At 68.5% G+C, this 55,523-nt stretch carries 54 protein-coding genes, 8 tRNA genes, 1 rRNA gene and 1 pseudogene (1 of these 64 running past the window's edge); 37 read left to right on the plus strand and 27 right to left on the minus strand.

Annotated features, from left to right (window positions below):
- Nucleotides 1-125 precede the first annotated feature (125 nt).
- The 3 genes and pseudogenes from rrf (at nt 126) to A3CQ_RS63155 (ending at nt 1,255) form a co-directional block, all read left to right on the plus strand.
- A 5S ribosomal RNA gene (rrf, locus tag A3CQ_RS0131990) occupies nt 126-242 on the plus strand.
- A 139-nt stretch (nt 243-381) separates the two neighbouring features.
- Nucleotides 382-786, plus strand: a pseudogene (locus A3CQ_RS64105) (NAD(P)-dependent oxidoreductase); the annotation flags it as partial.
- The gene (locus tag A3CQ_RS63155) at nt 725-1,255 is read left to right on the plus strand and encodes a Rossmann-fold NAD(P)-binding domain-containing protein (RefSeq protein WP_245577410.1); all 531 of its coding nucleotides are present in this window, start codon (nt 725-727) and stop codon (nt 1,253-1,255) included. The pseudogene A3CQ_RS64105 and the gene A3CQ_RS63155, both read left to right, overlap by 62 nt.
- A gap of 92 nt (nt 1,256-1,347) precedes the next feature.
- Here A3CQ_RS63155 and A3CQ_RS0132000 read toward each other — a convergent pair whose 3' ends face one another.
- A complete protein-coding gene (locus A3CQ_RS0132000) occupies nt 1,348-1,578 on the minus strand; it encodes a TM2 domain-containing protein (RefSeq protein ID WP_020515036.1) in 231 nt (76 codons plus the stop codon).
- 190 nt (nt 1,579-1,768) lie between these two features.
- Between A3CQ_RS0132000 and A3CQ_RS0132005 the strand changes: the two genes are divergently transcribed.
- The gene (locus tag A3CQ_RS0132005; protein WP_026206425.1) at nt 1,769-2,302 is read left to right on the plus strand and encodes a DUF1269 domain-containing protein; all 534 of its coding nucleotides are present in this window, start codon (nt 1,769-1,771) and stop codon (nt 2,300-2,302) included.
- Between the two features lie 53 nt (nt 2,303-2,355).
- Here A3CQ_RS0132005 and A3CQ_RS0132010 read toward each other — a convergent pair whose 3' ends face one another.
- On the minus strand, nt 2,356-3,561 hold the full coding sequence (locus A3CQ_RS0132010; protein ID WP_040433386.1) for a cellulose-binding domain-containing protein: 1,206 nt from the start codon (nt 3,559-3,561) through the stop codon (nt 2,356-2,358).
- A gap of 207 nt (nt 3,562-3,768) precedes the next feature.
- Here A3CQ_RS0132010 and A3CQ_RS0132015 point away from each other — a divergent pair, with 207 nt between their 5' ends.
- The 6 genes from A3CQ_RS0132015 (at nt 3,769) to A3CQ_RS0132040 (ending at nt 9,430) form a co-directional block, all read left to right on the plus strand.
- Nucleotides 3,769-4,701, plus strand: coding sequence for an acyl-CoA desaturase (locus A3CQ_RS0132015; protein WP_020515039.1), 933 nt, complete (start codon nt 3,769-3,771; stop codon nt 4,699-4,701).
- A gap of 7 nt (nt 4,702-4,708) precedes the next feature.
- On the plus strand, nt 4,709-5,383 hold the full coding sequence (locus tag A3CQ_RS0132020; protein ID WP_020515040.1) for an MBL fold metallo-hydrolase: 675 nt from the start codon (nt 4,709-4,711) through the stop codon (nt 5,381-5,383).
- Nucleotides 5,384-5,634: 251 nt separating this feature from the next.
- Nucleotides 5,635-6,768, plus strand: coding sequence for a glycosyltransferase family 4 protein (locus A3CQ_RS0132025; RefSeq protein ID WP_026206426.1), 1,134 nt, complete (start codon nt 5,635-5,637; stop codon nt 6,766-6,768).
- Nucleotides 6,765-7,886, plus strand: coding sequence for a glycosyltransferase (locus A3CQ_RS54860; protein ID WP_040433387.1), 1,122 nt, complete (start codon nt 6,765-6,767; stop codon nt 7,884-7,886). The genes A3CQ_RS0132025 and A3CQ_RS54860 overlap by 4 nt, the downstream gene beginning before the upstream one ends.
- Nucleotides 7,887-7,889: 3 nt before the next feature.
- Entirely contained in the window at nt 7,890-9,317 is a 1,428-nt protein-coding gene (locus A3CQ_RS0132035; protein ID WP_020515043.1) for an amidase, read from the plus strand.
- 38 nt (nt 9,318-9,355) lie between these two features.
- Nucleotides 9,356-9,430 (plus strand) — tRNA-Lys (locus A3CQ_RS0132040).
- Here A3CQ_RS0132040 and A3CQ_RS63160 read toward each other — a convergent pair.
- Entirely contained in the window at nt 9,431-10,984 is a 1,554-nt protein-coding gene (locus A3CQ_RS63160) for a site-specific integrase (protein ID WP_020515044.1), read from the minus strand.
- A 192-nt stretch (nt 10,985-11,176) separates the two neighbouring features.
- Here A3CQ_RS63160 and A3CQ_RS0132050 point away from each other — a divergent pair, with 192 nt between their 5' ends.
- On the plus strand, nt 11,177-11,326 hold the full coding sequence (locus A3CQ_RS0132050; protein ID WP_157296629.1) for a hypothetical protein: 150 nt from the start codon (nt 11,177-11,179) through the stop codon (nt 11,324-11,326).
- Here A3CQ_RS0132050 and A3CQ_RS0132055 read toward each other — a convergent pair.
- From A3CQ_RS0132055 to A3CQ_RS54880, 8 genes are all read right to left on the minus strand, one after another.
- Nucleotides 11,312-11,521, minus strand: coding sequence for a hypothetical protein (locus A3CQ_RS0132055; protein ID WP_020515046.1), 210 nt, complete (start codon nt 11,519-11,521; stop codon nt 11,312-11,314). The two genes, A3CQ_RS0132050 and A3CQ_RS0132055, sit on opposite strands and share 15 nt — an antisense overlap.
- Complete coding sequence (locus A3CQ_RS54870) at nt 11,511-12,926, minus strand: replication initiator (RefSeq protein WP_040433388.1); 1,416 nt, start codon at nt 12,924-12,926, stop codon at nt 11,511-11,513. Before A3CQ_RS54870 ends, A3CQ_RS0132055 begins: the two co-directional genes overlap by 11 nt.
- Nucleotides 12,927-13,102: 176 nt before the next feature.
- Nucleotides 13,103-14,542 carry an FtsK/SpoIIIE domain-containing protein gene (locus A3CQ_RS0132065; protein WP_085944344.1) on the minus strand — a complete coding sequence of 480 codons (1,440 nt, stop codon included), beginning with the start codon at nt 14,540-14,542 and terminating at the stop codon, nt 13,103-13,105.
- A complete protein-coding gene (locus tag A3CQ_RS0132070) occupies nt 14,539-14,925 on the minus strand; it encodes a hypothetical protein (protein WP_026206428.1) in 387 nt (128 codons plus the stop codon). Before A3CQ_RS0132070 ends, A3CQ_RS0132065 begins: the two co-directional genes overlap by 4 nt.
- Nucleotides 14,926-16,660: 1,735 nt before the next feature.
- Entirely contained in the window at nt 16,661-17,566 is a 906-nt protein-coding gene (locus A3CQ_RS0132075) for a JmjC domain-containing protein (protein ID WP_040433392.1), read from the minus strand.
- Nucleotides 17,567-17,589: 23 nt separating this feature from the next.
- Nucleotides 17,590-18,039, minus strand: a complete 450-nt coding sequence (locus A3CQ_RS0132080) for a hypothetical protein (RefSeq protein WP_020515051.1) — start codon at nt 18,037-18,039, stop codon at nt 17,590-17,592.
- Nucleotides 18,040-18,100: 61 nt separating this feature from the next.
- Complete coding sequence (locus tag A3CQ_RS0132085; protein WP_020515052.1) at nt 18,101-18,334, minus strand: DUF397 domain-containing protein; 234 nt, start codon at nt 18,332-18,334, stop codon at nt 18,101-18,103.
- 276 nt (nt 18,335-18,610) lie between these two features.
- Nucleotides 18,611-19,426, minus strand: a complete 816-nt coding sequence (locus A3CQ_RS54880) for an SAM-dependent methyltransferase (RefSeq protein ID WP_020515053.1) — start codon at nt 19,424-19,426, stop codon at nt 18,611-18,613.
- 701 nt (nt 19,427-20,127) lie between these two features.
- Here A3CQ_RS54880 and A3CQ_RS0132095 point away from each other — a divergent pair.
- The gene (locus A3CQ_RS0132095) at nt 20,128-20,691 is read left to right on the plus strand and encodes an NUDIX hydrolase (RefSeq protein WP_026206429.1); all 564 of its coding nucleotides are present in this window, start codon (nt 20,128-20,130) and stop codon (nt 20,689-20,691) included.
- On the opposite strand, the gene A3CQ_RS0132100 is transcribed toward A3CQ_RS0132095, so the two are convergent.
- The gene (locus tag A3CQ_RS0132100) at nt 20,688-22,064 is read right to left on the minus strand and encodes a helix-turn-helix domain-containing protein (protein ID WP_157296633.1); all 1,377 of its coding nucleotides are present in this window, start codon (nt 22,062-22,064) and stop codon (nt 20,688-20,690) included. The genes A3CQ_RS0132095 and A3CQ_RS0132100 overlap by 4 nt on opposite strands.
- Nucleotides 22,065-22,452: 388 nt before the next feature.
- On the opposite strand from A3CQ_RS0132100, the gene A3CQ_RS59540 reads away from it, so the two are divergent.
- From A3CQ_RS59540 to A3CQ_RS61195, 3 genes are all read left to right on the plus strand, one after another.
- Nucleotides 22,453-24,132 (plus strand): N-6 DNA methylase, encoded by a 1,680-nt coding sequence (locus A3CQ_RS59540; protein WP_211216722.1) that lies wholly within the window; start codon nt 22,453-22,455, stop codon nt 24,130-24,132.
- Entirely contained in the window at nt 24,119-24,853 is a 735-nt protein-coding gene (locus A3CQ_RS0132105) for a hypothetical protein (RefSeq protein ID WP_211216723.1), read from the plus strand. The genes A3CQ_RS59540 and A3CQ_RS0132105 overlap by 14 nt, the downstream gene beginning before the upstream one ends.
- A 139-nt stretch (nt 24,854-24,992) precedes the next feature.
- Nucleotides 24,993-25,105: transfer RNA gene (locus tag A3CQ_RS61195), tRNA-Ser, on the plus strand.
- Here the strand turns inward: A3CQ_RS61195 and A3CQ_RS0132110 are convergent.
- Both A3CQ_RS0132110 and A3CQ_RS0132115 read right to left on the minus strand, forming a co-directional pair.
- Nucleotides 25,067-25,612, minus strand: coding sequence for an ankyrin repeat domain-containing protein (locus A3CQ_RS0132110; RefSeq protein WP_342663711.1), 546 nt, complete (start codon nt 25,610-25,612; stop codon nt 25,067-25,069). The two genes, A3CQ_RS61195 and A3CQ_RS0132110, sit on opposite strands and share 39 nt — an antisense overlap.
- 332 nt (nt 25,613-25,944) lie before the next feature.
- Nucleotides 25,945-27,663: a choice-of-anchor D domain-containing protein gene (locus tag A3CQ_RS0132115; protein WP_157296637.1), complete on the minus strand. Its 1,719-nt coding sequence runs from the start codon at nt 27,661-27,663 to the stop codon at nt 25,945-25,947.
- A 363-nt stretch (nt 27,664-28,026) separates the two neighbouring features.
- On the opposite strand from A3CQ_RS0132115, the gene A3CQ_RS61200 reads away from it, so the two are divergent.
- From A3CQ_RS61200 to A3CQ_RS0132155, 7 genes are all read left to right on the plus strand, one after another.
- On the plus strand, nt 28,027-28,164 hold the full coding sequence (locus A3CQ_RS61200) for a hypothetical protein (RefSeq protein WP_020515059.1): 138 nt from the start codon (nt 28,027-28,029) through the stop codon (nt 28,162-28,164).
- A 273-nt stretch (nt 28,165-28,437) separates the two neighbouring features.
- A tRNA-Leu gene (locus A3CQ_RS0132130) sits at nt 28,438-28,511 on the plus strand.
- A 70-nt stretch (nt 28,512-28,581) separates the two neighbouring features.
- Nucleotides 28,582-28,654, plus strand: a tRNA-Thr gene (locus A3CQ_RS0132135).
- 145 nt (nt 28,655-28,799) lie between these two features.
- Nucleotides 28,800-28,875, plus strand: a tRNA-Thr gene (locus A3CQ_RS0132140).
- A gap of 1 nt (nt 28,876) precedes the next feature.
- A tRNA-Leu gene (locus tag A3CQ_RS0132145) sits at nt 28,877-28,951 on the plus strand.
- A 25-nt stretch (nt 28,952-28,976) separates the two neighbouring features.
- Nucleotides 28,977-29,050 (plus strand) — tRNA-Pro (locus A3CQ_RS0132150).
- Nucleotides 29,051-29,114: 64 nt separating this feature from the next.
- Nucleotides 29,115-29,187, plus strand: a tRNA-Val gene (locus tag A3CQ_RS0132155).
- Nucleotides 29,188-29,325: 138 nt separating this feature from the next.
- Here the strand turns inward: A3CQ_RS0132155 and A3CQ_RS0132160 are convergent.
- Entirely contained in the window at nt 29,326-29,913 is a 588-nt protein-coding gene (locus A3CQ_RS0132160; protein ID WP_026206432.1) for a DinB family protein, read from the minus strand.
- 377 nt (nt 29,914-30,290) lie between these two features.
- Nucleotides 30,291-31,346, minus strand: a complete 1,056-nt coding sequence (locus A3CQ_RS0132165; protein ID WP_020515061.1) for an FAD-dependent oxidoreductase — start codon at nt 31,344-31,346, stop codon at nt 30,291-30,293.
- A gap of 37 nt (nt 31,347-31,383) precedes the next feature.
- On the opposite strand from A3CQ_RS0132165, the gene A3CQ_RS0132170 reads away from it, so the two are divergent.
- Nucleotides 31,384-32,064: an SDR family NAD(P)-dependent oxidoreductase gene (locus A3CQ_RS0132170; protein ID WP_026206433.1), complete on the plus strand. Its 681-nt coding sequence runs from the start codon at nt 31,384-31,386 to the stop codon at nt 32,062-32,064.
- 16 nt (nt 32,065-32,080) lie between these two features.
- On the opposite strand, the gene A3CQ_RS0132175 is transcribed toward A3CQ_RS0132170, so the two are convergent.
- The 5 genes from A3CQ_RS0132175 to A3CQ_RS0132195 form a co-directional block, all read right to left on the minus strand.
- Complete coding sequence (locus A3CQ_RS0132175; protein ID WP_020515063.1) at nt 32,081-34,006, minus strand: YncE family protein; 1,926 nt, start codon at nt 34,004-34,006, stop codon at nt 32,081-32,083.
- Between the two features lie 107 nt (nt 34,007-34,113).
- Nucleotides 34,114-35,694 (minus strand): acyl-CoA synthetase, encoded by a 1,581-nt coding sequence (locus tag A3CQ_RS0132180; RefSeq protein ID WP_026206435.1) that lies wholly within the window; start codon nt 35,692-35,694, stop codon nt 34,114-34,116.
- A gap of 128 nt (nt 35,695-35,822) precedes the next feature.
- The gene (locus A3CQ_RS0132185) at nt 35,823-36,992 is read right to left on the minus strand and encodes a CU044_5270 family protein (protein WP_020515065.1); all 1,170 of its coding nucleotides are present in this window, start codon (nt 36,990-36,992) and stop codon (nt 35,823-35,825) included.
- The gene (locus A3CQ_RS0132190; protein ID WP_020515066.1) at nt 36,982-37,578 is read right to left on the minus strand and encodes an RNA polymerase sigma factor; all 597 of its coding nucleotides are present in this window, start codon (nt 37,576-37,578) and stop codon (nt 36,982-36,984) included. Before A3CQ_RS0132190 ends, A3CQ_RS0132185 begins: the two co-directional genes overlap by 11 nt.
- Before the next feature lie 112 nt (nt 37,579-37,690).
- Entirely contained in the window at nt 37,691-38,305 is a 615-nt protein-coding gene (locus A3CQ_RS0132195) for a TetR/AcrR family transcriptional regulator (RefSeq protein ID WP_026206436.1), read from the minus strand.
- A gap of 90 nt (nt 38,306-38,395) precedes the next feature.
- Here A3CQ_RS0132195 and A3CQ_RS0132200 point away from each other — a divergent pair, with 90 nt between their 5' ends.
- The gene (locus A3CQ_RS0132200; protein ID WP_020515068.1) at nt 38,396-39,802 is read left to right on the plus strand and encodes an FAD-dependent monooxygenase; all 1,407 of its coding nucleotides are present in this window, start codon (nt 38,396-38,398) and stop codon (nt 39,800-39,802) included.
- Here the strand turns inward: A3CQ_RS0132200 and A3CQ_RS0132205 are convergent.
- Nucleotides 39,728-41,002, minus strand: coding sequence for an MFS transporter (locus A3CQ_RS0132205; RefSeq protein ID WP_020515069.1), 1,275 nt, complete (start codon nt 41,000-41,002; stop codon nt 39,728-39,730). The two genes, A3CQ_RS0132200 and A3CQ_RS0132205, sit on opposite strands and share 75 nt — an antisense overlap.
- 1 nt (nt 41,003) lies before the next feature.
- Nucleotides 41,004-41,606 carry a winged helix-turn-helix domain-containing protein gene (locus A3CQ_RS0132210; RefSeq protein ID WP_026206437.1) on the minus strand — a complete coding sequence of 201 codons (603 nt, stop codon included), beginning with the start codon at nt 41,604-41,606 and terminating at the stop codon, nt 41,004-41,006.
- A gap of 192 nt (nt 41,607-41,798) precedes the next feature.
- Between A3CQ_RS0132210 and A3CQ_RS0132215 the strand changes: the two genes are divergently transcribed.
- Complete coding sequence (locus tag A3CQ_RS0132215; RefSeq protein ID WP_020515071.1) at nt 41,799-42,266, plus strand: hypothetical protein; 468 nt, start codon at nt 41,799-41,801, stop codon at nt 42,264-42,266.
- A gap of 5 nt (nt 42,267-42,271) precedes the next feature.
- Nucleotides 42,272-43,675 carry a Si-specific NAD(P)(+) transhydrogenase gene (sthA, locus tag A3CQ_RS0132220; protein ID WP_020515072.1) on the plus strand — a complete coding sequence of 468 codons (1,404 nt, stop codon included), beginning with the start codon at nt 42,272-42,274 and terminating at the stop codon, nt 43,673-43,675.
- 10 nt (nt 43,676-43,685) lie between these two features.
- On the opposite strand, the gene A3CQ_RS0132225 is transcribed toward sthA, so the two are convergent.
- Entirely contained in the window at nt 43,686-44,366 is a 681-nt protein-coding gene (locus tag A3CQ_RS0132225) for a L,D-transpeptidase family protein (protein WP_020515073.1), read from the minus strand.
- Nucleotides 44,367-44,674: 308 nt separating this feature from the next.
- Here A3CQ_RS0132225 and A3CQ_RS0132230 point away from each other — a divergent pair, with 308 nt between their 5' ends.
- Nucleotides 44,675-45,307, plus strand: a complete 633-nt coding sequence (locus A3CQ_RS0132230; protein WP_026206438.1) for a CGNR zinc finger domain-containing protein — start codon at nt 44,675-44,677, stop codon at nt 45,305-45,307.
- Between the two features lie 53 nt (nt 45,308-45,360).
- On the plus strand, nt 45,361-46,131 hold the full coding sequence (locus A3CQ_RS0132235) for a zf-HC2 domain-containing protein (RefSeq protein WP_040433395.1): 771 nt from the start codon (nt 45,361-45,363) through the stop codon (nt 46,129-46,131).
- Nucleotides 46,132-46,134: 3 nt separating this feature from the next.
- On the opposite strand, the gene A3CQ_RS0132240 is transcribed toward A3CQ_RS0132235, so the two are convergent.
- The 3 genes from A3CQ_RS0132240 to A3CQ_RS0132250 form a co-directional block, all read right to left on the minus strand.
- Nucleotides 46,135-46,368 (minus strand): hypothetical protein, encoded by a 234-nt coding sequence (locus tag A3CQ_RS0132240; protein ID WP_020515076.1) that lies wholly within the window; start codon nt 46,366-46,368, stop codon nt 46,135-46,137.
- Nucleotides 46,369-46,432: 64 nt separating this feature from the next.
- On the minus strand, nt 46,433-46,870 hold the full coding sequence (gene mscL, locus A3CQ_RS0132245; RefSeq protein WP_026206439.1) for a large conductance mechanosensitive channel protein MscL: 438 nt from the start codon (nt 46,868-46,870) through the stop codon (nt 46,433-46,435).
- 108 nt (nt 46,871-46,978) lie between these two features.
- Nucleotides 46,979-47,332, minus strand: coding sequence for an STAS domain-containing protein (locus A3CQ_RS0132250; protein WP_020515078.1), 354 nt, complete (start codon nt 47,330-47,332; stop codon nt 46,979-46,981).
- A gap of 163 nt (nt 47,333-47,495) precedes the next feature.
- Here A3CQ_RS0132250 and A3CQ_RS0132255 point away from each other — a divergent pair, with 163 nt between their 5' ends.
- The 9 genes in view from A3CQ_RS0132255 to A3CQ_RS0132295 are tightly spaced (at most 41 nt apart) and all read left to right on the plus strand, a layout consistent with a single transcriptional unit that may run on beyond the window.
- Nucleotides 47,496-48,329: an STAS domain-containing protein gene (locus A3CQ_RS0132255; RefSeq protein WP_026206440.1), complete on the plus strand. Its 834-nt coding sequence runs from the start codon at nt 47,496-47,498 to the stop codon at nt 48,327-48,329.
- A gap of 1 nt (nt 48,330) precedes the next feature.
- Nucleotides 48,331-48,762 (plus strand): STAS domain-containing protein, encoded by a 432-nt coding sequence (locus A3CQ_RS0132260; RefSeq protein WP_020515080.1) that lies wholly within the window; start codon nt 48,331-48,333, stop codon nt 48,760-48,762.
- Nucleotides 48,759-49,163: an anti-sigma regulatory factor gene (locus tag A3CQ_RS0132265; protein WP_020515081.1), complete on the plus strand. Its 405-nt coding sequence runs from the start codon at nt 48,759-48,761 to the stop codon at nt 49,161-49,163. The genes A3CQ_RS0132260 and A3CQ_RS0132265 overlap by 4 nt, the downstream gene beginning before the upstream one ends.
- On the plus strand, nt 49,151-50,188 hold the full coding sequence (locus A3CQ_RS0132270) for a SpoIIE family protein phosphatase (protein WP_020515082.1): 1,038 nt from the start codon (nt 49,151-49,153) through the stop codon (nt 50,186-50,188). The genes A3CQ_RS0132265 and A3CQ_RS0132270 overlap by 13 nt, the downstream gene beginning before the upstream one ends.
- Nucleotides 50,185-51,528: a sensor histidine kinase gene (locus tag A3CQ_RS0132275; RefSeq protein ID WP_020515083.1), complete on the plus strand. Its 1,344-nt coding sequence runs from the start codon at nt 50,185-50,187 to the stop codon at nt 51,526-51,528. Before A3CQ_RS0132270 ends, A3CQ_RS0132275 begins: the two co-directional genes overlap by 4 nt.
- Entirely contained in the window at nt 51,525-53,057 is a 1,533-nt protein-coding gene (locus A3CQ_RS0132280) for a fused response regulator/phosphatase (protein ID WP_020515084.1), read from the plus strand. The genes A3CQ_RS0132275 and A3CQ_RS0132280 overlap by 4 nt, the downstream gene beginning before the upstream one ends.
- 41 nt (nt 53,058-53,098) lie before the next feature.
- Nucleotides 53,099-53,635, plus strand: coding sequence for a PadR family transcriptional regulator (locus tag A3CQ_RS0132285; protein WP_020515085.1), 537 nt, complete (start codon nt 53,099-53,101; stop codon nt 53,633-53,635).
- Entirely contained in the window at nt 53,632-54,321 is a 690-nt protein-coding gene (locus tag A3CQ_RS0132290; protein WP_020515086.1) for an ABC transporter ATP-binding protein, read from the plus strand. Before A3CQ_RS0132285 ends, A3CQ_RS0132290 begins: the two co-directional genes overlap by 4 nt.
- Nucleotides 54,318-55,523, plus strand: partial view of an FtsX-like permease family protein gene (locus A3CQ_RS0132295; RefSeq protein ID WP_020515087.1) — the 5' portion only. It continues 210 nt past the right edge of the window; 1,206 of the gene's 1,416 nt are visible here — the first part of the coding sequence; its start codon is at nt 54,318-54,320; its stop codon lies off the right edge, out of view. The genes A3CQ_RS0132290 and A3CQ_RS0132295 overlap by 4 nt, the downstream gene beginning before the upstream one ends.

Here is a 55,523-nt window from a genome sequence, read left to right on the forward strand (position 1 = left end):
CTAATAAGCCGAGGGCTTAACCACCTAAAATTTGATCCTCAACGCGTCCACTGTGTGATTCACAGCAAACGAACAACCACCCCACCAACACGTGGGTAGCTGGTGTTCGACACGCTGGCAGCTGTTTCGGTGGCCATAGCGGAGGGGAAACGCCCGGTCTCATTCCGAACCCGGAAGCTAAGCCCTCCAGCGCCGATGGTACTGCACTCGGGAGGGTGTGGGAGAGTAGGACGCCGCCGGACTCAAACCGACAGAAAGCCCGCCCCGGGAAACCGGGACGGGCTTTCTGCATTTGTGGCTTGACAGCCCCGCGGGTCCAGACTGGACGATCTGCTCGTGCGAATTCTTGTCGTGGGTGGGAGCGGTCTGATCGGGGTCCACGTGGCCGAGCTGCTGCGCGAACGCGGGCACACCGCGACCGTGGCGGCGCGGACGGGCCGGGCGGGTGTCGATCGCGTACTCGATGTGAAAAGCGCCTCGGTCTCGGAGATGCGGGCGGCGGTGAGCGGGCACGACGGCGTCGTCCTGGCCACGCGCACCGAGGAGCAGCGGCCGCTGCGCAAGCCGATCTATCCAGTCTTCCGCACGAACATGGTCGAGCCGGTGGTGCGGCTCTTCACCGCGGCCCGGGCCGAGGGCCTCACCCGCGGCGTGATCCTCGGGTCGTACTACACCTACTTCGACCGGCTGTACCCGCAGTGGCGTCTCGGCGAGCGCAGCAACTATGTGCGGTGCCGGCTCGAGCAGGCGCGGGAAGGGCGCGCGGCCGCAGGGAGCGGGCCCACCGATCGAGCGGCCCGGCCCAGTTGGGCGCCCGATCGCCGGCGCGGCCGACGACGAACGGCAGCTCGAGCACCGCGATCGGCAGCTCTGGCCGCGTACGCCCCTGTTCGCACCGGCCGGCGGCACCGCGGTCACCTCGGCGCACAATGTGGCGGAGGCGGCTGTGGATGCGCTCGAACGCGGGGTTGGCGAGGATCTGCCCATCGCCGACGAGAACCTCACGTGGGACCAGTTGTTCGGCCGGATCGCGGAGGCGGTGGGACGGCCGCGGCGGGTCCGGCGGATTCCGCCCGCGGTGATACGGAGCTCGCTCCGGGCCGGGAGTCGGCTGCAGTCTCTCGCCGGCCGCGAATCCGGCGTCGACCCGGCCGAGTTCGCCGACCTGCTGCTCCGGGAGTTGTTCATCGACCCGCCGACGGGCCGCCCGCTGGACGCGGCCTTCGCCGCCAGTTTCAGCACGGGCGGCGAGTGACAAAACGCGGCCGGGCGACCCAAGGACCGTGGCCCAGCGTGTTATTTGCGCTGGTGGATCCCCTGGGTCGCCCGGTTATGTCCGGCGGTGGGTCAGCGGGCGAGCGCGAGGCCCTGCTTGTCCGAGAACTTGCCGATCGCGATCATGATGAAGTCGATCAGGGTCCAGACGCCGAAGCCGCCGAAGGTGATCAGCATCAGGATGCCGGTGCCGACCTTGCCGACGTAGAAGCGGTGAATGCCGAGGAAGCCGACGAAGAAGCAGAGCAGAAGCGCGGCGATCCAGGACTTCGTACCCGTGGCGACGGTCTGAGTGGCGGTCATTATTGCTGTGTCTCCTCTATATAGAGATCTCTCAAAGCCGAAGCACGATAACGGGACACGGCGTCCGTAGGCAATATCCCCAAGGAGATCGCCGCGCGGTTGCCGCCAGTGAGTCACCTCTTGGGGATGAGGCGATGGCTTGGGCCTCACGAGAGGCTGTGGCCAAAGCACGCCCAAGGGAGGCGCCACGATGGCTTTTGACACGTTCATGGTCTACGCCGGGGTGTATCCGAGCGTGGCCGATGCCGAGGCCGACTACGACCTCGTCAAAGAGTTGCACCGGGAGGCCGGCCTGATCGACGCCTACGACGCGGCTGTCGTGGAGCGGCGAGAGGGTGGCAAGACCAAGATTGTGAAGAAGCACGAGACGCCCACGCGGGTCGGTGGGGTGCTCGGCGGTGGGGTGGGGCTGGCCACGGGGTTGGTGGTAGCGCTGTTCCCGTTCGCGGCCATCGGCGGTGGGCTGCTCGCGGCAACCACCGGCGGCGGGGCGATCCTCGGTGCCGTGGCGGGGCATGCCTCGGCCGGGATGAGCCGGCACGACCTCAAGGAGCTGGGCGAGTATCTCGACGCCGGGCAGGCCGCGCTGGTCGTGGTGGCCGCCTCGGACATGGGCGCCAAGGTCGAGCGGGCCATGCGCCGCGCCGAGAAGATCGAGGCCAAGCAGCTCAAGGCGGACAGCGCCGAGATCGAGCAGGACGCCAAGGCGGCGGCAACGGCTTGATTCCGGGGGAAGTGAACGGCCGCCGGCAGGGGGTGCCGGCGGCCGTCGCGTGTCTACCGGCCGTATCTGCTCTTGAGGTGGCGCCAGAAGTCGCGCAGCATCCACTTGTCGAACTCGGTGATCTGCGTGGCACTGCCGGCCTTCATGATGAAGCCCTGACCGGGCAGCGGATCCCAGTCGTAGAAATCATCCAGGCCATAAGTATGCCCCATTTCGTGGAGCAGTATGTGGATGTTTTCGGTGGTCAGGTTGCTCATGTAGTACTCGGAGCCGATCCGCTGACCCCAGTCACCGCCGGCGCCGCCGCTGAACCCGGCGGTGAGCCACAGCGAGTGGTCGTAGTGGTGTGACGCCCCGCCCGGGCAGCCCGAGTAGTTCCCGTCCTGGTGGAAGAAGCGCCCGCACGGCTCGGCGCACTGCGGCGCGTTCTCGCGGATGTTGTTGACGTAGACGTCGACCGAGGTGTCGGTCCACTCCAGCTGGGACCGGTCACGCACCGCCCAGCCGACGACCTTCACCGGCACCTGCTTGTACGGCCAGTTGTTCCAGCCTGAGCCGTTGTCGAGCATCTGGTCCATCCACTTCTGGTACTGGCGCTGGAGGGCGGCCGCGACCGCGTCCCGCTGGGTGGCGGTGACGTGGGCCGTGGAGTCCCAGCGCACGCAGTAGTTGATCGACCCGCCGCCGGCGAACAGCTGGTCCCAGCCGTAGTTCTTGAACCCGTACAGGTCGCTGTAGGTCTGCTCCTCGTGGGACCAGACCGCGGCGAGCGGCTGGACGAGGCTGGAAGGGGGATTCCAGGGATCTGCAGAAGGGGAGGTAGTGGGCGTTGTGGTGGGTGGCTGGGTCGTCGGGGTGGTGCCGGTGCAGGTGACCCCGTTGATCGTGAACGCGGCGGGGGACGGGTTCGCCGAGCCGAACGTGCCGGTGAAGCCGACGCTCACCGTGCCGCCGGAGGCGACCGAGCCGTTCCAGCTCGCGTTGGCCGCGGTGACCGACTTACCCGACTGCGTCCAGGTGGCGCTCCACCCCTGGCTCACCTTCTGAGCGGCGTCGGGGAATGCGAAGCCCAGCGTCCAGGCGCTGAGCGGATCGCCGAGATTGGTGATCGTGATGGCGGCCTGGAATCCGCCCGGCCATTGGCTCGGGACGGTGTAGGCGACCCGGCATCCAACGGCCGCGTACGCCGGTTTCAGCACGCCCACCACGGAGAACGCGACCAGCACGCAGGCCAGGGCCCAAGCGGCGCGACGTCTCATGACGAGTTCCTCTTTCCTTGGGGCACGACGGACTGTCAATTCGCCCTCAAGAAGAACCGGTCCGGGGGAGAGCCTATATCGACATGTACGAATGCACCACCCGGGGGTTCACGGTATGGCTCGCGTGGGTTAGCCGGACGGCGGTCCCGCATCCGCCCGGCTCGCCTAGCTTCACCGGCGAGACCGCGACCGCGTGAGGTGATCGCCATGTCCGCCACCGTCCAAGCCCGAGGCCCGAAGAACATGCTGGCCGGCAAGAGGCCGCTGCCCGCACACATCACCGTCTACCTCTTCGTGATCGTGCCGTTCCTGGCCCTGGTCACGGCCGTGCCGCTCGCCTGGGGCTGGGGACTGACCTGGCTCGACCTGGCGCTCGCCGCCGGCTTCTACGTCCTCACCTGCCTGGGCACCACGGTCGGCTTCCACCGCTACTTCACGCACGGCTCGTTCAAGGCCAAGCGCCCACTGCGACTCGCCCTGGCGGTGGCCGGCAGCCTCGCCGTGCAGGGCCCGATCCTGCACTGGGTGGCCGACCATCGGCGGCACCACGCGTTCTCCGACAAGGAGGGCGACCCGCACTCGCCGTGGCTGTTCGGTACGTCGCCGGGCGCGCTGGCTCGCGGTTTCTGGCACGCCCACCTCGGCTGGATCCTCGATCGCGACCTGACCAACCAGGAGCGGTTCGCGCCCGATCTGCTCGCCGACCGGGACATGCGGGTGGTGCACCGGCTCTTCGGGCCGTTGACGATCGCAACCCTGCTCGGGCCGGCCCTGCTCGGCGGGCTGATCACCTGGTCCTGGGCGGGCGCGCTCACCGCGTTCTTCTGGGCGGGCCTGGTCCGCATCACGTTCCTGCACCACGTGACCTGGTCGGTCAACTCGGTGTGCCACATGATCGGGGAGCGACCGTTCGTCGCCCGCGACCGGTCGGCGAACTTCTGGCCGCTGGCCATCCTGAGCATGGGCGAGTCCTGGCACAACCTGCACCACGCCGACCCGACCCAGGCCCGGCACGGCGTCCGCCGCGGACAGATCGACATATCGGCCCGGGTGATCTGGATCTTCGAGCGGTTCGGCTGGGCGCACGACGTCCACTGGCCCACCGCCGAGCGGCTCGCGAAGATTGCCAGAGCGGCATAATGACCCGGTGCGCGAAGTAGTCGACGGTGTTTTCGAGCTGAGCCTCGGTTTCGTCAACGTTCACCTGGTGCTGACCGATGACGGGGTGGTCCTGGTCGACACCGGGCTGCCCCGGCGCTCGGCCCGCATCGAGAAGGCGCTGCACGAGATCCGTAAGTCGATCGGCGAGGTGCACGCGATCCTGCTCACCCATCACCACTTCGACCACACCGGCAACGTGGCCGACCTGCGCACCCGCTCGGGCGCCCGGATCTTCGCGCATGCCGCCGACGCCCCGGTGATCACCGGCGAGCGGCGGCCCGAGACGACCCGCCCGCTGATGAAGCTGGTGTCCCGGCTGTTGACCGCCGAACCGACCAAGATCGACAAGCTGATCACAGCGGACGGGTTCGAGCCGCTTCCGGGCTTCACCGCTCTGCATACGCCGGGGCACACTCGCGGGCACGTCTCCTACCAGCTCGACCGGGCCGGCGGCGTGCTGTTCGCCGGTGACGCCGCGGCCGGTCGCAAGGGCGAGGTGGGCAGCGCGCCGCGGCGGGCCGCCGAAGATCTCGCCGCGCTCGACCGCAGCGTCATCAAGCTGGCGACGTACGACTTCGACCACGCGGTCTTCGGGCATGGGCAGGCGGTCAGCGGGCGGGCGGTCGAGCGGTTCCGGACGTACGCCGCGACGCTCTCATGACGTTGCAATAACGCGAGACGCGCGCTGCGGCCGTGCGGGCGCGGCGAGGTCGCGTTCGTCGACCGGGGGCCGGCTTCGATGCGGTTGGGGGCCCCGGGCCCCCGTACCCTAATAGGGGTTTAAATCGAATTGACGTCGAGGCGGATGTCAAGCGGATGTGGGGCGCGTTACTGCGGACGTTTGGGTGGTGTTTGGAAATCGGCTAACGGCAATGCGGTGTGCCGGACATCGGCGGCAATCATCGTGACTGCATGCGAGTCGCTCTGGTCACGGAGTCGTTCCTGCCGGATGTCAACGGGGTCGCGCACTCGGTGGTGCGGGCGGCCGAACATCTGATGCGTCGAGGGCATCAGCCGATGGTGATCGCCCCGCAGCCGCCGCCGGCGGTGCGTGATGTCCGGGTCGACGTACCTTATCCGGTGGTGCGAATCGCTTCACTGCCGATGCCGGGTTATCCCCAGATTCGGCTCGGGCTGCCCACGCCGACGATGACCGGCGCGCTGAAGGCGCACGGCGCTGAGATCGTGCACCTGGCCAGCCCGTTCGTGCTCGGCGCGTGGGGAATGGCGGCCGCGCGATCGTTGAAACTGCCCACGGTCGCCGTTTATCAGACCGACGTCGCCGCGTACGCCCGGGCCTACAAGGTGGGGATGACCGAGGGCGCTGCCTGGCGCTGGATCCGCACTGTCCACAATTCGGCATCACGTACCTTGGTGCCGTCCACGGAGTCGGGGAATGCACTGCGCCTGCACGGCGTGGAACGCATCCACTTGTGGCGGCGCGGTGTGGACGACGTGCAGTTCCACCCCGATCGGCGCACCACCGGAATGCGTCGCGTGCTAGCTCCAGACGGTGAGGTGGTGGTCGGATTTGTGGGCCGGCTGGCCGTGGAGAAGCAGATCGACCTGCTCGCCGACGTGAGCCAGATGCCCGGAGTTCGGCTGGTCATCGTGGGTGACGGGCCGGCCGGGCCGACGCTGCGCAAGGCTTTGCCGCGGGCGAAGTTCCTCGGCGTGCGGCGTGGACTGCAATTGGCGCGTATCTATGCGAGCTTCGACATCTTCGCCCACACCGGCCCGTACGAGACGTTCGGGCAGGCGGTGCAGGAGGCGATGGCCAGCGGGCTGCCGGTGGTGGCGCCGCGGGCCGGCGGACCGGTCGATCTGGTGCAGGACGGGCGAACGGGATACCTGGTTCCGCCGTTCGAGGCCGCCGGTTTCACGTCCGCGGTTGCTGACCTTGCCGCAGATCTGGCAAAACGGGCGGTTTTCGGGGCGGCCGGACGCGCCGCGATCGAGGGACGCAGCTGGTCGGCGGTGGGAGACGAGTTGATCGGGCATTATCGGGCCGTGAGCGGTTCCGGTGTGATGGCGGTGGCGGCGTGAGAATTGTCCGGGTTGCCAACTTCGTGGCGCCTCGATCGGGTGGACTGAAGACGGCCCTGCGCAATCTCGGCGAGGGCTATCAGGCCGCCGGCCACGAATCGGTCCTGGTCATCCCGGGCCCGTCGTTCTCCGACGAGATCACCTCGCAGGGCCGGGTGATCACGCTGCCCGGCCCGCTGGTGCCCGGCGTCGGCGGCTATCGCGTGCTGCTCGACCGTCGTCGGGTGGCCTCGACGCTGCGATCGATCGACCCCGACCGGATCGAGATCTCCGACCGCACGACGCTGCGCTGGCTGGGCCGCTGGGCGCGCCGCGCGGGCGTACCGTCGATGATGGTTTCGCACGAAAGCCTCGACGGCCTGCTACGGCTGTTCGGCCCCGCCTCCGGCCGGCGTATCGGCGACACACTCAACCGGCGCACCGCCCAGGACCACGACCAGATCGTCTGCACCACCCAGTGGGCGGCGAACGAGTTCGAGCGCATCGGCATGCCGAACGTGACCCGCGTGCCGCTCGGTGTGGATCTCCAGCGGTTCACCCCGGATCGCCACGATCCGGACCTGCGGGCGCGCTGGGCGTCCCCCGACGACGTGCTGCTCCTGCACTGCGGCCGGCTTTCGCCGGAGAAGAAACCCCGACGTTCGCTTGCGGCCGTCGAGGGTCTCCGAGCTTTGGGCGTACGCGCGGTGCTCGTCGTTGCCGGGGCCGGACCACTCCGGAACGCGCTCCAGGAGGAGGCCGCCGACCGGGGACTGCCGGTGCGCTTCCTCGGGCACGTCAGCGACCCGGTCGAGCTGGCGACGCTGCAAGCCAGTGTGGACGTGGCGATCGCGCCCGGCCCGGTCGAGACGTTCGGGCTGGCCGCGCTCGAGACGCTGGCCAGCGGGACGCCGGTGGTGGTGAGCTCGCAGAGCGCGCTGCCCGAGGTGATCGGGTCGGCCGGTCTCGCGGCCGGCGGCGAGGGGCTGGCCTACGCCGCGGCGGTCCGGGAGATCCTGGCCCGCCCGGTCGAGTCGCGGCGGGCCGCGGCCCGGGCGCAGGCCGAGAAATTTCCCTGGTCGGCGTCGGTTGCCGGGTTCCTCGCGGCGCATTCGGGGTCGTTCGTCGGCACTATGTAGGGCATGACTTCCTTTCTCTGGCAGCGCGACGCTGTTTCGCTGTCCGCCATGCTGCGGCGTCGCGAGGTGTCGGCGCGTGAGGTGGTGGAGTCCCACCTGGAGCGCATCTCGGCGGTGAACCCGCAGGTCAACGCGATCGTCACACTCGATGCCTCCGGGGCCCTGTCGGCTGCCGCCGCGGCCGACTCGCTCCTCGCCTCCGGGGCCTCCGTCGGGCCTCTGCACGGTCTGCCGATCGCATTCAAGGACACCCACGAGACCCAAGGCATGCGTACGACGTACGGGTCGCCGCTCCTCGCCGACAACGTGCCCTCGTACGACACGCTGTGTGTCTCGCGCATCATGAAGGCGGGGGCGATCCGCCTCGGCAAGACGAACGTGCCGGAGTTCGGTGCGGGGTCGCACACGTTCAACACGGTCTTCGGCGTGACCCGGAACCCGTACGACCTCTCGCGCTCGGCCGGCGGCAGCAGCGGAGGCGCGGCGGCGGCCCTGGCCAGCGGCATGCAGCCGATCGCGGACGGGGGCGACATGGGCGGGTCGCTGCGAAACCCGGCGTCGTTCTGCGGCGTCGTCGGCTTCCGCCCCACGCCCGGGCGGGTGCCGAGCTGGCCGACCGAGCTTCCCTGGGACACGCTGACCACGTCCGGGCCGATGGCTCGAACGGTCGCTGACGTGGCGTTGCTCCTGTCCGTGATGGCCGGGCCCGATCCGCGGTCGCCGATCAGCCTGGAAGGCCCGTTCGTCCCGGATCTCTCCCGAGACCTGCGCGGGCTGCGTATCGCGTGGTCACCCACGCTGGGCGGGCTGCCGGTCGCCCCGGCGGTGCTCTCGGTGCTGACGCCGGCCGTCTCGGTTTTCACCGACCTGGGCTGCTCGCTGGTCGAGTCCACGCCCGACCTGTCGGAGGCCGAGTTCGTCTTCCGCACCCTTCGGGCCCACCAGTTCGCGATGGCGTTCGAGGCCGACTTCGACGCGCATCCTGAGGCTTTCAAACCGTCGCTGGCCTGGAACATCCGCGAGGGCCGCGCCGTCGACGCCTCTGCTCTGGCGAGGGCGGCCTTGGCGTGGGGGCGTCTGTGGCGGGCAGGGCTCGACTTCTTCGACCGCTTCGATGCCCTGTTGGCCCCGGTGAGCCAGGTCCCACCGTTCCCGGCCGAGTGGGAGTACCCGCACGAGATAGCCGGTGTTCATCAGGAGTCTTATTTGGACTGGATGCGGTCGGCCTATCACGTCACGATGCTGGGTGCTCCCGCCATCTCGGTGCCGGCGGGGCTGACCCCGGGCGGCCTCCCGATCGGCCTGCAGATCGTCACCCGCCCCCGCTCCGACCTGCTCACGCTGCAGCTTGCCGCGGCCTTCGAGGCGGCCCGCGGCAGACTCGGCGAACCGCCGCTGACCTGGGGAAATAGTGGGTTGGGCGATACCTGATCGGCAACGGCCGAGGGCACAGGTACGCTGTGATCGCGGGGCCGCTAGCTCAATGGCAGAGCTGAGGACTTTTAATCCTTAGGTTCGGGGTTCGAGTCCCCGGCGGCCCACCACTAAGAAGCGGCCTTGAACTGGAGTTTTGTAGCGTTCAGGTCAGGCTTTCCAACCGTTCTAGTCGACCCCTGGTGTCCCTGTGAGCCCGAAGTGAGCCCGGCAGTGCGGGCACTCGCCTGGCGCGGGATCATTCGCGCTGCCGCCTCGGCCGCTTCTTGGGCAAGCTCCGGCAGAACGCTCGTGTACGTGTCCGAGGTGAGCGAGGACGACGAGTGCCCTAGCATCTCCTGAACGATCTTGATGTCCGTGCCAGCAGCGAGAGCAAGAGTCGCGGCACCATGACGGAGATCATGCAGCCGAACCGGCGGGAGACCGCTGCGAACGACCAGCCGCTCGAAATGGTCCGTCAGCCAGTTGGGCACGATCCACTCGCCGGACTCACGGGTGAAGACCCGGCCGCCGCAGTCGACCCATGCTTCGCCGGCCGCCATTTGAGCCTTACGCTGCTTCGCGCGGTGCCGACGGAGAAGCGCGACCGTTTCGGCGTCCAACGCGACGGGCCGATCCCCCGCGTCGCTCTTGGGGTCGGACTCCTCAACCTCGCCGTCGTTCTCGACGAGCTGCTTGGCGATCGTCAACGTACGGCCGCTGAAATCCACGTCCACCCAGCGAAGCCCGCACGCCTCGGCTCGTCGTAGTCCCCGCAACGCAACGAGGTGGAACAGCGCATAGAGGGGGTCGTCGGCAATGCCATCAAGGAATTGCCCGGTCTGCGCCGGCGTCCAGACCATGACTGGCGATGGACGTTCCCCGGTCGCCGTGAACCGGGCCACCCGCTCCTTCGTCCAGACAAGTGCCTTCGGTCGGCGGGCCGAGTCGAGTTCGACGTGGGCGGCCGGGCTGAAGGTGATGATCTCCTGTGCGATCGCGTCGTTCAGAGCGGCCCGAAGCGTTGAACGAATGTGCTTCCGTGCTGTTGGCCCGGTTGTGCGCCGAAACGGTGGCATTTCTTTGATCGCGGCGTGAGCGATCCGCCGAGCATCACGCCCTCGGATGTTCTTCAGTTCGGCGATGGCGGCCCGACGCAGCGCGTTGCTCTCCTCGATCTCCATGTTGCGTTCCGCGATCCCGTTGAACATCTCGGTGAGGTCGGCAACCCGGAGTCGGTCGAGCCGAACGTGGCCGATGCGCGGCTTGAGGTGAACGCGAATGTCCTGCGCGTATCGGCGGACAGTGGTTCGGCGAATCTTGCGTCCGGCGATCCAGGTGTCCAGCCATTCCCCAACGGTGATGCGTGACGTCAGGGAGTGGCCGCTACGGAACTTTCTGCGCACTTCGTCGACCGTGGGCAGAGGCTCACGGGTTGAAGCGATGTGCTCAAGCAAGTCTCCGAGCCGTTGACGGCCGTCGGTGTCGTCGGTTTCGGGAATGGCCAGGAGCGCGCGCACCTGGTCGAGGTCGTTTTGCGCTTCGGTGGCCGAGGAGTAGCCGGAGCGACGGAAGGTGCGACGGGTGCCGTCGGCGCCGGGCGGGAGTTCTTGTCGGACGCCCCAGGTGCCGTGCCGTCGCTGACTGAATTTGGGGCAGGACTGGCCGAGTTGCTTGCCGGTCAATGGATCTCGGCATGCGCATCGCCGGGATACTGACCCTCTCACGATGTACCTCCCAAGGAGAAGTGGTACCAATAGGGTACCGCTTCTTGTGTTCAATATGGACGGTGAACGATGAGCAGGCGTCGACGTGTGGTCGAGGCTGCGCAAGGGTTGCCGCCGCTGCCAGGCGACAACGAGATACGGGATCAGCAGGTGAAGATCCGGCTGTCGGCCGGTGAGGTCGAGAAGCTGAGGAAGCTGCGCCCCGACCTCACCACGGCCGGCATTGTGGCGTTGCTGGTCGATGACGTCCTGGCGGGCCGGTCTCGCCCTACGTGGGCCGCCGTCTCAGACGCCGAGTAGTTCGAGGATGGCGGGGATAGGAACGATGTAGCTGTGTCCGACGCGGATGACGCGGACGGGGAACTTGCCGGATTTGGCGAGGGCGTAGGCCTTGCTGCGGCCGATGCCGAGGATTGCTCCGGCGGTCTCGATGTCGGTGGTGAGTCCGAGTTGTCGGACGGCTTCGGCTGTCCAGGTCGTGCGTTCAGCGGACATCGACGACCCCTGCATCGTCGAGATCAGCGCGAGCGGCGCGTGCTGCCTCGCGGGCGGCGCGTAGGTCGTCGGCGATTGCTTCGGCGTACATGGCTTCGCCGAGGGTGTGACCGGCGTGCGAGAAGTGCCAGTCCTTCGTGACGATGGTGCCGTCGCTGGGATGCACGGTTTCGTGGTTGAGGGTGGCGAGGTGTTCGGCGCGAGCGGCGCGTAGGGCGGTGTAGGTGGTGGAGTAGGCGCGGCTCTTGGTAGCGGTGTGGCCTCGGTAGCCGAGTTGGTGTGCCCACCGTCGGAGTTTGATCTTTGCGTATGGCGGTAGGGCGCCGACGGCCCAGCAGGTGAGGATCAGTGTCCGGGCGTGGTCGGTGAGTGGCAGCTGGGCGAGCTTCGCGAGGTTGGGCAACGGTCGGTCGAGGGTGATGCCGGCCAACTCAGGTTTGGTGACGTACTTGGCGATGTAGGAGGCCACTGCGCGTTCGGTGAGGTCGTCTCCGGCGCGGCCGGGGGTGATCGGGCGGATGTCGAGTTGCGGGCCAAAGCGCAGCACGATCTTGGTTCGGGGCACCTGGTAGACCGCGTGTCGGGTCGCGGCGCGGATGGTTTCGATGAGCAGACCGGTAGTGGCCCAGACCGGCGGCGGGTCGCCGGGGCCATCGGGGCCGTCGAAGCGCATGACGGCGTGGAAGTGGATGTTCCCGCGTCGCTGCCATTCGGCGACTTTGGCGTAGGCGACGCGAATGGCCTGGCGCGTGGCCTTGCGGGTGATGCCGCGCGTGCTGGCGAGGTGTTCGTAAAGGCTGCGGTGCAGTCGTTGCCAAAGGTCGCGGGTATGGGCGTTGAACAGCACCGCGGCCAGGTAGTCGTAGCAGCCCGGGCACAGCGGGGCACCTACGGCCGGGTCGTCGCTGGCGTGGCGGGTGACGCAGGCCATGACCGTGCCGTGCGGGCACCGGGGTGCCTTACTGCTAGGAGTGTTGCTGCGGGGTCGGCAAAGGCCGCCGGGGGTGTGCCGGTGGACCGGGCCGAAGCTGGGCGCGGTGAACGTGACGAACACGCGCGGGTGGGTCCGGACGGTGTCGGGGACGTTCTTGCCGCCGGCCAGGCCCGCCGCGATCAGGTGGTAGGTGTCGCCCTGGTGCAGCCGGGCGCAGGGCTCGCAGCGGGATACGCGCCGGTTGCCGCAGGCGACGGTGAGCAGCCCGTGGGGTTGGCTCTTAGAGGTGAACTCGGAAATCAGCGCCGCTGTGGTGGCGTCGATGGTCTCGGTTCGACCCCGGAGGTGGATGGGGTGTTGGCAGCCGCCGATGTGGCGGATGCGGGCCAGCCACGCCCGGAAGTCGGGAAGCAGCGCGGTGCCCAGCAGTACTTGATCGGTGAACGTCAAACCTTCGTGGGATCGGTACACGTTGCGGTCCTTGGGGTGAGCGGCCGAGAAGCCGGGACGAGCGGGAAAGGCAGCGAGAGGGGGCCGCCAGGCCGGTCACCGCGTCGAGGGTGGGCAGTGACCGGGCCGGGCGGAGAGGTGGTCGCAGCACGGGTGGATCTCCTTGTGTTTGTGCGGATGAAGCAGAAACGGGTAGTTCAGGTGTCGTCGGCGGGCGGGTCGAGGCCGGGCAGTTTTGGGGTGAAGTCCCGGGTGGCGTCGACGACCTCATCGAGCGCGTCGTTGGTGAATCTGATCGATCGGGCGCGGATCCAGCCGAACTCGTCGGCCGTGGTAATCGCGACGCCCTTCTCCGCCGGCCCGATCTGCTGGGCCGCTTCCACCGCGTCGGGGTAGAGGTCGCCGAGGGTCATGTCGGCGGTCTCCGGGTCGTTGACCTTGAGACAGATCCGGCCGCCGAGCTGTGCGCGCAGCGCCGTGACCCCGGAGCCGAGATCGGAGCCCACCCGCTGCCCGGCAACGATCAGGTGGATGGCGAGGGCCGCGCCGAGCTGGGCCAGCCGCAGCAGGCTCGTGGTGGCCCGCAGCGCCGCTTCTTTCTCTTCGCGCGAGGCGATCAGGTACAGCTCGGCGATCTCGTCGACGATCACGATCACCGGCACCGGACGCAGTTCCTCCGGAAGCTGCCAGATGCTGCGGACCCGATGCCGGCGGCAGAGCGCCATGCGGTGTTGCGCCTCGTCGACCAGCCGGGACAGCACGTGCGCCGCTTCGGCCCGGTCGCAGGCCAGGGCGGACAGGCGCGGCAGGAGCGGGGCGAGTTCCATGCCGCCTTTGCAGTCAATGCCGACCAGGGCGATCGGCCGACCCGCCCACCGCGCCACCGCAGCGTTGATCAGCGTCGACTTGCCGGACTGAGTGGCCCCGGTGATCAACCAGTGCGGGAACACCGCCAGATCGATCGCCCACCGGTGCCCGTCCTCCCGGTTGCCGACCTCCGCCCGCAGGTCGTCCGGGACCGCCGCACCGAGATCCGCCAGAGGGCGGGCCGACGCGGGAGCGGCCATGCTGGTGTCCTTGAGCGGATCGGCGCGCAGGATGGTCAGGTTCACCCGGCCCCGCCGCCCAGCCGGGACGACCCGCACCGCGTGGACGCCCCAGGCGTGGGCCATGGCATCGGCGGCGTCGATGAACGGTTGCGGGATCTGCCCCGGATGCATGGCCACGACGGCTGTCGCGCCGTAGTGCCGGGGCCGGATCCGGATCAGCAGGGGCACCACCGGCCGGATCGGCTGACCCTTGACCAGCAGCGGGCCGAGCTGGCCGGTGGTGGGCCGGTCGGTGGCGGTCAGGTCCGCGTTCAACGCGATTCGCCGCCAGGTGCGCCGCATCCGCAACCAGAGGAACCAGAAACCGTACCCGTACCAGAAGGCCAGAGGATGCCGGCGGGCCAGGTACGCCCCGAGCGCCAGCCAGACGACCAGGAGGCAGCCGAGCGTGATGCCGATCGGGACCAGGGCGTGACCCACCGCCGCGAGGCGTTCCGGGGTGAGCCCCCAGCCGGGCGGCTCCGGGAGCGACGGCCCCGACGGCGACGGTGCGGGCGATGGCACCGGCGTAGCAATAAGGGTGCTCATCGGGCGTCCGCCTTACCACGGCCACCCGCCGACGAACCGGAAGCGGAAGCCGGGCCGAACCCGGAAGCCGAGCCGGCGGGGTAGATGGACGCGGCGCGCCAGGACAGTCCGTGCCGTCCTTCGATCTCCCACACCGACACGTCCAGCTCGGTCAGCGCGACGAGGGTTCCCTCTCGCACGTCGACCGGCTCTGCCGCCGTCTGTACGTCGATCACGGACGCCTTGCGGGTGCCGTTCCGGCGCAGCGCCACGCCGGTCACCCACAGTTGGTTTCCTTCGCGGTCCTTGCGCAGCTCTCCTTCAAGTGTCGTTTTGCGTTCCGGCGCAGACACGCACATCACGCCGGTCAATCGGGTCAGGTCAACAGGAATGTTCGCGTTCACGAGAAATGCTCCTCAGAAAAGAATCGAATTGGTGAAGCCGAGCGAATGGACAAAACCAGGTTTGGTGGTGTCGTGTTTGCAGGTGGCGATCGGGCGATGGGCAAACGGGTAGCCACAGCCGAATCTCCTTTCGGCAAAGAAGGGTGGTGGAATGTCGTGTGTTCCGAGGGTGGCGAGGGTGGGTGCTGATCGAGTACAGCTCGATCGGATAGTCCGGGGCAAGTGGTCGATGCGGGTGGGCGTTGTCAACTGGTTTAAATGGCACGATCGCAATGCGCGAACGCGGAAGTGGTGGAACTCACGGCGGATTTCTGCGTTCGCCGCTACGGAATCCTGAGGGCTGGCTGATTAGCGTGGTCGCAGCCGACCCACTCGGGGACTTGCTGTGGTCGCTGTTGATTTCTTACCTACATATGGCTCCTGTTGGCTACCCAACCGGGTCGGCATGGACCCAACCGAACCCAACGGGCACCCAACCGGTCCATCCAGTAACCCAACAGGGCGTTAGCGGCAGCGCTACCAGTAACCCAGCAGGGCGTTAGCGGCGGCGTTACCAGCAACCCGACAGCCGGCCTGTTTGGGCGCCCAGCATGCAGGGATGTCATGGATGGCGGGGACCGTAGGCCGGGAGCCGGACCGGGACGCCGGGTGTTGATCGTCAATCCGGTGGCAGGTCTTCGTGAGTCTTTGCCGGCCAGTTGGCGTGATGGCGTGCGTACAACTTTCCCTACTGGTTCAAGAGAAGGGAAAGGCAGAGCCAGAAAGAGAGTGAGGGAGGGAGGGGTCGGGAGGGGGCATGCGGCCTTCGGCCGGTCCCCCTCCCACCCCAAGGGAAGAGGTAGGCGCGAATCAGGGCACCGCCGGCCAGGACAACGAGGACAGCCCGCCGAAATACGATCACGCCCACGCCATAGCCGACCCCGGTCACGATCAGCCATACCCGCCTCCTTCCCCCGGCGTGCTATTGGTCAAGAAATGCGCGGGCAGTGCCGCAGCTACTTTCTGCCAAGCCTTCTCGTCGTATTTCCCATTCGCTGTTCAGTTGTCGTCGCCAGCCTTCTGTTGTCCAGAGTAGGCACTGCCCGTCCGCAGTCAAATTCGTTGGAAATCCGGTTTAGTGCTGTTTTTGTTCGCCCAGTGGCGTCCCGTGCGCGCCAGTGCGCCTCAGTCCAGGAGAATGCGGACCATTGTGAGCGAGGACACACCAAAAACTTCGAAAATCGCGGGTTCCGCGCGAGAGAGGCTACGGCCCACGTGCCAGGCCGCCCCTGGTCGCTCTCCGAGGTGCTGCCGCACCGGCAAGCCGGCTTGCCACCGAAGACGATGGCAGGCCTTCGACGCCGGTTCCGCAGCGGTTCCAGCGGGCCGAGATTCTGCGCGACGGGGTCATCTGACAACGCTAGATCGGCCGCCCAGAATCGACAATGATCCGACCACAAGTAAACGGTGGTCTTCGGTGGTCCCGCCGTCCCCAGAGCCACATCTTCCCAGCTCAACCGCCATGGGGACGCGGCGGGAGCAGGTCTTGCTAAATGTAGCCAGATCGCGTAGCAAGCTTCGCGTAGATACGTGCTGTTGAGAGGAAGCGAAGTGCTCGTTATAGCGCTCGAATTGCGCATCGGTGCGCGTAATTGGTGTTCAAGTGCATTGAGTTGCCGGTTCAACAAACGCAGTCCCGGACAGACAGAAGGGCGGGACCACCGTGGCAGTACACGACGGCCCCGCCCTGGTCGAGTTACAGCGTGGCGTGGCTGGTTTCCTTCTCGGTGGCGTGTCGCAGCGCCCGGGCCAGCTCGTCGACGTCGAGGTGGTCGAGGTAGTCGAGCATCAGCGCCCGGACGTCCTTGACGGTTTCCGGTAGCCGTTCCGCGGCGAGGTCTGCTGGCGTGATGATCGCGCGGAAGCGCGGGTCGTTGATCGCGCTGGCGATCAGTCGTTCGGCGACCCACAGCGGGGACCGTTCCTTGAGCACGAACGTCAGATGGACGCTGGCCTCGGTGGCATTACGCGCGTGCGGGTTGTGCACCCAGCCCCGAGGCAGCACCAGTACGCGCCCGGCGGTCAGCTCGACGGTCATGTCCGGGCCGGCCTGCTGCCACTGGTGGACCCAATCGTCTTGCCACAGGTTCGTCGACATTCCGTGGTCCCGGTGCGGGGCGTCGACCTTGGGACGGAACAGCTCCCAAGTCTTCGACCCCTCCAGTTGCACCACGATCCCGAGGTACTGATCCCAGTGATAGTCCAGCCCCTGCGTGGCGGGCGGGGTGATAAACGCGGTCACGTACCCGGGGCAGCCGGTCTCCGCCTGAATGCCCGCGCAGATGGCCGACAGCGGCGGGTGCCAGCGGTTGAGCTCGCGGAGCTGGATGGTGCAACCCTGATCGAGCAGCAACGGCACCGACGCCGGCGCTACCCGATCGTCGGCAGTGAACCGGGCCGGGTGCAGACCCTCGCCCTTGTAGAACACATTGACGTAGCCGCTGGGCGCGCACCCGGCGTCGAGGAACCCCCGAATGGTTTGCGTATTGATTGCCCGCCCGATCGGGCTGGTGTCCGGCAGATCGAGCGTGAACGGGCTGTCCGGCCACCGCGTGAGCAGAGCGGTTGCGGCCTCAGCGCCGAGGAGCATGTGTAGGGACATCAGCGGTCTCCCAGGATCGAAGGTCAGTTCGGTGGGAGGGGACACGGCGTGCCGGGGTGATAGCGGTGGGGGCAGCAGACCACCGCGAACACGGCGACCCGATCACCGTTGCCGCTGGTGGTGTAATGCCACACGGCATCAGACCCGCCCTCGAGCCCGGCCCGCGTGTGCCGACAACGGGCGTCGAGCGGCCCGAAGTTCAGCTCCGGGGCGGGCGGATGCCGCTGATACGTCTCACACAGCCACCGCAGCGCGTCATCGACGGCCGTCCAGGTCCGGTCTCGGCCGGTCTGCGCACGGCGCAGCAGATAGTGACCGGTCTCCAGCGGCGGCATCGTGTTCTGCACGAACGCGACCGTCGCCGCGTCGCTGCGTTCGGGGCCAGGCCGGCGATGCTGATCGTTGCCCCGCTCGACGAAGCCGTGTGGTCCGGTCCACGGGCCGTATCCGTGCCAATGCGCTTGCCCCGTCATGGTTCCCCTCGTGGCGGGGGCTGGCCGTACGACACCCGAACGGCCAGCCCGATCGGGTAGATCAGATGTCGCCGGCCTGGTAGGCGGCGAAGAAGGCGTCCAGCTCCGTGCGGGTGAACCGCAGCGTCGGCGAGTCGGCGCCCAGCTTCGAGTCACCGATGATGACCGCGTCGGTGTCGCCCGGCAGGATCGCGGCCGCCACGCAGCTCTCCATCGTGTTGGTGATCCCGCCGCCGCACAGCTTGCGCAGGTTCACGCCGGACGCGTCGACCGCGTACAGGTCTTGGACCGTCATGAGACGATCTCCTTTCAAAGGGGTGCCACTTGCGGGGATGCGGTCCCCGCGCCGGTGGTGCACCTTCACCCCGGTCCGGCCGTCTGCTTTCCACGGAAGGCGACCGGACCGGGCGTCTGTTTTCGCAGCCCACAAGCGGTAAACGCGGTGAACGATCACCTGCGACGCCACCGCGCGAGTGCAAACCTCACCCCGCCCTCAGGCGAGTGGATCATCGCGACCAGGACGCCGTCCGGACGGGCTGGCCCACCGCCGGTGGGAACGCCGAATTTGTGGTCATCCCTTGCCGGCCACGGCGGCGTAACAGATCGCATCGGCTTCGCCGAGTTGCGGATCGGCAGATGGTCGTAACTCGGGCCGCCACCGGACGGTCGAAACCAACCCGGGTGGAACGAGGTCCAGGCCGTCGAGGAACGCGGCTACTTCGACATGGGTACGTGGCTGGAACGGACCGGCCGCGGAATTGGGCGCGGCGAAGGTGTCCAGGGCCGTCCGCTGGGTCTCCGGCAACGGGTCGTAGGTCGCATGCGTCAACGCGACATAGCTGCCCGAGGGCAGCGCCGTGACCAACTCCTGAGCGGAGGCAAGCGCCTGGCCAGTGTCGGGCACGAAATGCAGCACGGCGGCCAACAGCAGCCCGATCGGCTGGCTGAAGTCGAGAGTGTCCCGGGCCGCCTTCAGAATCAGCTGAGGCTCGCGCAGGTCTCCGTAGTGGAAAGCGACTACGCCTTCTGGGCTGTGCACCATCAGTGCGCGGGCGTGGACCGCCACAAGCGGGTCGTTGTCGACGTAGACGACCCGCGCTTGGGAAAAGACCTTCTGGACGATCTCGTGCACGTTGGTCCCGAGAGGCAGCCCACATCCGATGTCGAGGAACTGACGGATCCCACGCTCGGCGGCCAGGTAACGCACCATCCGTTCCAGACAGAGGCGATTCTGCGCGGCAGCGGCTCGGATCGACGGGAAAGCCAGCGCGATCTGATCAGCGGAAGCCCGATCGGGTTCAAAGTTGTCCTTGCCGCCGAGCCAGGCGTTATACCGGCGGGAGGCCGCCGGGGCGCTCGTGTCGAGCTGAGGCATCGAATCGGTCATCAGGTCACCACCGGGGGCCAGGAGGTACGGATGCGGTCGGCAAGACTGGCAGCCGTCGGAAGGTCAAGCGGGTGCGACCGGACCGGGGGCTAACCGGCCGCACCCACCGCCCCGCCACGCACATTCCGCGACGGGAGCCCATGACCTCTCTGAACACCGCTAGCCCGCGAGCGGAAGCGGAGTTGTGATACGGCGCGCGTTGATCAACTCAGGGCGGCTTGCGCCGGGATGTCTGACCGGCAAGCGCAGGCTCCGGGAGAAGATCGCCACCGCGCTCTCGCGTCGCCAACATGGCCCAGGGGCATCGCACGCCAGACATCGGCCGGTTCCGCTGGACGTCACGTGCTCATCCAGCACAGCCTGAGCTTCGATGAAAAGCTGCTCGGCCGATATCGCGTAGTACGTGCTCTGCGTCATCCCCACCTCCCGCTCCGTTCGACAAACACGCCGGTCTGCAACTCGCCCGTCGCCCGGGTTTACGGAGATGTGCCTCATGTGAGGCAGCGGCCCGTACGCGTTCGTCTGTTGTCGATCAGCGCGGACACGGGAACAGCGATTCGGATCGCCGCTGCTCGCGCCCCTTTCGAGCACCAGACTGCCGGGGGTGGACCCCCGGAACGAAGCCGACAGACGTAAGCCGTTGTCAGCCAACAAACCGATTGGGGTACGCCTGACCGGGTGCGTGCGGCTAGCGTGCGCACATGACCGCGGAACCGAAGCGAGCCAGTGAATGGACGATCCATGGAGAACGTGTTGTCGACGACACCAGACGGGCAGTGTTGAGCATCGCCGATGTCGAGCTACCCGACGGGGTGCGGTTCGAGCAGTACGTGCTTCGAGTGCCGAGCGCGGCGATGGTAATCGTTGTCGATGACGACGAACGCGTCCTGATGATGTGGCGTCATCGCTTTATCGTGAATCGCTGGGTCTGGGAGCTACCTGGCGGCTATTTGGACCCCGCCGAGGATCCCGCGATGTGCGCCGCACGAGAGACCGAGGAGGAAACCGGCTGGCGGCCCCGCAGCATGGAGAAACTGGTCAGTTTCCAGCCGATGGTCGGAACCATCGATCAGGAAAACGTCGTCTTCCTCGCGCGGGGCGCGGACTTCACCGGGGCAGCGCCTGACGTCAACGAGGCGGAACGGGTCAATTGGATTCCGCTCAGCGAAATCCAGGACCTCATTGAAGACGGCTCCATCGTTGGCGCCGGGTCGATATCCGGGTTCCTGGCGGTCCAGCTCCTCAAGGCACAGGGAAAGCTCTAGCTGTCCGTCGAGGTCGACCGCACCCGATCAACGAACTCTCGGACGGGCGGGAGGCCGACATGCCGGCCGAGGCGGTTGGCCAAGTCCCGCAAGTAATCTCTTGCTCGTGCCGAGCTGAGCCCTTCAGCCGCGTCGGCGGCCTGGATGCCGACGCGGCTGGCCTCTTCTAGTTCGCCGGTCTGGGCGTGCGTCAGAGCGAGTAGTGCCAGGTTGAACTGCCGACCACGGGCATAGTGTTTGCCGTCCATGTCGAGTGAGCGAGCGGCGAACCGCTGCGCAATATCGCCACGTCCGAGACTGGCAAAGCAGTGACCGAACTTCGCCGCAAGATAGGCCTCATCGAAGTAGCCGATCCACTGGGGATCACGCGACCGATCGGCCTTGTCAAACAGCTTTTCTGCCCGATCCAACGCCACCGCGCACGCCAGCTCATCCCCGCTAACAGCGTGACCCTGTGCTTCGAGAACCGCCGATTCGGCCTGGATCGCTGGAATGCCTACCTCGGCGGCCGACCGACTGGCGGCCCGGGCCAGGTCGACGGCCTCGGCTGATGAGCCCTTGTAGGCAGCCTGATGGCTCATCGCAGCCAAGATCTCTGCGCCCAGAGCGCGATCACCGGCCCCAGCCGAGAACCGCAACGCCTGCACAAGATACCGCTGCGCAAGGCCATGCATCCCAGTGTCATAAGACGTCCACGCGGCCAACTGCGTGGTCTCAGCTACCGCAGCCAACAGAGCCCGCCCGGTCGCAGCGTCGAATCGACCGTTTATGAGTTCGGTAACGTCGCCATCCAGGAAGCGAACGACGCTTTCTCGGACATGGCCGCCGCCGAACTGATTATCCAGCCCTCTGAACGTCGATGTAACGCGCCGTACCATCTCGATATCAGGCGGCCCCACCGTCTTTGTGCCGTCGCCTACCGGCCGCTCATCGAGCGTTGACATCAGCCAGCGCATTGCCGGAGGCATGAATGCTGCCGCACTGAATCCGGCACCTCGCAGTAAGACTCGCCGCCGCATATCGCCTCGCCAAAGATTCGCGGCGACTCCTATGCCGTGTCGCCAACTCGCGGCGAACTCTAGACCGGCAGGCTGGCCAGCCGTCACAGTTCCGCACTCGACAGGCGGTATTGCGTCGTCGGCTGACAAATCGGCGACTAGAGAGGACAGCTCGCCGGCAGCATCCAGAGCGTTATCGAGAAGGAGCACCACAGCGACGCTCGGGCGTTTTGTCCCGGATTCCAAATCCCATAGATATCCGTGCGAGCAATGGACAATCTTGCCCAGCCGCCGGAGGGACATCCCCTTGCTCTGGCGGAGTTCCTTCAGCCGACCAGCAAAACTTGGATCGACTTCGACCGAACGTCGCGACACGGCATCGCTCCCAGGGTTTGACCCAACGCGGCTGTTGTTCCTCCACCGGCTCGCACACCTGGGTTGACGTTACCTCTCAAGCATCGACGTAGCTGCGACCACGACCGTCGGACCTTGTCGGCTGACACCGGTCCACGGCAGTCGGCATGGACCGCGAGAGCGGCTTTGATCTGCTCAGTTGATCGACCCGACTCCGCCCCGACGGGGCATTGAGCGCGGTAGGTCACGAACTCATCCCGGCGCGCTGGCACCTGCTGGGATCCGGGGGCGCTCTGCTAGCCTTCTTCGAACGCATGTACGCCGAGTGTTCGCAGTGATGACCTACTCGTGACCGTGACGTTCGGCGCGTTGAGTGGTGCCCTGACCAGCTCCAGACAAGGATGGGCGGGTGGCAACGGTGACCGCGTTTGCATCCTCGGACAGTCCTGAGTTGAGGAAAGCGCGCGGAGCGTTCTTCACCCCGCAAGGCCTATGCGATTATGTGACAAAGTGGGCGATACGCGAGGCCAGCGACGTCGTTCTTGAGCCATCTTGCGGACACGCTGACTTCCTGTTGTCGGCGGGGCGACGCCTTGCTTCGCTTGGCCCCGCGCGTAGCGCGATCGAGCCGCCACTCCATGGCGTGGAGCTGCACGAGCACAGCGCCTCCCGAGCTACCGAGTTCCTGGCAGCGAATGGCTACCCGGCGCGCATTGTCACCTCGGACTTCTTCAAAGTCGATCCGACGCCAATCTACGACGCCGTAGTGGGCAATCCGCCATATATCCGATATCAAGGCTTCACCGGTGCCTCGCGCCGCTTGTCCCAAGAAGCCGCTCTGCGTGCGGGAGTGCCATTAACTAACCTAGCTTCGTCGTGGGCGGCGTTCACGGTTCATGCCGCTCTCTTCCTCAAGCCTGGTGGCCGATTGGGACTTGTCCTGCCGGCCGAGCTGCTAACGGTGAATTACGCGGCTGAGGTTCGGCGGTTTCTCATCAGTCGGTTCCGCAAGATACGGCTTGTGATGTTCACAGAGCGCGTTTTTCCGGACGTATCGGCCGAGGTTGTACTCCTCATGGCTGAGGGATTCAATGACGGACCAGCTGCGCTTTGTGAGATGTACCAGGCTCGGAACATTGCTGATCTAGATCGCGCCGTAGCGCGCCCATGGCAACCGGACTCAGACGGCGGCCGATGGTCCGGAGGCTTACTCTCCGCTCAAGGTCTAGAAGCGTATCTCGGATCTAGTACGTCGAACGATTTCGGCGTCCTGGAGGACTGGGGTGATGTCACGCTCGGGATGGTGACCGGAAACAATAAATACTTTACGCTGTCGCCTACGAGGGTTGCTCAACTAGGCCTGTCCTCCGACGACATCATGCCGCTTTCGCCTCCCGGATCCCGGCATCTTCGCGGCCTTGTCTACACAAAGGCGTTCCACGAATCACTATCTGTGGACGATTTGGCCACGTGGCTATTTCGCCCCGGCTCTGAGCCTTCGGCAGCGGCCTGGGAATACATCAGACACGGCGAAAACCTTAAAGTTCATACTGCGTACAAATGCCGTGTGCGATCGCCGTGGTGGCGAGTTCCCCTTGTCCCGCGGCCCGATCTATTCGTTACTTACATGAACGCAGACACGCCGCGTCTCTGCACCAACCGTGCGCGTGTCCACAACCTGAATTCAGTCCACGGCCTCTATCTCAAGCCGAGCCATCTCAGGGCAGGCCAGGAGTTGCTATCGATAGCGTCGCTCAATTCTGTGACGCTTGTAGGCGCAGAAACCGTGGGCCGCCCGTATGGTGGCGGGATTCTCAAGCTCGAGCCAAAGGAAGCTGACCGCCTACCGATTCCTGCATTGGAGGTTGTGCAGAAGAGCAAGGAGAAGCTAGCTGCTATCCGTCCGCAAGTAGCGGCTCGCCTGCGTACGCCTGGTGGATTGCAGGAAGCAGTAAGACTGGTGGACAATGCTCTACTTGTGGACACCCTCGGCATGACCAGAAGCCGAGTCCGCACCCTACGCGAGACTTATGCTCAGCTATCTCAGCGCCGCATCGCACGAGGGAGGCCGGCGCGTGTCGCGGATTGATCAGGTGCTTGACGAGGCCTTCAAGGCTCTCGGTCCCAAACCGGCGGATAGTGCACCACAGGCTACGAAGCGCAAGTACTCCGAAGATATGTCGGCAGCTATAGCGCTCGCGCTCGGTGACGAGTTGCGGGATCGAGGTATGCGGGAAGCCCGTCCCGCCGGTCCCGGTGAAGTCGCTGGCGCATCAGGAGCCGAACGGCGCCTAGCTGGTGGCATCGGAGCGAAGAAGGTCGATGTAACTTGGGCCACGGAGGAGTCCGGGCTACTGCTCGGCATGTCGGTAAAGACGATTTCTTTCAAAGACGGCAATACCAAAAATTATCAGAAGAACCTAACGAACCGGCGTGGCGACATGCTGATGGAGGCGGTCACATTGCACCGCCGATTTCCGTACGCCGTCCTGGTCGCTCTGCTCTTCCTAGATAAAGGCGCACGGGACGACGGAACCGAGAAACGGAAGTCGACTTTCGAGAACGCATTCCCCAGGCTTCGACTCTTTACTGGTCGGTCAGATCCAGCCGGGCGAGATGAACAGTTCGAGCGCTTCTATGTGCTACTTGTCGACGCTAACCCGTTCAAGCCGAACTTGGAGTGCTACCACGTCAGCGACTCCACTACTCAGGTGAATTTGGGAGATGCGCTGGACGAGATCGTTGAGCTCATAGCTGAGCGAAACTTCGATCTTTATGAGGCCAACGAAGGCAAGATCCGCAAGTCATAGCCTCCTGGTGACGACCCCTCACCAGGCCATCAAAGAGACGGGACTACGAGACCACCACTTGGTGCCTCCCGTGTGTGCCCGGAGTGTGCCCGGACGTCCCTGGACGGACCGACACAACGGATCATGCGGTAACCGGAGTGGGGGTGCCCACCTGGACAGATAGGCACCCTTCCGGACGACGGATCATTCGCGATCACGCGTCATGTGGGACTTTTAATCCTTAGGTTCGGGGTTCGAGTCCCCGGCGGCCCACGGTATTTGCCTGGGGGCGACCCCCAGACCCCACGGTGCGATGGTCGCCCTTTCCGGCGGACGTGGCCGCTTTGTCAGCCCGCGGAGGTAGTCCGCGGTCTCCTCCTGGTTGTTGTAGACGGCCCAGCCCATGGGCGTCCGGTCGGGCGGGGCAAATCCTCCTTGGGTGCCCTCGTCCACGGCTTCAGCGGTGAGATCGGCGCCCAACTCCACGAGGAGCCGGGCCAGGGGCAGGTTGCCGAGCAGGGCCGCTACATGCAGCGGCGAGCCCCTGGGGTCGTTGACGGGGAAGCCATGTCCGGCGAGTAGCCGCACGGCGTCGGGGCGATCGAGGATGGCGGCCTCGATCATCGGTTCCACCGTCTTGACCGCTGGTATTTGGCCGGCCGTCACCAGCCGGTCCACCGCGGGCCTGTCGCCACGCATGCAGGCGGCGATCAGCGCGTCATCCGGATCCAGGACGCTCGGTTCGGCGCCGGCCGCGGCCAGCAGGGCGGCGGCCGCTATAGCGGTTCAGCATCGCGACGTGCTCGCGCAGCCTCCGCCAGCTGGCGAAACCCGTAACGCGGGCGACCACCAGCTGGGCGTCGGCAAGGCTGAACCGGGGCCAGTCCACCGGGCCATCGGCCAGGCATGGATGCGACTCGCGGACCAGCTCGGTGAACTTCGGGCTACCCGTACGCACGCATCCCGGAGTTCCTTGGCCTGCTTGCGCAGCTGTGCCATGGACGGGTTCGGGGGCAGGAAACGCGTCTTGCTGTCGTCCATGAAAGATCGGGTGGGCTCATGACGAAGGCTCCGACCGGGATTGACCCGGCCGGAGCCTTCACGTCGAGCGATCAGTGGGTGCGGTGGATCCCGTTTGTCGGCGTGCCGTTCCGGCTACCGCCGCCAAAGGTCGATCGGCTTTGGGCTTGCGCCTGCGGCTGGGCGCCCGTGGCGCTCGCCGTGGCCGTGGGGACGAGGGTCTGGAAGGTGCCGACAACATCCACGAGTACGTCAGTCGTGCCGACGTTGTTGTAGATGCTGAACGCCTTGTTCGCGCCTAGCCCCACGATCGCGGCGTTCGCGACGGTTTGACCGGAGGACGGGTTGAGGTTGCTGACCGTGGGCCGGGTGAGACTGCTCGGCCACAGGGTCAGGAAGGTACCGGCGGTCGGCTTGACCGCGGTGACATTGAAGGCGAGTGCGTTTGCCTGCGCGAAGCTGGCGGGCGCCGCTACGGTGCCCGTGACGCCCGCCCCGAGGGAGTTCGGGTACCCCAGGCCGCTGCGGGTATCGGTGATCCGCTGCGGAGTGATCGGCTGGAACCGAAGGCCGTCGCCGGGCACTGAGTTGTCGTATACGCCAACGATGTCGACGATGAGATGGGTCGACGAACTCGCCGAGGACGTGTTCGTGTTGATCACGCCGATCATGGGAATCCCAGGGAAGCCGCTGCACCACGCCTCGAAACAAGGCGAGGTCGGGACGATGGCCATGTTGGGAACGTTGCGCCCGCTCGTGTAGTTGAGCGTCGACGTCGTCGGGAACGCGCCCGTCTGGCCGTTCCACGCCGACAGGTATCCACTGCCGTTCGGGCTGACCGCGGTGATGTTCACCGCGACTGCCCGGACGTACGGGTTGATGTCAGCACCGAAGTCAAAGCCCAGCTGGTAGTAATCGCCGTTTCCAAGCCGGCCCGCGTTGCCGTCCTCCCTGGTGTCGATCCAGCGCGTCGGCGTCGTCGTGTAGTAGTCCGCGTATGTGTCTCCGGCCGACGGAACGACGGTGCTGTCGGCCGCGTAGAAACCGACCACGTCGGCGATCACGTGCGTGGCGCCGTATTCGTTGTAGATCCGCACCTTGCCGCCCGTGCCGACTCCGACGGTCACCGAGTTGGCCCCGGTCCAGCCCTTGGCGAAGTTGATGGACGACGCGGTGGGCCGCGTGGCCCCGGTCGGGTAGACCGTCAGGAAGCTTCCCGCGGTGCTACCGGTCACGGTGACGTTCAGCACGACCGCGGACACGCCGGCAAGCGGCACGCCGCCGCGGCCCGTCACCTGCAGATCGAGGGACTTCTGAGTGCCGAGCATCGCGGCGGGCGCGCCCACGCCTTTACGCGTGTCGAGCAGCCGTGCCGGCGTGACCGCGTAGTACGCGCCCTTCGCGCCGACGCTCCCGACGAGCGACAGCGGAACGGTCTTCGACAACGTGCCGTTGTCCGACACGGTCAGCGTCGCGGTCTGCGTGCCGACCGCCGTGGCGTTCGGCACCACTCCGATCTGGCACTGCGCGCTCGGCGCCAACGTCGTGCCGGAACAGGTGTCGGTCGTTTTGATGAAGGCCTGGGCGTCGGTGCCGGTGATGGCCGCCGTACCCAGCGTGATCGACTCGCTGCTTGTCGAGGTGACCGTTACCGTGCTTACGGCTCCCGGCTCCCCCACCTTCTGGTCGCCGAACGACAACGACGCCGGTGAGATCGTCACTGGCAGGTCTTCCGCAGCGAAAGCGGGTGCACCGGCCACAGTAGACGCAACGACAACAGCTCCGATGATGACGCCATGCAGACGTCGCACGTGTTTCTCCCCCGTTAGATGGTCTTAAATGGGCAGACGCACGGTAGATCACGGCGGCGATCAAAGCAATTGCCCGAATAGACGGTTCGGCCGAGGTGAACCTGATGTTGACCCGGAGTTCAAGGCCGGGCTGCGAAAACGCGCCCAGTGAGCCTGACGAGCGGTCGTGCCCGCTCTGCGGTGATTCTTTTCTTTCCGGCGGAACGCCCTCGGAGCACCGATGCGTCCGTGGCCGCCACGATGGCCTGCAAGCTCTCAAAAATGTGTTCTCTGATGCGCGGTGCGTGCTCTACCGTGGTGATCAGCAGGAAGGCAACCTCTACCCGCCTTCCGCCGACATCAACTCGATCAGGAGCACTCCCGATGAACCGCTGGCACGCCATCACCGAGCCGCAGCTATCGCTGCCGGCCGTGATTGTTTGCGCGTTCGGGACGAAGCGACGGATCTCCGACGAGCAGCTCAGCAAGCCCACATACCGGGAGGCGCAACCCAGCGCCTGAGCCCAGCGCCCAGCGCCGAGGCCGCCTCCCGAACCCGGGAAGGCGGCCTTTCCGCTTTTCAGGAACAACTGCTTCGTCCCCCGCGCCACGCGTGTGGGCATGGACACGTCGAGACCCGTCAGGGCCTCGAACTTGAGAACTCCACAGCGGAATGGCATGAGAAACAGGGTGTGATGGGGGCCTTAGCTCAGACTTGGTAGAGCGCCGCCTCGGCAGGGCGGAGGTCGTGGGTTCGAGCCCCGCACGTTCCACCGGAAGCGATACCCGGTCCACGTCCTCGTAGCCCAACCGGCAGAGGCCCGACGTTGAGGACGTCGCCAGTGCGGGTTCGACTCCCGCCGAGGACACGAACTCTGCCCTCGCGTGACGCAGTACGGTCGCCGGCGGCCAAAGAAGAGCCGCAGGGCAGGGGTGCCGGCCGGCGTAGCTCACGTGGAAGAGCACCCATCTTGTAAATCGGAGGCAGTCGGTTCGACTCCGGCCGCCGGCTCGACGCACCACTCAGGCGGAGGAACGCCTGAGCGCAGGCGGCGCCCCGACCAGGGTCAGGCAACGCGCGGCCAGCAGATCCCGGCACCTGTCCCCGGCGGGGGACGCGATGAGGCGGGTATCAGTACCCGACAGGGGCCGGTCACGCCGACGTAGCTCACCTGGCAGAGCGCGCCGCTCGTAACGGCGAGGTACCCGGTTCAAGCCCGGGCGTCGGCTCCAGGCCCGCGTAGCCCAACTGGTAGGAGGCACCGCGTTCAGGGCGCGGACAGTGCGCGTTCGAATCGCGCCGCGGGTACGCAAGTCCTGCCGTCCCGATGTATCTGGTCGTAGCTCAGTTTGGTAGAGCGCTCGGTTTGGGGCCGAGGGGCCGCAGGTTCAAATCCTGTCGACCAGACTCACGGAGGAGTAAGCCACTACGGATATGGGCCGCGGTCCCGAATCCCACTTCCTCCGCCAACCCCCGTATAGCTCAGCGGAACGAGCGCTCCGTTCACACCGGAGAGGTCCCTGGTTCGATCCCAGGTGCGGGGACCCTGCCGAAGTTCACGAAAACTGAAGACTCGCCGGCGTGAACTTCGGCATGCTCAACGCCTCTGGCCAGGCCCAGATCCTGGAGTTCGTCGGGTTCTCGCCCCGTCAGGAGCAGGCGGGTGAACGCGAGCATGTCGATCAGCCAGCCCGGGCCGCGCCGTCGGCCGCTGCCTGCGCAGCTCGCTCGATTTTCGCGCAGTGTGTCGCGCGGGCCGCCGTGTCGATCTCCTCCTCGTACTCAGCCCTCAGCCCGGTCCGGCCGTCGAGCTGCTCACGCAGGATGTCAGCGTGGCCGGCATGCCGGGTGGTCTCCTGAAGGACGTGGATCATGACTCCGAACAGCGTGACGTCGGGCTGCGGCCACCAGGGCACGTGGCCAGGCCCGTCGATGGGAAGCTCTCCGATGGTCGCGTCCGCATGCTGCCAGGCACGCTGGTAGAAGTCGATGATCTGTTCGCGCGTCTCGTCCGTGGTCGCCCACAGGTCGCTGCCGTCCGCGTCCTGCCATCGCCCCAGCGGCTCCGGGGACGGACGACCGAAGACCTCACCGAAATACCAGGCCTCACAGGTCGCCATATGCTTCACCAAGCCCAGCAGATTGGTTCCCGTCGCCGTCAGGGGTCGCCGGATGTTGTACTCCGACAGAGCGTCGAGCTTCCAGAGCAGCGCTTCACGGATCGTCTTGAGCCGGCCGTGCAGGAAGTCCTTCGCGAAATCATCGATCATGGCGACGAGCTTGCCATGCGGCAACAACAGCGGTCAGCTGGTAGATGTCGGCCTTGTAGCGCAGCAACTTAGTCCGTCTACGTTCAGCATGATCGGCAATCCTGCATCCTTCGTGCAGAGGGCTCAGGATTCCTGAAACGGCTTCGAGGGACATTCCCTGATCGAGTGGATCGGACCTGGGCCTGGCCAGAGGCGTTGAGCATCCCGAAGTTCACGCCGACGGGCCCGGTGAAGTCCGATTTCCGCTGCGGCGCTGCCGGCAGGGGCTCGCCCGGACTCATGATCCGGGGTTGCTCGGTTCGATCCCGAGGGCAGCGACGAATACTAGGAGAAGCCAAAACTGAATGACGGGCGTGGAGAGTGGGCGAGCTGTTCTATTAGTTCGCTTCGGTGTGAGGGCCGGCGTTGGCGGGTGTGGAACCGTCGACGCCGGCCCGGGCCAACGTCTCGCCCAGCAGCGGGGCGAACTTCATCAGGTTCTCGCCGTACGTGGCTAGGACCCGGCCACAACGTACGAACTGAAGGCCGTCGCCGAGGTCGGGGTTGTGGGTGCAGTACACCTGAGCGAACGGGCGTGGCTCGACGAACGGCAGGTGCTCGGCGACGTAAGCCGTCACGGCCGCCAGCGACGCCTGTTCGGCGGCCTGCCGCGCGCTCTCCCAGGACACCAGCTCCGGGTCGATGTGGCCGCCGACCGCCCAGTGTCCTGGCGCGGCCACGTGCTGATAGGTCCCCAGCTGGCCGCCGGCCGGCTGGGTGATCCAGCACTGCAACGGCGACGGCGCATTCGGGCGGATCGGGAAGCTGAACCGGAAATGGTGTTCCAGCGCGGACGGAGTGTCGATGCCGACGCCGGCGGCCAGCGCGGATGTGCCGGCGCCGGCGCAGATCAAGACGGCGTCGAAGATGTTCGAGTCGGTGCCGGACGTGACCCGTACGCCGGGCCCGGTTTCTTCGATGGCATCGACGTGAAGCCGGCGAAGACGGGTGCCGACCGCGTCGACCAAGAAGGCGCGGACTCGGTCCACCCGGATGACACCGCCGGAGGGGTCGATCAATGCCGGACCGGCGAAGGTACCAGCCGGCAGGCGCAGCAGCGGGGATCCGGCCTCCACCAGCTCGTGGGCCGCGCCGGCGGTGGCCATCGCGTCCGCCCACGCCCCGACCTCGGCGCCGCTGACCACGGTGCCGACCTCGTCCACGAAGGTGGCGCCGGCCCGCTCGCTCCACTCGGCGAACAACGCCCGGGACCGCTCGGCCAGCATCACCATGTCGGGGTAGGCGTGCGCCAGACGGAAGATCCGGGTGTCTCCGGCGGAACGCTCACCCATCGGTTCACCGGGTTCGTAACAGTGGACGTCGACTCCCTGTCGGAGCAACGCGACCGTCGCCGACAGGCCGACGACCCCGCCACCGATGACTGCCACCTTCATGGCCGCCGACGCTATCAGCGCCTGATAGCGTCGGACCGTGGATCTTGAGCTGGGTGGGCATGTTGTTCTGGTGGTGGGCGGCACGGGGCTGATCGGGCGAGCGATCGTCGAGCGGCTTCGCGAGGAAGGAGCCACGGCGATCGCCGCCTCGCGGAGTGCCGCCGACGGCCTGTCCCTCGACGCGCGCGATCCGGACTCGGTGGCGGCGGCTCTGGACCAGGTCCTCGCGCAGTACGGCCGGCTCGACGCCCTGGTGGTCGCGGCGGCGCCGAGCGCGCGCACCCTCGATCCGTCCCGCAACGCCGATCCGGAGCAGGTCCTGAGCGCGATCGACGCGAAGGCGATGTCGTTCCTGCGACTGGCCAACGCGGCCCTACCGGTGATGAACCAAGCCGGCTACGGGCGGATCGTCGGCGTGAGCGGCCAGAACGCGTTCCTCACCGGCAACGTGACCGGCTCGGTGCGCAACGCCGCTCTGATCATCGTGGCGAAGAACCTCGCCGACGCGGCCGCCGGGTCCGGGGTCACCGTCAACACGGTCAATCCCGGCATCGTGTCGGATACCCCAATGACCCAGGTCGAGCTGGCCCGGGGTGGGGAGTCCACTCCGGAGCAGGTCGCCGACGTCGTCGCGTTCCTGGTCTCGCCGCGCGCGGCGGCGATCTCGGGCGAGTCCATCGCCGTCGGCCACCGGGTCCGTGGCGTGACGTCGATGTAGCGCGCCGCCGGCGGGGCTACTTGGTGAAAGTGAAGTAGTGGTAGGCGCCGTACGTCGTGTAGTTGAGGGCGTCGCCCGAAGTGGTGGAGATGTAGGCGGCCCGCACCCGGTACCTGACGCCCACCGAGTGGGTTCCGGTCAGCGTGTACGCGGACTTGCCGGCGCTGTTGAGGGCCAGGGTGTACGCCTTCCACGCATGCCAGGCGCCACCCGAGTAGTACTCGAGCATGAGCCGCTGCTTGCGACCCGAACCCGGGGTCATGGTCGTGGTGAAGACCGGGTTCGAGGTCTTGTGGAAGTAGTTGTAGCCGGACGCCGTCCGGTACGGCTTGGCGATCGCGGTGCTCACGTTGACCCTCGTGTAGAGCACCGACCGCACCGTCTGCGGCTCGTACCAGTTGTCACCGGCGAAGATCGCGGTCACCACGGCGTTGCGGGTCAGCGGCACGGTGATGCCCAGGTTGCCGTTGGCGTCGACGATCGTCTTGCGTACCAGATGGTTCGGCTGGTCGTTGCCGGCCGGGTCGACCCACAGCTCGACGACCCGGTTGTTGCGGGTGGTGCCGAGGTGGGCGTTCACAACAACCTTCGCGCCGTACGCGTTGACCGTGCCGTTGCGGGTCAGTGTGAGGCCGACCCAGTCGCCCTGCACGTCCTCCGGAATCCATCCGCTGGACGGAAGGTGGTCGGCGTCGCCGGCGTACGTGGCGTTCCAGACGTTCATGTCGCGGTTCGTCGGCGTGTCGGTGAAGGAGAACCGGCCCTCGGCATCGGTGGTCACGGTGGCGATCGGCCGCTTCTGCTGCTCGGCGTCGTCGCGCGTGATGGTCAGCGTGGAGCCGGCGGGCACCCCACCGGACACGACGCCGGTGAAGACGGCCTTCTCGTTCCGGTACGCGGCGTGCGGCCCGGTGAACGTGATGTGGGTGGTCACCGGCTCGTAAAGCGCCTGATAGTGGAGGGTGCCGGTGCTGGTGACGAGGAACAGCCGCTTGCCGCTCGGATCCCACACGACGCCGTTCGGCGCGATCTCGCCCGCGAGGTGGTAGGCATGCTCGCCGTCGGCCTCACGGGTGACGACGTCGGTCGCGCCGAGAGGCGTACGGCTGGCGAGGGCCGCCCGGCCGTCGGCGGCGACATCCATGGCGGTACCGACGGTGGCGGTGTACTGGCCGAGGACGCTCAGGTCGGCGCTGGAGAGCCGGAACACGCCGCTGGAGCCGCCGGCGATCACCTCGCTGCCGTCCGGGGACAGCTCGATGCTGTACAGATGGTCGACGCCGTCGATGGACGACTTCTGGGCGACCAACCGATCGGCTCCGGTCGAGACGTCATAGACGGCGACACCGCTTCCGTAGGCGACCCGGCCGTCCACGCCCAACGCGATCAGGTCCGGCGCGCCCGGGACGGCGGCGATCAGCGGGGAGTAGCTGGTGAACGGCGGAATCCCGGTGTAGCTGTGCAGCGTCACCGCCTTGCTGTCCAGGTCGACCGAGCCGAAGTTGCCGGGGTAGGTGAACCAGAGCTTCCCGCCCGCCACCACGACGTCGGACACGGCCACGCCCGCGGTGTCGTAGCGTGCGAACGCCCGCTGGGTCTCGGTGGAGAACGCGACAATCGCCCGCCAGCCCGGCACCGCCGCGTACAGCGTCTTCGAGTCGGCCGAGAGCGCAAGCCCGGACACGCCCGTCAGGCCGCCGGCCATCCGGCCTGGGAACCCGGCGGCGTACGGCGTGAACGTGACCGTGCCGTTCTTCGGGTCGGCGGCGATGAGTTGACTGTGGACACTGTCCACGGCGAGGTCGCCGAGCGAGAGCAGGCCACCGTAGAACGCATGGCTCGGGTTGGAGACGCTGGGCGGCGCCGTGTCCGCCTGAGCAACGGCCGCGCCGCCCGTCACGAGAATTCCGGCGGCGGCAACGGCGGCGAGAGCAAGACGCACGCCGAAACGCTACGGCACACGTCGACCGATGTTGATCATCCGAACGGTTGAAACGAAACCGTCCCGTCGCGACGCGGCTGCTCACCTTGGTTCGGTCGGGCGAAAGATCAATCCGTGGGTAGCTCGCGGCGCAGCACCTTGCCGGTGGCGTTGCGGGGCAACGCGTCCAGGAACACCACGTCGCGGGGGACCTGGAAGCGGGCGAGGCTCGCCTTCACGTAGTCCTTGATCACCTGAGGATCCCGGGCGGAGGAGTCGGTGGGCACGATGAAGGCGCGCAGTCGCTTGCCGAACTCCGGGTCGTCCACGCCGATCACCGCGGCCTCGACCACGTCGTCGCGCTCGGCGAGCAGGTTCTCCACTGCCACGGGATACACGTTCTCCCCGCCCGAGATGACCATGTCGTCGTCGCGGCCGTCGATGAAGAGCAGGCCCTCGTCGTCGAAGTGGCCCTGATCGCCGGTGGCCATGTAGCCGTCGATGACCTGCTTCTGCTGCCCGTCCGTGTAGCCCTCGAACGGGATGCCGGTACGCACGAACACCCGCCCGTGCGCCCCGGCCTCGGTGATCCGGCGGTCGTTCTCGTCGTAGAGGGCGACGTGCACGGTGACCGGCGGTCGGCCGACCGTCCCGGGTGCCCGGCGCGCCTCGGCCGGCTGCGCCACCGACGCGACGGCGACCTCGGTGGAGCCGTACACGTTGTAGATCACCTCACCAAACACGTCGTGGAACCGGCTCGTCAGCTCGGGCGCCAGGGCGGACCCGGCGACGAAGACGGTCTTCAGCGACGACGTGTCGTACTTGCTGATGATCTCCGGACCGAGGGCGAGGATCCGGGTGAGCATGGTGGGCACCGCGACCAGCATCTGTGCCCGGTGCTCGGCGATTGCCCGGAGGATGGCCTCGGCGTCGAAACGGCGGAGCAGCACGGCGTGGTTGGCCAGAGACAGCCCGACGGTCCAGGCGCCGAAGCCGGTGCTGTGGAACAGCGGCGAGGCGAACACCGCGGCACCCTGCCGTGGGAATGGGATCCGGTCCGCGATGAGGGCGCTGGCCAGCGGCGACACCTTCGTGCGCGGCGCACCCTTGGGCAGGCCGGTGGTGCCGCTGGTGAGGATGATGAAACCGCCCGGCCGGTCGGGCAACGGCAACGGGGTGACCGGGTGTGCCGCGATCAGCTCGTCGATGGACGGGCCGGCGGAGGAACCCCAGGTGAGGTAGCGAGGGATGTCGTCCGGCAGGCCTTCGACCAGGTCGGCGAACTCGCTGTCGTACAACACGACCCGGACCTTCTCCCGGGCCACCACCTCAGCGAACTGCTGCTTCGCCAGGCCGGTGTTCATCAGCGCCAGGCGCAGCGTGGCCCGGGCGGTGCCGCTGATCGCCAGCAACAGGCCGCGGTGGTCCCGGGCCAGGACCCCGACCACCGACCGGTCCGGCAGGCCGAGCTCCTTGAGGGCGTGGGCCAGGGCGTTGGACTGTTCGTCGAGCTCTCGGTAGGTCAGCGTGCCGCGCTCGTCGGTCACCGCCGGGGCGTCCGGACACTCGGCGGCCGCCTTCATGATCAGGGCGGCCTGCGGGCCCAGCCGGGCGTTGTTGACGGCCGCGCGCAGCAGCCGTCGCGGACGCAGCAGATTGACGATGCCGATCTGGTGCATGCGCAGGACAGCGCGTAAATGCTCGATCATTCGGAGCCCTTGTTCGAGGGGCGGCGGTCGAGTGCGAAGCGAGCAGGGATCCCCCAACAGTGTGGCGTGACCGTAAACGAGTGAGCTCGGTCACGGCAAGGGAGGCGGGCTGGGCACGAGAGAAGAATTCAGCCGGGGCGTTGCCCCGCCTTGTCCACGATGGCGATCCGCAGCAGCGCGGACTTGTAGATCACCGCACCCGGCTTCGGACGCGGTCCCGGCCAGAACTCGGCGGAGCCTTTGCCGATGTTCGGGGAGCGGACCACCTTCGCGCCGGCCAGGTCGAACTCGGCCGCGATGATGTTGTGGCCGAGGTACTGGTAGGTGGTGGGGTTGAAGACCAGCTCCTGCCGTGCGCCCGCCTCGGTGCGGGTCACCGCGACGCCGACCCGGCCGGCGGCATCGGTCGCGTTGTGGCGCAGCTGCACGCCGGGAATCCGGCTGGCGGCCAGGAAGGCGGCCTGCTGCACGGCCGGCAGATGGTTCTTGTACAGCATCTCGGCGATCTCGCTGAAGGCGCGCTGGTCGTCGGAGAGCCGGACGAATCCGGTTGGCATGCGGTCCTTGCCGGCGCCGGCGGACACCCACTCCGGCTCGGCGGCCGCGACCGAGTACACGTACGCCAGCAGGTCGTCCGCGTCGGTCGGGACGCGGCCGGGCCGATAGGCCGGCTCGGGCGTGCACGCGACCTTGGGCGTGGTCTCCGGCCGGTCGATCGTCTCGGCCTGCCGTCCGTTCTTGCAGCCGTCGAGGTGGGTACGGGTGGGCGCCTTTCCCGACCCCGCCTCCTGGGTCACCAGCCCGTCGTGGGTGCCGTCCACCGACAGCCAGGTCCGCGTGCGCAGTGGCCCGGAGACCGTGGTCCGGCCCTTCACGTCGATCCTCGACTCGACCTCGACGGAGTCGATGAACAGGAACTGGTTCGGCCGGGCGCTCATCGTCGGGGTGGCGGCCGCGTGCTGGGCCGCCAGCAGCAACACCTGCTCGGCACCGGGCGGAGTCTTCGGCGCGGCACCTGCCCCCGCCCGGGTGCCCGCTCCGGGGACGGGCGGTGCGGGGGTGGGCCGGCCACCCGGCTGTCCCGCCACCAGGACTGCCGCGACCGCTGCGGCGGCGACGGTCGGTGCACCGATCTTCCAGGCCAGGTGTACGCCACCCAGCCGGCTCAGCAGCCGCGGGCGGCCAACCGGGTGCCGCATGCCGGTCATCACCCGATGGCGGACGTCGGCCGGCGGCTGGTCCTCGGCCGGGGCCAGACTCGCCCCGAGCTCCTCGAGAATGGACAGGTCAGATCTCATCGTCGCCCCCCATGGTCGGGTCGAACTCGCTCAATACTTTGCGGACTTTGCGCCGGGCCCGATTGAGCCGGGACGCCACGGTGCCCGGCGGGATGTCCAGGGCGTCGGCCACCTCGTCGTAGCTGAGCTGCCCCCACGCCACCAGCAGCAGCACGTCGCGATCGCGCGGGGCCAGGCCGGCCAGGGCGTCGGCCAGCGGGCCCCGCGCGGCGCCGGCCGCGACCCGGGCCGCCACCTGGTCGGCCGGACCGTCCTGCACGGTTTCGTGCGTCGAGCGGGCCAGAGCCCGGTAGCGTGCCTGCTCCCGCCGCTGGTGGGCGGCCACCTCCCGGGTGAGGATGCCGAACAACCAGGGCCGGGCGTCCTGCCGGTCGAGGTCGTAGGACGCCCGCCCGCGGAACGCCGCCAGGAACGCCTCCGCCACCACATCGTCGGCGATGCCGGGACCCACCCGTTGGTACGCGTAGCGGTACAGCCGTGCGGCGTACCGGTCATAGATCAGCGCGAACCGGTCCGGATCCGCCAACGACGCGCGAATGACCGCGGCGTCCGTATCGGCGTCGGTTCCGGCCGCCGCCCGCGTCACCGCAGCCACGTCGAGCTCCTGTCGTCGGGTTACCCTCCACACCTGTCTATGCGCGAGGAGCGATTCGTCTTCATCCTCGTACGCGTCGGCCGGGCGGGTACCGCGTCGGGAGTCAGGCCGGGCGGTGGGCGCGAGCGATCAGGTCGGCGGTCTCCGCGGCGATCCGGTGACGCTGTTCAAGGGTCAAATTCCTTGTCCCGTACGCGGAGGCCATGCGCCCCTCCGTGATCAGCAAGTAGGCGAACTGGCGCGCGGCGCGGGACGGGTCGGGGACCGCCAGTAGTCCCGCCTCGTCGTAATGGCGCAGGCAGGCGGCCAGCCGCGCGTCGATGAACGGGTCGGTGCCATCGCCCCAGTGGGCGCTCAGCTCGGGATGGTTACCGATCTCGGCGATGGTGAGCCGGTGCAGCGCGGCCACCGTCGGGGACAGGGCCGCGGCCAGGATCTGCTCGCCTACCCGGGTCAGGCCCTCAACCGGATCGTCGGGCAGGGCAGCGTCGAGCTCGGCGGGCGCCTCCGGCGTGGCGGACCGGGCGGCGGCGACGGCGGCCAGGAACAGGGCCTGCTTGTCGCCGAAGTGGCGGTAGACGGTCTGCTTGCCCACGCCGGCGACCGCGGCGATCTCGTCGACGCTGGCCGCGTAGCCCGAGTGCAGGAACGCCTCGGTCGCCGCCTCGAGAATCGCCTGTCGCTTCGCCTGGTTGGGGACGCCGGTCACAAGCGTCATCCTACGCCATCTCTAGACGAGACCGTCTCGTCTCGCTATGGTCGAACACAAGACGAGACCGTCTCGTCTTGTAATGCGAGGGAGAACGCCATGGATGCGGACGTTGTCGTGGTCGGCGCCGGGCCGGTGGGATTGCTGCTGGCGGCCGAGCTGGCCCTCGCGGGCGTGCGGCCGATCGTGCTGGAACGCCTGGACGAGCCGAGCCACCAGCCCAAGGCGCGGGGCATCGGCCCACTCGCCGCCGAGGCGCTCCGCCGTCGCGGGCTCGGGCCCGACCTCGACCGCGAACACGCGGACGGCCTGCGCAAACTCGAGCGTGAGCACGGCACGACCCGGGCGCACTTCGCCTGGATCCACAAGATCGACGCGGACGCGGCCGACCCGGGCCGGCGCGGGGCGCTGATCGGGCAGCCGGCGCTCGAGGCTCTGCTGCGCCGACGGCTGGACGAGCTCGGCGTCAAGGTGCTGTTCGGCCACGCCGTGACCGGGCTCAAGAACGAGTCGGCCCAGGTCACCCTCACCGTCGAGTCGGCGGCGGGCTCGCGGGAGGTCGTCACCGGGTACGCCGTCGGCTGCGATGGCGGTCGGAGCACCGTACGCAAGCTGGGGGAATTTGATTTTCCGGGAACGCCGCCGTCGATGACCGTCCGATTCGCGCGCGGTCATGTCGAGGGCGCGCTTCCGGCGCCCGGCCGGCTGCCGAAGGGGACGCTTCAGTACGGGGACGGGATGGTGGCGACCTACGACTTCGAGGACACTTTCGACCGATCGGCGCCGCTGGACGCCGACGACATGCGGGCCAGCGTCCGCCGGGTCACCGGGGTCGACGTCGAGATCTCCGACTTCGCGGGCGGGCTCCGGTTCACCGATCAGGCCCGGCAGGCCGCGACCTACCGGCGGGGACGCACGCTGCTGGCCGGGGACGCCGCACATGTCCACTCGCCGAGCGGCGGGCAGGGGCTCAACCTCGGCCTGATGGACGCCATGAACCTCGGCTGGAAGCTGGCGGCCGCGGTGCGGGGGGACGACCGGCTGCTCGACAGCTATACCGCCGAGCGGCACCCGGTCGGCGCGGCCGTGCTGCGTAACACCCGGGCGCAGTCGGCGCTGCTCGCCCCCGGGCCGCAGGTGGACGCACTGCGCGACGTGTTCAGCGACCTCATGGACCTGCCGGAGGTCAACCGCTATCTGAGCCGGCTGATCTCCGGGGTGACGATCCGCTACGACCTGCCCTACGCGACAACCCATCCGATGGCCGGCCTGGCCTGCCCGCCGCTGATCGTCGACGGGGTGCCGCTGGAGGAGCTCACCACAAGTGGCCGGCCGCTGCTGCTGCACCCGGAGGCCAAGGCGATCGGTGACGACCGCGTCGACGCCGTCGTGGCGCACGACCTCGGCGACGACCGCCTGGCCGCCGTCCTGCTACGCCCGGACGGAGTGATCGCCGGCGCCGGCCTCGACGACGACCTCCGCAGCGCCATCAAAGCGTGGTTCTGAGACGCGTTCCGGCCGGAGCACGGCCAGCACCAGCAGGCCGGCCGTCAGATAGCCGGCGCCCTGGACCGCGATCACCGGGACGATGCCGATGTGCGCGGGCAGGGCGCCGGCCAGGCCGATGCCGATGAGCATGGCGGCGGCCTGGAGCGCGGTGATCGCCCCGAAGACGCGGCCGCGATGCGAGTCGGAGGTGGCCGTCTGGAAGACCGTGGTCAGGCCGGCCAGAGTCAGCGCCGACGGCAGCCCGACCAGCACCATGATGATCGGAGCCGGCCAGACCACGCCGGCCGCCAGGGGATAGAGGAACAGCGCCAGATCGAGCAGGCCGAAGACGACCGCGCCCGCGCCCAGCAGCAGACGCGGCGGGAAGCGGTGGCCGATCAGGGTGGCCACCATGCCGCCGGCCAGGCCGCCGATCGCCTGTGCCGCCATGATCGTGCCGTACGCCTCGTTGCCGCCGTGCAGCACGTCGCGGACGAACGGGGCCATCAGCGTCATCATGATCGCCTCGCCGACGCCGGTGATCAGTGCGAAGGCCATCAGCGTGCGCAGCGTGCGGTCGGTGAGCGTGATCCGCGTACCCTCGCGCCACTGGCCGGCCAGGCGCGGCGCCGCCGCCGAACCGCCCGCCCGGACCACCCGGTGCCGGATCAGCGTCAGCAGGGCGGCGGCCACCGCGAAGGTGGCCGCGTCGGCCAGGGTGATCAGCCGGATGCCCCCGGTCGCGGCCAGCACGCCGCCCAGGGCCGCGCCGGTCAGCCGGGCCACGTCGCGGGCCTGCCCGTTCATCGCGTTCGCCGTGATCAGATCCTTTTCCGGTACGAGGGCGGGCACCAGCGCGGCCTCGGCCGAGGCGAAACAGACGGCGAGCGCGCTCTGCACGGCGGCCACCGCGTACACGATCGGGGCCCGGCCCGGGTGATCGACCAGCAGCAGCGGAAGCAGGGTGACCGCGAGCAGCAGGTTGCAGACGATCATCGTGCGGCGGCGGTCCCACCGGTCGGCGAGCACGCCCGCGAACGAGCCGAGCGTCACCTTCGGCAGCAGCGACGCGAGGACCATCGCGGCCGACGCCAGTGTCGATCCGGTCAGGACATAGACCTGGTACGCGAGGCCGGCGCCGAGGATCCAGTCGCCGGTGAACGAGACGAAGTTGGCCGCGAGCAGCAGGCGGTAGTCGCGGTTGCGGATCACGCGCATCTCAGCCCCCGCTCGCGGTCGGCCGCAGCGGGACGGCGATGAACGTGACGTCGACCGGCATCGCGCCGGCGGGCCGGGCGGCCGCGTCGCCGAGCGGCCGCCGCCGGACCAGCGGGGTGATCAGCTCGTCCCACGCCCGGTGAAGCTCGGCCATCTCGTCGAGGGTCAGGTAGACCAGGTTTTGCGAGATGCCGGTGTGCTCGGTCCACCCCGGATCCTCCTCGGCGCGGCGCTGCTGCCAGTCGGCGAACTGGGCGCCGGTGCGCTCGATCAGGAAGCGTTCGAGCGCCTCGGCGGCCTCCCAGGCCTCCTCCGGATCATCGGAGCTCTCCGGCTCGAACGCGTTCGACGTGTGAGTGACCCGCCAGGGCCGCTCGCGGTTGTCGCCGGCGTCGGCGTGCTCGACGTAGCCGTATTTCGCGAGCTGGCGCAGGTGGTGGGAGGCGAGGGCCTGGCTGACGCCGAGCTGGCGTGCGGCGTCGGCCGCGGTGATCGGGCCGTCGCGCCCGACGAGGGCGTGCAGCTTGAGCCGGAGCGGATGGGCGAGGGCGCGCAGGGCGAGCGGATCGCCGATGACCCGGCGCCCCTCCGATTCCAAAGACATGCTTGGAATGCTCCGCCCGGCCCGTCTCGATGTCAAGCAGTTGTTTGGAATCCCGGTCGAGCCGCGCATCGAACGAGTTAGCCGGATCGGGCAAATCCGGCCTCAGCGGTGGGTATTCGCTGGTCAACGCGGCGATGGGCGGGAAGGATCGGACTGGCCGCACGGGGGCGGCCGTCGAGAACGGAGCGGGCATTGGACTACGCCGCCGAGCAACTCAGCGCGGGATTCCGCGCGATGACCCTGCTGACCGGGTACATCCGGCGGGGTGGCCGGCCGGCCGCGGTCGCGCCGACGATCCCGCTGCGTCCCGGCGAAAGGCAGTACGGCTGGTTCCCGGTGATCGTGGACGGCGAGCGGCGGGTCGCCGTCATCACCAACCGGCGGCTGATCGCCGGCGAGGAGTACGACCTGGGCCGGATCGAGCGGGTGCGCCCGGTGCCCGGTGAATGGTCGGTCGAGCTGACCGTGCGCGATCACGGCCGGCTGGTGCTCGGCGGACCGTGGGTGCCGTGGCTGAGCGTGGTGATCTGCGCCGAGCTCTACGGCACGGCGAGCCCGCCGGCCGCGATCCCGATGCAGCGTTTGATCAAGAGCGACCGAACACCACGAAAAAAGCTGATGGCGACCATAGACCGGCCCGCGCGCGGACTGCGACGCTAAGCGATGTGTATGACTACGACCTGTTGGTGCTGGGCTCCGGGCCCAGTGGGCAGAAAGCCGCGATCGCGGCATCCAAGCTGGGCCGCCGCGTCGCAATAGTCGATCGCCGCGACATGATCGGCGGCGTCTGCATCAACACGGGCACGGTGCCGTCCAAGACACTGCGCGAGGCCGTCCTCTACCTGACTGGCCTGAGCCAGCGTGACCTGTACGGCTCGAGCTACCGCGTCAAGGACGAGATCACCGTCTCCGACCTGGCGGCCCGCACCCAGCACGTGATCAGCCGGCAGACCGACGTCATCCGCAACCAGCTCTCCCGCAACCACGTCCAGATGATCACGGGCATCGGCCGGTTCGCCGACGCGCACTCGATCTACGTCGACGGTGGAAGCGGCCGGGAAAACAAGGTGACGGCCGACAAGATCATCATCGCGGCCGGGACCCGGCCCGCGCGTCCGGACAGCGTGGACTTCGACGACCGTACGATCGTCGACTCGGACGGGGTGATCAACCTCCAGGCCGTGCCGCGCAGCATGGTGGTGGTCGGCGCCGGCGTGATCGGCATGGAGTATGCCTCGATGTTCGCCGCCCTCGGCACCAAGGTCACCGTGGTCGAGCGCCGCGAGCAGATGCTCGACTTCTGCGACGACGAGATCATCGAGTCGCTGAAATACCATCTGCGCGATCTGAGCGTGACGTTCCGCTTCGGCGAGGAAGTGGCCGCGGTCGAAAGGCACCAGACCGCCGCGCTGTGCATCCTCAAGAGCGGGAAGAAGATCGTCGCCGACACGGTCATGTACTCGGCCGGCCGGCAAGGCCAGACCGACGACCTCAACCTCGAGGCGGCCGGGCTCGCCGCCGACCACCGCGGCCGCATCGAGGTCGACGGCAACTACCGCACCGCGGTCGAGAACATCTACGCCGTCGGAGACGTGATCGGCTTCCCGGCGCTCGCCTCCACCTCGATGGAGCAGGGCCGCCTGGCCGCCCATCACGCGTGCGGCGAGCCGGTGCGCGAGATCGGCCAGCTCCAGCCGATCGGCATCTACACGATTCCCGAGATCAGCTTCGTCGGTAAGACCGAGGACGAGCTGACCGACTCGGCGACGCCGTTCGAGGTGGGCATCGCGCGGTACCGCGAGCTCGCCCGGGGGCAGATCGTCGGCGACTCGTACGGCATGCTCAAGCTGCTGGTCGCCCCCGAGGACGGCAAGCTGCTCGGCGTGCACGTCTTCGGCACCGGCGCCACCGAGATCGTCCACATCGGCCAGGCCGTGATGGGCTGCGGCGGCACGGTCGACTACCTGGTCGACGCGGTCTTCAACTACCCGACGCTGTCGGAGGCGTACAAGGTGGCGGCCCTCGACGCGTCCAACAAGATCCGCAACATCACCCGGATCGACGGCTGATTCGCAAGACCTAGGAGCTGTAGACCCAGACCTTCGTCTTCAGCGGGAGCTTGTCGGTCGCCCAGATCCAGTTGATGGCCGCGTTCGACACCCGGGCGCAGCCGTGCGAGGCCGGGTAGCCCGGGATGCTGGGCGACCCGTGCACGGCGATGCCGCCGTTGAAGTACTTCGGGCGGAACAGGTCGCCGAGCGGGCCGTGCCGCACGCCGTCGATCTGGCGGCTGACCTTGAAGTGGCCGGTCGGAGTGTCGGCCAGGTAGGTCTGACCCTGGTAGACGTAGTGCTCGTTCGACCCGGTCGAGGTGTTGAGCGTGGCCACGACCTGGCCGTCCTTGACGAACATCAGCAGCTGCTTCTTCAGATTGATCTCGACGAGGTAGCCGCTGCCGGCCTTGGACTTGGCCGTCGGGCGGACGCCCGCGTCGAGAGCCTTCTGGGTCTTGGGGCCGACCGTGCCGTCCCGGCCGATGCCGGCCGCCTTCTGGATGGCGAGGACCGCCTGCTGGGTCGTGCCGCCGAACTTGCCGTCGGCCTTGCCGTTCCAGTACCCGAGGTCGGTGAGCCGCTGCTGCAGCGCGAGGACGGCCGGACCCTTCGAGCCGATCTTGAGCTTCTCCGGCGGCGCGGTCTTGGTGGGCGTTGGCGTCGCCGTCGGCGACGTCGTGGGGGTCGCGCTGGGTGACTCACTCACGCTGGGTGATGGCTCCGCCGATGGCTGTACGGAGGGAGCTTGTGCCCCGGTCTGGGAGGAATCGTCCGGACCGCACCCGGCGAGCAGAGTGATCGTCGCCGCGGCCGCAACCGCGAGCGTCAAAGCCTTGCGCACCATGCGCTCCTCCCGTCCCACCAGAGGATCATTGCCGAAAATGTCTCACCATGACCAGTGGATCGCGAATGAGATCCTTTCGCATCCCCATCGTGACCGACCGTGGCAAGGGCCCGTGCGGATCGAACGAGTGGTGGACGCGGTCGCGAAAAAGAGTCAAGTACCCTTCGCTTATGTCATGGATGGCCAGCGCGCGGCACGGCGTCCGCGAAGCCCCCGGCGGGCTCGCGCTCGTCCAGGAGTTGCTGAACACGCGGGCCACCATGCATTACGGCGCTGACCTGCTGCTCAACCCCGACGACGCCCAGCGCTGGCTGACCGAGGCACTGGGCACCTGGTCGCGGGTCTCCGGCCTGCCGGCCCCCACGCTGCTGATCTCGTCGAACGACATGCGCTCGCTGCGCCGCCTGCGCACCACCTTCGAGAATGTGATCCTCACCGCCGGCTCGGAAGGGCTCGGCGGCGCGCTGCCGCCCGCCGACGTGCCGGTCAGCCTCGTGCCCGACGCCGACGGCTGGGTGCGCATGGTCCCGACCGGCCGGGGCACCCGCTGGCTGGCCTCCGCACTCTGGGCCGAGGCGCTGCTGGCCCAGCAGGCCGGCCTGTGGGCCCGGCTCAAGCTCTGTCACAACGGCGACTGCCGGGCCGCGTTCTTCGACACCTCGCGGAACAACAGCGGCGTCTGGCACGACGTCTCCACCTGCGGGAACACCGCCAACCTCCGGGCTTTCCGGGAGCGCAAGCGGCTGCTCGGCGGCAGCGGGGGCCAGCCGCAGCTGCCCGGACCGCCCCCGAGCCTGCGCTGACCCGCCCACCTTCGGGTGGGAACTTCGCGGGCGCGCCGCGCGACTATGGGTACATGGCTTGTGAGCGGTGGCGCGAGATGCTGTCTGCGCAGCTGGACGGCGAGGACGACCCGGCCGACCGGCCGCTGGTCGACGAGCATCTGGCCGGGTGCGCCGGCTGCCGGGCGTGGCTCGACAGCGCGGCCAAGGTCAACAGACTGACGCGTACGGCGGTGGGCGTCGCGCCCGACCTCAGCGCGAGCATCCTGGCCGCCGTGCCCCCGCCCGCCTCCCCGCGGAAGCGCTTCCCGCTGGCCGCCGCTCTCTACATCGCGCTGGCCGGGGTCGGCGCGGTGCAGCTCATCCTCGGCCTCGGCCAGGTCGGCGGCGGCGTGGTCGGCACGCACGTGCACTCCGGCCTCGACGCGACCCCCGGCCACCTGTGGCACGAGTCGGCCGCCTGGAACGTCGCGGTCGGGGCGGGGTACCTCTTCATCGCGCTGCGCCGCACCCGGCCGTCCGGCCTGGTGCCGATGCTCACCGCGTTCGTCGGGATGCTGCTGCTGCTCTCGGTCAACGACCTGACCGGCGACCGGGTCGACTCCACCCGGCTGGTCAGCCACGGCTTCGTCATCCTCGGATACCTTCTGGTCGTGGCGCTCACCCGGATTCCGGGTGGCTTCGCCGCCCCGCCCGGCGCCCGCTCGGACGGCGGCTGGTCAGGCTGGCGGGCCCGTTTCGCCGACGAGGACGACTCCCCGACGCCGACGCTCCGGCCGGGCCTGCGCCTCGTGCCCCGCGGCCCGATGACCGCGGAGCACCATCAAGATCGCCCGGCCGCCTGACCGTCAGCGGGCCGGCGGCCGGACCGAGAGCTCACGCCAATCCTCCGGCCCGGCGAGCAGCGCGCGCACGGCGTCGAGGGCGCCTTCTTCGCCGTTGAACTCGACGAAGGTCGAGACGCCATCCGCGCCGCCCGAGCGCTGCTCGACATACCACTGGTCACCGCTCACCCGAAGAAAGATGTCCTTGCGGGCGATGCGGCCCCATTTGCCGTTCCACCAGTGCTTACGCTGCTCCATCCGGCTACTGTATAGAACATCTGTTCGAACCGTACCGGGTCTGGTTGATCTTTTTCGCAGCGTGTCAGCGCGGCGGCTCCTGGTGACGGCCGTACTGGTTGCCGGGGCGCTGCGGCGGCGCCTGAGCCTGCACGAGAGCGTCGCGGATCTGGGTGAGCAGGAGGATCTCCTCGCTCGGGTTCTCCGGCGGCGGCTCCTCGCCGCGGCGGCGCCGCTCGGCGAGCAGGTTCAGGGGGTAGATGACCAGGAAGTAGAGCACGGCCGCGGTGATCAGGAAGGTGACGATCGCGTTGAGGAAGGTCGCGTAGTCGAACTCGACGTCGCCGACGTGCCATTTGCCGGCGTGCACCCCGGTGTCGCCGCCCATGAGCTGGATCAGCGGCTTGATGAAACCGTTGGTGAACGCGGTCACCACGGTCGTGAACGCGGCACCGATCACGATGCCGACCGCGAGGTCGACCACGTTGCCGCGCATGATGAAGTCTTTGAAGCCTTGCAGCACTTTGTTCACGAGCACACTCCAGCACGCCGAGGGGGTTCGGTCGGTCCGGCAGCAGGTGCCCACCACCGGTCGGCGACAAACTACGCCGATCGGGTCAACCCAAGGAAGTCAGTCGAGCGCCGGTTCCTGTGCGGTCACGGCTTCGTCGACGGTCGGGTAGGTGCGCAGCACCTCGACCAGACCGCTCACCTCGAGGATGCGCAGCACCCCGCGCTGCGGCGCGGCGAGCCGGACAGTGCCCCCGGCGTCGTCGGTGCTGTTTTTCGCCCGGACGAAGACCGACAGGCCGGTGGAGTCGCAGAACGAGACCTCGGCCAGGTCGAAGACCAGGCGGGTGCGCCCCTTCTCGAGCAGGTCGCTGATCTGGTCCTGCAGCTGGGGTGCGGTGGCCATGTCGAGCTCACCCGCCACCGACACGACGACCATGCCGGCGCGCTGTTCCGTTTGTACCGTCAGGGACATTCAGGACCTCCAGATATGAGCAGAACGGTACTCCAGGCATGGTCTGATCGGCAGGACGGGGCTCGCCGTATGTGACCTTGCCGCTTTAGTTGGTCAACGGCAACTATTAGACACTCCGGTGGTACAGTCCGCCCGTCGCGCGACCAGAGATCGGGAGGCAGCGATGGCTTTGGAGCCGGATGAGGCGAGTCGTCTCGCCGCACTGCTGGAGGACAAGCAGGAGGAGCTGGTCGGCGCGTGGACCGACCGGGTGGCCCAGAGCCTGCGCGGCCGGTTGAGCCGCGCCGAGCTGCAACGACAGACGACCGAGCTGCGCAAGGGTTTCCAGTCGGCGCTCGCCGGCGGCGCCACCGATCTCACCCAGGAGGCGGCCGCCGAGCTGCGTGCCCAGCTGAGCGACCTGTCCACCGGCCGGGCCCGGCAGGGCTTCAGTGCCACCGAGACGGCGGTCAGTCTTTTCGCCCTCAAGGAGGCGCTGCTCGGCGTGCTCGACGGCGGTGACGCCGGCAACCTGCGCGAATATGTCGCCTTCTCCGAGTTCGTCGACGCCGCCGCGCTGTTCACCTTCGACACCTACGTCCATGTGCGCGAGTCGCTCATCGCCGACCAGGCCGAGCAGTTGCTCGAGCTGTCGACCCCGGTGGTGAAGCTGTGGGACGGCGTGGTGGCCGTCCCGCTGGTCGGCACGCTCGATTCGGCGCGCGCCCAGGTCGTGATGGAGCGACTGCTGCAGACCCTGGTCGACACTGGCTCGCCGTACGCGATCATCGACATCACCGGCGTTCCGGCGGTCGACACCCAGGTGGCGCAGCACATCCTCAAGACGGTGGTGGCCGCCCGGCTGATGGGCGCCGACTGCATCATCTCCGGCATCCGCCCGCAGATCGCCCAGACGATCGTGGCGCTCGGCATCGAGTTCGGCGACATCGCCACCAAGGCGTCGCTCGCCGATGCGCTGCGCTACGCGCTGAACAAGACCCGGACTCGGGAGAGCTGACGTGGATCGCGTTCCGATCCTCAAGATCGGCGACATCCTGCTGGTCTCGATCCAGATCGACATGGAGGACCAGGTCGCGCTCCAACTGCAGGAAGACCTCGCCGATCGGGTCGTGACGACCGGCTGCCACGGCGTGATCATCGACATCAGTGGGCTGGACATCGTCGACTCGTTCGTGGGGCGCACGCTCGCCACGATCGCGTCGATCTCCCGGGTGCTGGACGCCGAGACCGTGGTGGTCGGCATGCGCCCGGCGGTGGCGATCACCCTGGTCGAGCTCGGCCTGTCGCTGCCGGGCATCCGCACCGCCCTCAACGTCGAGCTCGGCATGGCCCTGCTGGCCCGGGCCAAGGCCGACGAGCGGGCCGGCGACTCGGAATGGGACGAGATCGACGACGAGGACGCCGAGACGGCGGCGGACGCCCAGCCGTGAGCGACCCGGTCGAGCGGATAGCGGTCAGCACCGACCAGGACGTCGTCCGGGTGCGCCAGCTCGTGCGTACGATCGCCGTCTCCGCCAAACTCTCCCTGGTCGACCAGACCAAGCTGGTCACCGCCGCGAGCGAGCTGGCACGCAACACGCTCGTCTACGGCGGGGGTGGCACGGTCGAGGTGACTCGGGTGGACAACGGCCGACGGCAGGGCATCCGCATCGTCTTCGCCGACCAGGGCCCCGGCATCGCCGACCTCGACCTCGCGCTGACCGACGGTTACACCACCGGCGGCGGCCTCGGCCTGGGTCTCAGTGGCGCGCGCCGGCTGGTCGACGAGTTCGACATCGAGACCGCGGTGGGGCAAGGTACGAGCATTACCGTGACCAAATGGTGCCGATGAGCGGAGACGCGGTGGCAGCGCTGCCCGAGGAGCTCCTGAACGGGGGCGCCTGGTTCCGGGTGGAGGCCGCCGCGACCGCCTCCGCCGCCCGCCGCGCGGCTGAGCGGCTCGCCACCGAGCTCGGGCTCCCCGAGAAACGGACCGCCGACCTGTCGATCGTGACCGCCGAGGCGGCCGGGAACCTGGTCAAGCACGCCGACCAGGGCACGCTGCTGGTTCGCGCGGTGCGCACCGCGGAGCAGGCCGGCGTCGAGATCATCGCGGTCGACCACGGCCCGGGGATGGCCGACCTCGCGCGGTCGATCGGCGACGGGCATTCCACGGCCGGCACGCTCGGCATCGGTCTCGGCGCGATCGTGCGCCAGTCCTCGTGGACGGATCTGCACTCCGTACCGGGCAAGGGAACCGTGCTGGTCGCTCAGGTCTGGCCCGCCGACCCGCCGTCACCCGCGTGGGCTTCGGGTTTGACCCGTCCGCTCACCGGCGAGCCGGTGAGCGGCGACGCCTTCGCCATCCGCGAGGCGGACGGCCGGAAACAGCTCCTGATGTGCGACGGGCTGGGACACGGCGGACTCGCGGCCGCGGCCGCACACGAGGCGGTACGCGCGTTCGCCGTCGCACCATCGCAACCGCCCGCGGCCGTAGTGGAGACCCTGCATCGCCGCCTCAACCACACCCGCGGTGCCGCGCTGGCCGTCGCCGAGCTCGACTCCGACGCCGGCCTGGTCCGGTACGCCGGCCTCGGCAACATCTCGGGCACGGTGATCTCTCCAGTAGGCCGCCGCGGCATGATCTCGCTGCCCGGCATCGCCGGACATCAGCGCCGCCAGATCCGGGAGTACGACTACCCACTCGAGCCCGACGCGATCGTGCTGATGCACAGCGACGGCGTGGTCGACCGCTGGGATCCGGGCGACTACCCAGGCCTGTTGTCGCACTCGCCGGCGCTGATCGCCGCGACCGTGCTGCGCGACGCCGGGGTCCGCCGCGACGATGCCGGCGTTCTCGTGGCCCGGTTGCCATGAGCAAGGCCGAGCCGCTCATCCGCATGCGCCTGCACGTCGAGCAGGACGTGTTCTCGGTGCGCCAGCTCGGCCGCGAGGTGGCCCGCGCGGTCGGGTTCGAGCAGCAGGACCAGACCCGGGTGGCCACCGCGCTGAGCGAGGTCGGCCGGGTCATGCTGGCCGTCGGGGTGGACGCCGACGTGGAGTTCACGGCGGAGCCGAACGGGGTACCAACGTTGCGTGTGGCGGTGGGCAACCCGCTGCCCGGCGGCGCGGCCGACATCGGCCCGCAGCTCGTTCAGGTCGGCCGCCTGGTCGACACGTTGGAGGTCGGCGATGGCGAGACCGGTACGGTGGTGCGGATGGCCCGGCGGCTGCCGACGAGCGCGCCGCCGCTGACCCCCGGACGCATGGACGAGATTCGCGCCGGACTGGCCGAGCACATCCCGGGCACCCCGCTGGACGAGCTGAGCGTGCAGAACCAGCAGCTCATCGTCGCGCTCGACGAGGTGCGGGCGCAGCGCGACGACCTGGCCCGCCTCAACACCGAGCTGGAGGAGACCAACCGCGGCGTGATGGCGCTCTACCACCAGCTCTCCGACGAGTTGGAGGAGACCAACCGCGGGGTGGTCGCGCTCTACGCCGATCTGGACGAGAAATCGGTGCAGCTGCGGGCCGCGAGCGAGGCCAAGAGCCGGTTCCTGGCGAACGTGAGCCACGAGCTGCGCGCCCCGGTGACCGCGGTGATCGGGCTGACCCGGCTGCTGCTCGACCCGTCGTCCGAGCCGCTCGGCTCCGAGCAGCGTCGCCAGGTCGACCTGATCGGCGGCTCGGCCGGCGACCTGCTGACACTGGTCAACGACCTGCTCGATCTGGCCAAGGCGGAGGCGGGCCGGATCGAGCCGGAGTGGTCGGACGTGGACCTGCGGGTCGTCTTCGGCCAGCTGCGCGGCACGCTGCGGCCGCTGGCCACCCGGCCCGAGGTCGACTTCGTGGTGGAGGATCCCGGGGTGCCGCGTCTGCGCACCGACGAGGTGCTCCTCGTCCGGGTCCTGCGCAACCTGCTGACCAACGCGATCAAGTTCACCGCCCAGGGCGAGGTGCGGCTGGGCGTGCGAGCGGTGGACGGCGACATCGAGTTCACCGTGTCGGACACCGGCACCGGCATCCCGGCCGAGCTGCACGAGCGGATCTTCGAGGAGTTCTACCAGGTGCCGGGCAGCGTGGCGGTGACCGGCAAGGGCACCGGCCTGGGCCTGCCCTACGCCCGGCGGCTGGCCGGCATCCTCGGCGGCGGGCTGCGCGTCGACTCGGCGCCCGGAGAAGGCAGCACCTTCATCGTGCGGTTGCCGGCGTCATGACCACCCCGCCCACGCTGCTCGTCGTCGACGACAACCCCACCAAGCGATACCTGCTGGTCAGCTGGCTCGCCCGGGCCGGCTTCACGATCCGCGAGGCGGAGACCGGCGGGGAGGCGCTGCGCCTGCTCCCCGGCTCGGGGATCGACCTCGTGGTGCTCGACGTCAAGCTGCCGGACATGAGCGGCTTCGACGTCTGCGAGAAGATCAAGACCGATCCGGCGTACGGGGCCCTGCCCGTCGTCCATGTCTCCGCGCACGCCGTCGACGTGAACGACCGGACCCAGGGCCTCAACCGGGGCGCCGACGCGTACCTGATCGAGCCGATCGAGCCGGACGAGCTGATCGCCACCTGCCAGTCCGTCCTGCGTTACTACTCGGCCCGGCGGCGCGCCGAGCTGCTGGCCGCCCGGATGGTCCGCCTGGCCGAGGCCACCCTCGCGATCAACCTGGCGTCCAGCCTGCCCGCCCTGCTCGAGGAGGCCGCCGCCGGGGCGTACGACATCTTCGGTGGCCCGGTCGTGGTGCTCGCCGAGACCGCCGACGGGGACAGCCTCGCCGCGACCGGCTCGCCGCCGGTGGTGCGGCCCTGGTCGCTGGCCGAGCCCAACGTGGCGGTCGGCTCGCTGGTGCGCACCGACCAGCCGGCCGACTGGGACATCGTCGAGTGGTCGGAGGGCGAGCAGGTGGCGGTCGCGGCCGCCCGGTTGCGGATCGACCGGCCGCCGGTCTACGTGGCCGTGCCGTCCAGCTCGCAGACGCCCGGTTTCCCGGTGCTGCGGCAGCTCTCCCAGGCGGTCGCGGCCGCGGTCGAGGCGCAGCGGTCGTACGACGAGGAGCACGGCATCGCCATCACCTTGCAGCGCAGCCTGCTGCAGTCGCAGCTGCCCGCGGTGCCCGGCGTCGACATGGCGGTCCGCTACATGCCGGCCGGGTCGCAGACCGAGGTGGGCGGCGACTTCTACGAGGTCACCATGCTCGACGGCCGCCTGCTGGTGGCGATCGGCGACGTGGCCGGCCACTCGCTGCACGCGGCCACGGTGATGGCCGAGGTGCGGCACGCGGTCCGCGCGTACGCCGTCGAGGGCCACCCGCCGGGAACGGTGCTCGGCCTGGTCAACCGCTTCATGCGGCGGGTGCTGCCGGCCGACTCGGCGACGGTCTGCCTGTTCACGCTCGACCCGGTCACCGGCGAGGTGCGGATGGCCGGCGCCGGCCACCTGCCGCCGCTGCTGCACACCGCCGACGGCGTGTCGTTCCTGCAGCCGGGCGGCGCGCTGCTCGGCATCAACGCGCCCCGCCCGGACGACCTGACGTTCGTGCTGCCGCACGGCGGGACGCTGGTGCTCTACACCGACGGCCTGATCGAGCGCCGGGACGAGGACATCGACGTCGGTCTGGCCGCGCTGCGCCGGGTGGCCGCCGAGGTCGACCCGGACCTCGAGGACTTCTGCGACCGGCTGCTGTTCCGCCTCGGCGCCGCAGGTCAGACCGGTGACGACGTCGCGGTGGTGGCCATCCGCCGCTCCTAGGGGGTTGACACACTCTATTCACTCATTGAATAGTGGCCGCCATGTCCACCGCCCATGTCCTGCTCGGTCTGCTCTCCGGCGGCCCGCGGCACGGCTACGACCTGAAGCGGGCGCACGACGAGCGGCTGCCGCGGGCCAAACCGCTCGCGTTCGGCCAGGTCTACGCCACGCTCGGCCGCCTCGAGCGGGACGGTTTCGTCGCCGAGGCCGGCCAGGAGCGCGACGGCGGCCCCGACCGCACGTCGTACACGATCACCGACGAGGGCCGGCGGCACCTCGACACCTGGCTGTCCGCCATCGAGCCGCCGGCGCCGTACGTGACCAGCGAGTTGTTCAGCAAGGTGGTCGTCGCGCTGCTCGCCGCGGACGCCGGCCGGGCCCGCGACTTCCTGGTCGCCCAGCGTGCCGCCCACATGAGCCGCATGCGCGAGCTCACCACCGCCAAGTCCGCGCCCGGAGCGAGCGTCGGCGACGTGGTCGCCGCCGACTACTCGATCGGGCACCTCGAGGCCGACCTGCGCTGGCTGCAGACCACGCTGGCGCGGGTGGCCGACCTGCAGAAGGAAGTGACGAGTTGAGCGCACTGCTGAGCGGCACCGGCCTGGTCCGCGGTTACGGCAGCACCCCGGCGCTGCGCGGCGTCGACCTCGCGATCGACGAGGGCGAGATCGTCGCGGTGACCGGTCCGAGCGGCTGCGGGAAGTCGACGCTGCTGCACTGCCTGGCCGGCATCCTGCGGCTCGACGCGGGCACGGTCACCTACCGCGAGCAGGACATCGGGCTGTGGTCCGAGGCGGCGCGGTCCCGGCTGCGCCGCACCGACTTCGGGGTCCTGTTCCAGTTCGGGCAGTTGGTGCCCGAGCTCACCGCGGTGGAGAACGTCGCCCTGCCGTTGCTTCTCGCCGGCACGGGGCGGCGGGAGGCGCGGCAGGGTGCGCTCGGCTGGCTCGACCGGCTCGGCGTGGCCGACCTCGCCGAGCAGCGGCCCGGCGCGATGTCCGGCGGCCAGCAGCAGCGCTGCGCGACGGCCCGCGCGCTGGTCACCGAGCCGCGGGTGCTGTTCGCCGACGAGCCGACCGGCGCGCTCGACGTGCTCACCGGCGAGCAGGTGCTCGGCGAGATCGTCGGGGTGGCGCGCGAGCGGGGCATGGCGGTCGTGCTGGTCACCCACGAGACGAGCGTGGCGGCGTACGCGGATCGGGAGATCGCCCTGCGCGACGGCGTGCTCGACCCGACCGGGCTCGGCCTGGGCGTGACTCGGTGAGACCGTCCACGCTGGCCCGGCTCGCGGTGGCCGGCAATCGCACCGACGTGCTGCGGACCGTGCTGACCGCGCTGAGCGCCATGCTCGCCACGATCGCGATGCTCTGCGCGGCCACCGTCCTGTCGATCCGCGGCTACGCCAGCCGCTACACGGTCCAGTTGCTGGTCGAGCCCGGCCTGCGGCCCGGCGTGGCGGCCACGCTGGTGCTGGTCGCGCTGCCGGTGCTGGCGCTGGCCGGGCAGTGCATCCGGCTCGGCGCGCCGGCCCGCGACCGGCGGCTGGCCGCGATCCGGCTGGCCGGCGCGACGCCCGGCGAGGCGGTGCTGATCGCGACCGCGGAGACGGCCGTGGCGAGCCTGCTCGGCAGCGTGCTCGCGCTGATCGCGTACCTCGTGGCCCGAGCCCTTCCTGCCGCCCATGACCAGCACACGCTGCCGTCGGACGTGCTTCCGCCGGCGCCGGTCCTCGTGTTCCTCGTGCTGTTGGTGCCGGTGCTTGCCGCGCTGATCGGGGCGCTGCTGATGCGGCGGGTCATTGTGACGCCGCTCGGGGTGGTGCGGCGGGTGCGCGAGCGCGGCCCGCGGCCCTGGCCCGGGCTGCTCATCATCGTGGGCCTGCCGATGTTCGCGGTGCCGTGGCGGACCGATGATGTGGACTGGGCCAGGAACGTGGCCTACGTGCTGATAGTCGGCGGCACCCTGCTGACCATGGCGGGCGTGGTGCTCGGGGTCGGGTGGATCTCGCACACCGCCGGGCGGCTGATGCGCCGCTTCGGCCGCGGGCCCGCCATGCTGCTCGCCGCCCAGCGGCTGATCACCGACCCGTGGAACGGCAGCCGCACGATGGCCGCCCTGCTCGTCGCCGTGATCGCGGGGGCGGTGGCGCTGGCCTACAAGGCACTGCTGGCCACGCAGTTCCGCTACTTCGACGTGTTCAACCAGATGATGGGGTCCCCGAACGGGGAGGGTATGGGCGCCGGGGCCGAGCCGGACTTCTACTTCGGCGCGATCCGGCTGGTCATGGTCGCGGTCGGGCTCAGCGCGGCGGTCGCGGCGGCCGGGCTGCTGGTCGCGCTGGCCGAGAGCATCGTGGCCCGCCGGCGGACGTACGCCTCGCTGACCGCGACCGGTGTCCCCCGCCGTACGCTCTCGGCCTCGATCCTCTGGCAGACGCTGACGCCGATCGTGCCGGCCCTGTTGCTG

The organism is Paractinoplanes globisporus DSM 43857, from assembly GCF_000379645.1.
GTDB lineage: Bacteria > Actinomycetota > Actinomycetes > Mycobacteriales > Micromonosporaceae > Actinoplanes > Actinoplanes globisporus.

Bases quoted from the DNA above. Each gene is read 5' to 3' on its own strand.
- A3CQ_RS0132250 (WP_020515078.1), bottom strand. From the start codon at position 47,332: ATGTCCCTGACGGTACAAACGGAACAGCGCGCCGGCATGGTCGTCGTG.
- A3CQ_RS0132180 (WP_026206435.1), bottom strand. From the start codon at position 35,694: ATGATCGAGCATTTACGCGCTGTCCTGCGCATGCACCAGATCGGCATC.
- A3CQ_RS63155 (WP_245577410.1), top strand. From the start codon at position 725: ATGTGCGGTGCCGGCTCGAGCAGGCGCGGGAAGGGCGCGCGGCCGCAG.
- A3CQ_RS0132075 (WP_040433392.1), bottom strand. From the start codon at position 17,566: ATGTCCCTACACATGCTCCTCGGCGCTGAGGCCGCAACCGCTCTGCTC.
- A3CQ_RS0132080 (WP_020515051.1), bottom strand. From the start codon at position 18,039: ATGACGGGGCAAGCGCATTGGCACGGATACGGCCCGTGGACCGGACCA.
- A3CQ_RS0132085 (WP_020515052.1), bottom strand. From the start codon at position 18,334: ATGACGGTCCAAGACCTGTACGCGGTCGACGCGTCCGGCGTGAACCTG.
- A3CQ_RS0132205 (WP_020515069.1), bottom strand. From the start codon at position 41,002: ATGCGCGTGATCCGCAACCGCGACTACCGCCTGCTGCTCGCGGCCAAC.
- A3CQ_RS0132015 (WP_020515039.1), top strand. From the start codon at position 3,769: ATGTCCGCCACCGTCCAAGCCCGAGGCCCGAAGAACATGCTGGCCGGC.
- A3CQ_RS0132055 (WP_020515046.1), bottom strand. From the start codon at position 11,521: ATGTCCGCTGAACGCACGACCTGGACAGCCGAAGCCGTCCGACAACTC.
- A3CQ_RS0132235 (WP_040433395.1), top strand. From the start codon at position 45,361: ATGGCTTGTGAGCGGTGGCGCGAGATGCTGTCTGCGCAGCTGGACGGC.
- A3CQ_RS0132255 (WP_026206440.1), top strand. From the start codon at position 47,496: ATGGCTTTGGAGCCGGATGAGGCGAGTCGTCTCGCCGCACTGCTGGAG.
- A3CQ_RS54880 (WP_020515053.1), bottom strand. From the start codon at position 19,426: ATGACCGATTCGATGCCTCAGCTCGACACGAGCGCCCCGGCGGCCTCC.
- A3CQ_RS0132095 (WP_026206429.1), top strand. From the start codon at position 20,128: ATGACCGCGGAACCGAAGCGAGCCAGTGAATGGACGATCCATGGAGAA.
- A3CQ_RS0132025 (WP_026206426.1), top strand. From the start codon at position 5,635: ATGCGAGTCGCTCTGGTCACGGAGTCGTTCCTGCCGGATGTCAACGGG.
- A3CQ_RS0132185 (WP_020515065.1), bottom strand. From the start codon at position 36,992: ATGAGATCTGACCTGTCCATTCTCGAGGAGCTCGGGGCGAGTCTGGCC.
- A3CQ_RS0132240 (WP_020515076.1), bottom strand. From the start codon at position 46,368: ATGGAGCAGCGTAAGCACTGGTGGAACGGCAAATGGGGCCGCATCGCC.
- A3CQ_RS0132035 (WP_020515043.1), top strand. From the start codon at position 7,890: ATGACTTCCTTTCTCTGGCAGCGCGACGCTGTTTCGCTGTCCGCCATG.
- A3CQ_RS0132270 (WP_020515082.1), top strand. From the start codon at position 49,151: ATGGTGCCGATGAGCGGAGACGCGGTGGCAGCGCTGCCCGAGGAGCTC.
- A3CQ_RS0132200 (WP_020515068.1), top strand. From the start codon at position 38,396: ATGGATGCGGACGTTGTCGTGGTCGGCGCCGGGCCGGTGGGATTGCTG.
- A3CQ_RS0132280 (WP_020515084.1), top strand. From the start codon at position 51,525: ATGACCACCCCGCCCACGCTGCTCGTCGTCGACGACAACCCCACCAAG.
- A3CQ_RS0132000 (WP_020515036.1), bottom strand. From the start codon at position 1,578: ATGACCGCCACTCAGACCGTCGCCACGGGTACGAAGTCCTGGATCGCC.
- A3CQ_RS0132010 (WP_040433386.1), bottom strand. From the start codon at position 3,561: ATGAGACGTCGCGCCGCTTGGGCCCTGGCCTGCGTGCTGGTCGCGTTC.
- A3CQ_RS0132285 (WP_020515085.1), top strand. From the start codon at position 53,099: ATGTCCACCGCCCATGTCCTGCTCGGTCTGCTCTCCGGCGGCCCGCGG.
- A3CQ_RS0132005 (WP_026206425.1), top strand. From the start codon at position 1,769: ATGGCTTTTGACACGTTCATGGTCTACGCCGGGGTGTATCCGAGCGTG.
- A3CQ_RS0132195 (WP_026206436.1), bottom strand. From the start codon at position 38,305: ATGACGCTTGTGACCGGCGTCCCCAACCAGGCGAAGCGACAGGCGATT.
- A3CQ_RS0132210 (WP_026206437.1), bottom strand. From the start codon at position 41,606: ATGTCTTTGGAATCGGAGGGGCGCCGGGTCATCGGCGATCCGCTCGCC.
- A3CQ_RS61200 (WP_020515059.1), top strand. From the start codon at position 28,027: ATGAACCGCTGGCACGCCATCACCGAGCCGCAGCTATCGCTGCCGGCC.
- A3CQ_RS0132065 (WP_085944344.1), bottom strand. From the start codon at position 14,542: ATGAGCACCCTTATTGCTACGCCGGTGCCATCGCCCGCACCGTCGCCG.
- A3CQ_RS0132160 (WP_026206432.1), bottom strand. From the start codon at position 29,913: ATGATCGATGATTTCGCGAAGGACTTCCTGCACGGCCGGCTCAAGACG.
- A3CQ_RS0132165 (WP_020515061.1), bottom strand. From the start codon at position 31,346: ATGAAGGTGGCAGTCATCGGTGGCGGGGTCGTCGGCCTGTCGGCGACG.
- A3CQ_RS0132230 (WP_026206438.1), top strand. From the start codon at position 44,675: ATGTCATGGATGGCCAGCGCGCGGCACGGCGTCCGCGAAGCCCCCGGC.
- A3CQ_RS0132275 (WP_020515083.1), top strand. From the start codon at position 50,185: ATGAGCAAGGCCGAGCCGCTCATCCGCATGCGCCTGCACGTCGAGCAG.